Below are 56059 nucleotides of genomic sequence, written 5' to 3' on the forward strand. Positions count from 1 at the left end.
GCGTTGCAGGACGAAGAGCACGCAGAAGGCGACGAGGCCGAGAATGTAGGCGATGATGACGTTCCCGGTGCCCTGCACCTGCTCGAACTTCCCCTGGGTGAAGACCGCCGCGAACGGGTAGGCGCAGACCAGGATGACCGTCGACGCGAGCACGATCAGGAGTGACGTGCCTCGTATAGCCGACGAGGCATCCGTTCTGAGCTTCGCAACGTCACCGCGGGAGGCATGCTCGCTCATGCCGGTGAAGTAGGCGGTGGCCACGGAAACGGTGATGACCGAGTGCGGGAGCATGAAGATGAGCCAGGCTGTTGCGAGCACGGCGACGGACGCCTTGCCCGTGGCCTGGGTGACGACCTGGGTTTCGACGATCCCGGCGGCCGTGCTGAGCAGGAGCATGCCGAAGGTCCAGCTCGCGGTCTTGCCGGCGGCGCCGAGCCCGACCCCGCGGAAGTGGAAGTCGGGGCGGAAGTGGAGTCCGATCCGACGCCAGAAATAGAAGAGCACGACGGCCTGCGCGACGACGCCGAGCGTGGCGGTGCCGCCCAGCAGTGCGACCATGCCCGGGGTGAAGTCGCTCGCCGTGCGATCACCGTTGGGGTCGGCCCCGGCCACGAGGGCGAAGACGACGATTCCGGCCAGGGCAACCACGTTGTTGAGAACCGGAACCCAGGTGAACGGTCCGAACGACTTTCTCGCATTGAGCACTTCCCCCAGAACCGTGTACAGGCCGTAGAAGAAGATCTGCGGCATGCACCAATAAGCGAAGGCGATGGCGAGGTCCAACTGCGCTGGAGGCAGGTGCAGGCCGATGAAGGGCGTGATGACCGGGACCAGGAGTGTTGCGGCGAGCGTGGTGACCGCGAGGATGCTGAGCGCCAGGGTCAGCAGCTTGTTGATGTACGCGGTGCCGCCGTCGACGTGGAGTCCGGCCCTGACGATCTGGGGGACGAGGACCGCGGTGAGGACTCCGCCTGCGACGATCGTGTAGACGGTGTTCGGGAGCTGATTGGCGAGCGCGAACGCGTCGGCGCTCGTGCCGTACAGGCCGATCACGCCGGCGAGGACGATGACCTTCACGAATCCCAGGATGCGGGAGACGATCGTGCCCGAGGCGAGGAAGGCGCTCGCGCGCCCGATGCTAGCCACGCGGCACGACCGGGGGATCGACGGGGGGCTCCACAGGGGCATCTGTCGCCTGCGCGACCGCAGTACGTTCCCGGCGGCGGCGCTGCACGTTTCTCCAGATCCCGAATCCGAAGAAGAGCACGAGCAGGGCGGCGAAGATGAGCGAACCGAGGCCCTCCCAGTCCGCACGCACGTTGATCGGAATCTGACTGGGCTGGCCGACGACGGAACCGTCCGGGGAGAAGAGGGTGATCCGCAGCGTGACCGCACCATTCCCGACAGCGGCCGTCACGGGGACCTTGACGGTCCTGGCCGAGGACGCCTCGATCGTCGCCTCGATGACATCGCCGCCGACGATGAGTCGGCCGTTGGACGGGACGACCTGGACTTTCACCGTCACGGACTGCCCGAGGGCGTTGTCGAGGGTGATCGGGATGTCGACCTGACTGCCGACGACGTTGATCGGACCCTTCGTGGACACGCTGATCGAGGAGAGCAGTACAGAGGAGTCCGCGAGGCTCGAGTCGACGGCCTCGCTCCAGGCACCCGTATCCTGCGCCCAGCTCGTCGACAGCAGCGCGAGCGTCGTCAGTCGCTGGGTGGCGGTGATGGCGAGCGGTTTGGAGAGTGCCGTCGAGAACGCCGTCACCTCACCTTCACGGTGCAGCAGAGTGCGCGCCGTGAGGATGCGGGCATCGGACACCGCCTGGGACTGGAAGCTCACGTCCGTGGCCGGCGACGCCGCACGTGCGGCGGCCACGGTCGCCGGTGCACGCCAGCCCAGGCCCGAAAGGGCCGCGAGGGTTTCGCTCAACCGGACTCCACCCGGCACGGTGTCACGGTCGAACGTGGCGAGGAGTGTGCGCACGGTCGCGGGACGTTCGGCGGAGACCACCGCGATCTGGGAGCTCAGCTCGGCCATCGCCACCTGCCAGTCGCTATCCGTCGTCGCGGTGGCCGCCGTCCGGAGCGCTGCAGAGATGGGTTCGTCGGTGACCAGGGCGTTTCCATGCCCACCGGCCAGGACCACGTTCGCGTTGGGGGTCTCGGTGAGGTCAGACTGCGCGGTGTTTGCCCCGCCGAGGATGAGGCTCGAGAGGCCGCCCGCCGTGAAGACATCGAGGTCGGCGGCCGAGACTGTGCCCGTCAGCGGCCAGCCGATGTCCGTTGCCGTGTAATTCCAGGCCAGGAGTTGCTCGCTCGTGGGGACTGTGCCCGGAGTGATCACGGGTGCTGAGGTCGGGGGTGGAGTCGGAGTCGCGGTGTCGGTCGTCGTGTCGGTCGTCGTGTCGGTCAGGCCGGCAGGGGCGCTGCCGGTTGCCGTCGGAGTCGGGGTCGGTGTCGGAGTTGATGTTGATGGTGTCGGTGCCGGTGTCGGGGAGGTGAAATCCGAGGCGTTGAGCGACTGGTCGAATGAGAGGGGAACCAGGAGGGTGCCGGCAGCGGCCTGGGCCTGAAGGGTGAGGTCGGCATCCGCATAGCCGAGCGGGAATATATCGTTCTTCGCCTGACCGAGGCGACCGAGCCAGGCCACGGCACTCGCCGGTGCCGTGTTGCCGAGGATACGGATCGACGCGATGATCATCGGATCGATCGCAATCGTCACGTCGCGGTTGATCACGCCGTCGAGCTGCCGGCTCAGCCTGCCGCCCGGCGCGGTGTAGGTTTCGAGTGATTTCGCCGGGATGAGACCCTCGGTCTGCTCCGGCACCGTGATCGGCATCACGACAGCGAGGGCCACCGGGGTGACGACCTCGTTGGAATACCAGACGAAGGTGCCCCGCCCCTGGGCGAGGACGGACCCGTCCTCGGTGATCGTGGCCGAGATGCCGCGGGCGCCCCACGCGTTGCCCGAGGTGAGGCCGACGTCCGCGGAGGGCACCGAGATGGCGACGGTCGCCGTTCCCGCTGGCGGGATGGCGGCCGGAAGTGCCGAACGCAGCATCAGGTCGCCGGGCTTGCCCGTCTTGGTGGGATGCAGCCAGGCGGTGAGTGCGCTGCGACTGGTCAGTGCCCGTTCGGCGAGGTAGAGCTCGATCGTGCCGGGGGTGATGGTTTCGGCGCTGCCGTTGGTGATCCTTACGGTGACCGCGAGGTCCTGTCCTGACCGCAGGGGCGCCAGCGAGACGGGGGCGACCGTCACCGTGACCTGGTCCGTCGTCGCAGCATCCGCTGTCGGCGTCGGCGTCGGAGTCGCCGTCGCGGCGGCGGCCGCGCTGGTGGGCGCGCCGGGAATGAAGCCGGACGAAGCCAGGGGAAGCAGTCCGGCGAGGATGCCGATCAGGAGGGCGGAGACGGGGACCCTGAGGTGCGACCAGCGGCCGCTCGCCGCTGTCGGGTGCGCGGGCCGACGCGCAGTACTTGACTCGGCCACCATATAGGGGATTCTACGGCGTGCGCCCTGAGTAACCGGTCTGCGGCTGCCGCGCCGGCGACCAGGAACTAACATGGGGGGCATGCAGAGCGTCGCGACAGCCCTCACGCGGCTGGGCGACCTGGCTGCCACTCCTTCCGTATCCCGCCTGGCCCTGGCCTTCGAGGCTGCGGGCCACGAGCTTGCCCTCGTCGGCGGTCCGGTGCGCGACGCGTTCCTGGGCCGGACCCTGCACGACCTCGATTTCACGACGGATGCGACCCCGGAGCAGATCCTCGAGATCGTCACCCCGATCTCCGAGGCGCAGTGGGATATCGGCCGGGCCTTCGGGACCATCGGGGCGAAGGTCGCCGGCGAGACCGTGGAGATCACCACCTACCGGGCGGACAGCTACGACGGGGTGACCAGGAAGCCGGAGGTCGTATTCGGGCTGAGCCTGGAGGACGACCTTCTCCGCCGGGACTTCACGGTCAACGCGATGGCGTTGCGCCTTCCCGGGCTGACCCTGGTCGACCCGGCGAACGGCATCGGCGACCTCATGGCCGGGGTCCTGCGGACGCCGATCTCGCCGGAGATCTCCTTCGGCGACGACCCGCTGCGGATGATGCGTGCCGCCAGGTTCACCGCCCAACTCGGTTTCACCCTCGACCTCGACACCGCGATCGCGATGGACGCGATGGCGTCGAGCATCCGCAATATCTCGGCGGAACGGGTCTGCGAAGAGCTCTGCAAGCTGCTCCTCTCGGACAACCCGCACGGCGGCCTCGAGCTGCTGGTGGACTCCGGCCTGCTCGACATCGTCCTGCCGGAGATTCCGGCGCTGCGCCTCGAGGTCGACGAGCACCACCACCACAAGGACGTCTACCAGCACACCCTCACCGTGCTCGACCAGGCGATCGGCTACGAGAAGTCCCGGGAGAGCTTCCCGGGCGGACCGGACCTGATCGTGCGGCTCGCCGCCCTGTTCCACGACATCGGGAAGCCGGCGACCCGGAAGCTCGAGCCAGGCGGAATCGTGAGTTTCTACCACCACGACGTGGTGGGCGCCAAGCTCGCAAAGAAGCGCCTGCGTGCGCTGCGCTTCGACAACGACACGATCGCGGCCGTCTCCCGGCTGATCGAGCTCCACCTGCGCTTCTTCGGGTACACCGAGGGAGCCTGGACGGATTCGGCCGTGCGCCGCTATGTGCGCGACGCGGGCGACCAGCTCGAACGGCTGCATATCCTCACCAGGGCCGACGTGACCACCCGCAACCGGCGCAAGGCCGACCGGCTGGGCTTCGCATACGACGACCTCGAGCAGCGCATTCGCGAACTCGCCGAGCAGGAGGAGATGGCCGCGGTGCGGCCAGACCTCGACGGAGAGCAGATCATGGCGATCCTCGGCGTGAAACCGGGCAGGGAGGTCGGCGAGGCCTACCGTTTCCTCCTCGAACAGCGCCTCGACGACGGCCCCCTCGGTGTCGAGGAGGCAACGCGCCGCCTTCAGGCGTGGTGGGCGGGCCACGGCCAGTAGCCACTCCTCAACAGGGGCGGATGTGCGCACTTCTCCACAAGCGCTGCTTCCGGCTGCACGGTCCACGCGCGTCCCGGCATGCTCGGACTGACGTGAACACAGACGGCGCGGAGGGCGCCGCGGCGCTGTGGTGGCTTTTGGCCGCCTCATCGAGTAGTCTGGGCAGGTTGTCTGCGCGCCGGATTCCCGGCCTCCGCCTTCAGCACATGCACAACCCTCCTGTTGCAGAGATTCTGCAGCCGTTTAGTCCGAAGGAGGTGGGTTAGTCATGCATCAGTACGAGTTGATGGTTATCCTCGATCCCGAGATCGATGAGCGCACCGTAGCTCCCAGCCTTGACAAGTTCCTCAACGTTGTTCGCAACGATGGTGGAACGATTGACAAGGTTGACGTTTGGGGTCGCCGCCGTCTCGCTTACGAGATCAACAAGAAGTCCGAAGGCATCTACGCCGTCGTCGACTTCACCGCGAACGCTTCTGCCACGGCCGAGCTCGACCGCCAGCTGAAGCTGTCGGAAGCCGTCATGCGCACCAAGGTTCTCCGCGCAGAAGAAGGCATCGCCCAGGTTGCCGTCGCGAGCAAGCTCGCCGCCGAGAAGGCAGCCCGCAAGGCAGCCAACCCGAAGGTCATTGCCGCGAAGGCCGAAGCCGCAGCCGCCCCGACCGCCAAGGTCGCCGCGTCTGTCAAGCCCGCATCGGCTCCCGCCGCAGCAGCCGTCAAGGCCGCAGCCCCGGCAGCTCCTGCAGCGCCGGCAGCGGTCGCCACCCCGGCAGCAGTCGCCAAGCCCGCAGCGGTCGCCACACCGGCACCCGCAGCAGCCGTCGACACCGCCGACAAGGCAAGCGACAAGTAGCCCATGGCCGGCGAGACCGTAATCACCGTGGTGGGCAACCTGACCAGCGATCCGGAACTGCGTTACACGCAGGGCGGGCTGGCGGTTGCCAACTTCACCATCGCATCCACTCCGCGCAATTTCGATCGCGCAGCCAACGAGTGGAAAGATGGCGACGCATTGTTCCTGCGCGCGAGCGTTTGGCGTGAATTCGCCGAGCACGTCGCCGGTTCACTGACCAAGGGTTCTCGTGTCGTCGCTACTGGGCGGCTCAAGCAGCGTTCCTATGAAACGAAGGAAGGCGAGAAGCGCACAAGCTTCGAGCTCGAAATCGACGATATCGGTCCTTCGCTCAAGTACGCCACTGCTTCGCTCACTCGCGCTGCATCGTCGTCCTCCCCGCGCGGCGGTAACTCCGCAGCGGCCGGGAACGACGAGCCCTGGGCAGCCACTCCTCCCGCCGCCGTGAACACCGGTGGCGACGTGTGGAACACCCCGGGCAACTTCAGCGACGAGACACCCTTCTAGCCGATCGCGGCGCTCCGGCGCCGTCAGGCTGAATCGCACTTCTTAAGAAAGTAAGGAAATCATGGCTGGAAAGTCGAGCGGCGACCGCCGCAAGCCGCTCCGCGGAGCTAAGGGTGGCAAGAACGCCGCTCCCGCGAAGTCGATCCGGGTTGGTGTCATCGATTACAAAGATGTCCCCACCCTGCGCAAGTTCATCTCCGAGCGTGGAAAGATCCGCGCCCGTCGTATCACCGGTGTCTCCGTCCAGGAACAGCGCCTCATCGCCCGTGCCGTCAAGAACGCCCGCGAAATGGCGTTGTTGCCCTACGCCGGCTCAGGCAGGTAGGTAGCCAAATGTCGAAAATCATTCTGACGCACGAGGTCTCCGGCCTCGGTGCACCCGGCGACATCGTCGAGGTCAAGAACGGGTTCGCCCGTAACTACCTCTTCCCGCAGGGCTGGGCCGTTTCCTGGACCCGCGGAGGCGAGAAGCAGATCGAACAGATCAAGGCTGCTCGTGTCGCCCGTGAGCACGCCACGCTCGAAGAGGCCCAGGCCCTGAAGGCAACCATCGAGAACACCAAGGTCCGTCTGGTCGTCAAGGCCGGAACGGGCGGACGCCTCTTCGGCTCCGTCAAGACCACGGATGTTGCCGAAGCCGTCGCCGCTGCAGGCCTCGGTGCCATCGACAAGCGCAAGATCGAGCTCAGCCCGATCAAGTCCGTCGGCGAGCACCAGGCAACGGTTCGTCTTCGCGACGAACTGAGCGCCACCATCACCCTCGTGGTGGTTGCTGCCAAGTAAGCAGTCACACTGCCGGCCTAGCGGCGGACTCCCACCGGAGTCCGCCGCTAGGCTCGTTTAAGGCTCCAACCACCCCTTTCGAGGGTGATTTCAGTTGATGAATCCCCACATTTGTACACAGGATTTCTTCTGGGCACCAACGTTCAAGGTGTACTTGAACCAGCTTTTTACCCACAGCTGTGAATAGAATTTATGCCTGATCAAAGTGCATTAAATTTTCAAAGAAGAATAGTTGTCCACAGCCGAGTCCACAGGTTGTGCACAAGCCTCGCGGCGTTTCGCCCTCATTCTGCACAGTGTTATCCACAGGGTGGTTTGTTTCCAGCGGAAACCGGTCCGTATGGTGGGCACGCGGCCGGATTTCGAGGTGTGCCGGAATCGTCCGATGGTGTCGGCGGTCCCTGATAGAACATCACCACGGACAGAGGAGGCACGGTTGTCGATCGCACACCTGGGTCTGGCGGACAAACGCGGTACCGATCTGCGCAACGGCACAGAGACCCGGCACACCGAACGAACGCTCCCCCACGATCTCCTGGCCGAACAGAGCGCGCTCGGCGGCATGATGCTCAGCAAGGACGCCGTCGCAGACGTCGTCGAGACCGTTCGCGCCGCGGACTTCTACATCCCGAAGCACGAGCTGATCTTTGATGCGATCCTGTCGCTCTATGCGCAGGGTGAGCCGACGGACGTCATCGCCGTCACCGACGAACTCACCAAACTCGGCGAACTCTCCCGAGCCGGCGGCGCAGACTACCTGCACACGCTCACGAGCCTCGTCCCGACCGCCGCCAACGCGGGCTTCTACTCCTCCATCGTCGCCGAGCGGGCCCTGCTACGCCGCCTCGTCGAGGCCGGGACCCGCATCGCCCAGATGGGGTACTCGGGCGAAGGCGAGGTGCTCGACCTCGTCAACAACGCCCAGGCCGAGATCTACGCCGTCACCGGCAGCACAGAGACCGAAGACTACGTGCCGCTCACCGACGCCGTGACGGCGGCAATCGACGAGATTGAAGCCGCCAAAGGCAAAGACGGCCAGATGACCGGCGTGCCGACCGGCTTCGCGGACATGGACGAGCTCACCAACGGTTTCCACCCCGGCCAGCTCATCATCGTCGCGGCACGTCCTGCCCTTGGAAAGTCGACGCTCGCGCTCGACTTCGCGCGCTCGGCCTCGATCAAGCACGACATGCCGAGCATCTTCTTCTCCCTCGAAATGGGCCGCAGCGAAATCGCGATGCGCCTGCTCTCTGCCGAGGCATCCGTGCCCCTGCAGAGCATGCGCAAGGGCACGGTCGACGCGCGCGACTGGACCACCATCGCGGCCACCCGCGGACGCATCAACGACGCCCCGCTCTACATCGACGACAGCCCCAACATGACCCTCGTCGAGATCAGGGCCAAGTGCCGCAGGCTCAAGCAGCGTGTCGGACTCAAAATGGTCATCATCGACTACCTGCAGCTGATGACATCGGGCAAGAAGGTCGAGTCCCGACAGCAGGAGGTCAGCGAGTTCTCCCGGGCTCTCAAGCTCATGGCCAAGGAACTGCAGGTGCCCGTGATCGCCCTCTCCCAGCTCAACCGTGGACCGGAACAGCGTGCGGACAAGATGCCGGCCATCTCCGACCTCCGGGAGTCCGGTTCGCTCGAGCAGGACGCCGACATGGTCATCCTGCTGCACCGCGAGAGCGCATATGAGAAGGACAACCCCCGCGCCGGCGAAGCCGACCTGATCGTCGCCAAGCACCGCAACGGTCCGACGCGAACCGTCACCGTCGCCTTCCACGGTCACTATTCGCGCTTCGCCGATCTCGCGCCCGGTTCGTAGATTCCGCGTTAAAACGACCCCCTCTTCCCCGGTACGCTAGCGGGAGGGCGGTAAAACCGCGCAAGCTTTCGGGTTGTCCGGATTTGCTCGTGGCTGGCCGCCGCGAAGGAGATACCCGCGTGAAGGTTGGCATTGGGCGAGAGCGCATCGAGGGAGAGCGGCGTGTCGCCGCGACACCGGAGACTGTGCAGCAACTACGGGGCCTCGGTGTCGATGTCCTGATCGAGGCCGGCGCCGGCATCGCTGCAGGATTCTCCGATCGTTCATACACGGATGCCGGTGCCACCGTCGTCCCCGAGCTCGCGCTCGATGACCTCGACGTCTACTGCCACGTGCGACCGCTCACCCCCTCGCTCGCCGCCAGGCTCCACTCCGGCCTCGTCACGGTCGGACTCGCGGCCCCCGCTAACGAACTCCCGACCGTCACGGCCCTCGCCGCGGCCGGCGTCACCGCCTTCGCCCTCGAACTCGTGCCGCGCATCAGCCGCGCCCAGTCGATGGACGCCCTGACCTCGCAGGCCCTTGTCGCCGGCTACCGGGTCGTCCTCGAGGCGGCCATCCGCTTCCCGCGGTTCTTCCCGATGTACATGACTGCCGCGGGCACCATCCCGCCCGCGCGCGTCCTCGTCCTCGGCGCCGGCGTCGCGGGCTTGCAGGCGATCGCGACGGCCAAGCGCCTCGGCGCGCGCGTCTCCGCGTACGACGTGCGCCCCGCATCCGCCAACGAGGTCACCTCGATGGGCGGAACCTTCGTGACGCTCGACCTGGATGCCGTCGAGGGCGCGGGCGGGTACGCCCGCGAGCTCAGCGAAGACCGCGCCGTCCGCCAGCGCGAGCTCCTCGCCCCCCACGTCGCCGCGGCGGATGTCCTCATCACCACGGCCGCGATCCCCGGCCGCCCTGCACCCCTGCTCGTGACGCACGACATGGTCACCGGCATGCGGCCCGGCTCCGTCATCGTCGACCTCGCCGCCGAAACCGGCGGAAACGTCGAAGGCGTCGTCGCCGGCGTCGACACCCTCGTTCCGGTCGCGAGCGGGGACGGAACCGTCACCCTCGTCGGGATGAAGGACGCGGCATCCACGATGCCCGCTGACGCCTCACGCCTGTACGCCAAGAACGTCGCGAACCTGCTCGCTCTCATGACGAGCGAGGGCACGGTCGCCCCCGATTTCACCGACGAGGTCATCGCCGGCGCATGCCTCACCCACTCGGGCGAAGTGACGCACGAACCGACCAAGGCCGCCCTCGCGGCCCAGGCCGCGCTGCAAGGAGAAGACTGATGGATCCGATCACCCTGTTGACCGTGGTGGTGCTGGCGGTGTTCGTCGGCTTTGAAGTGGTCTCGAAGGTCTCGAGCACCCTGCACACCCCGCTGATGAGCGGCGCGAACGCCATTCACGGCATCATCCTGATCGGCGCGATCACCGTCGCCGGCCAGACGACCACTATCTGGCTGCTGGTCGTGGCCCTGCTCGCCGTGCTCCTCGCGACAGCGAACCTCGTCGGCGGCTTCGTCGTCACCGACCGGATGCTCAAAATGTTCGCCCCCCGCAAACCGGCCGGCACCGACGCGAAGGACACCGCCAAATGAGCCTGCTCAGCCCCGAATGGACCGGGCTCCTCTACCTGGTCTCCGCCGTCTGCTTCATCCTCGCCCTCCGCGGGCTGTCCTCGCCCAAGACCGCACGGCGCGGCAACCTGATCGGCGCCGCCGGAGCGCTCCTCGCCGTCATCACCGTGTTCTTCTCGGTCCGGATGGACAACATCCCCGCCATCATCGTGGCCATCGCCGTCGGCTCGGCCATCGCCGCCCCGATCTCCCGCCGCGTGCAGATGACGCAGATGCCCCAGCTCGTCGCCCTCTTCAACGGCGTCGGCGGCGGCGCAGCCGCCCTGGTGGCCATGCTCGAGCTCGGTGAAAGCGCCAATGGCTGGACCAGGGTCGCCGTCGTCTTCACGATGCTCGTCGGCGCGGTGTCCTTCGCCGGCTCCGCCGTCACTGTCGGCAAGCTCCAGGGCCTGATCAGCTCCCGCCCGCTCGTGTTCCCCGGGCTGGCCTGGGTCATGGGCGGCATCGTCCTCCTGGCGCTCGTCACCGGCGGCTTCGTCGTCGGCACCGGTGCCGCCGGCTGGGCGGTCGTACTGCTCGTTCTCGGCCTCGTCGTCGGCGCCCTGCTCGTGCTGCCGGTCGGCGGCGCGGACGTGCCCATCGTCATCTCCCTGCTGAACGCATTCACCGGGCTCGCCGTCGCGGCCTCCGGCATCGTGATCGGCAACCTCCTGCTCGTCGTCGCCGGCACCCTCGTCGGTGCAAGCGGCACGATCCTCACCCGCGCGATGGCCGCAGCAATGGGCCGCGGAGTCAGCGGCATCATGTTCGGCGCCTTCAAGGGCGGCTCGACCGCGGGCTCGACCACGCAGAGCGACCGTCCTGTCCGGTCCTCCAGCCCCGAAGACGTCGCTGTGCTGCTCAACTACGCCCAGCGGGTCGTCATCGTTCCCGGCTACGGCCTTGCCGTCGCCCAGGGCCAGCACACGATCGCCGAACTCGCAACGACCCTGCAGGCCAGGGGCGTCGAGGTCGTCTTCGCGATCCACCCGGTCGCCGGGCGGATGCCGGGGCACATGAACGTGCTCCTCGCCGAGGCGAACGTTCCGTACGAGTCGCTCAAGGAAATGGCCGAGGTCAACCCCGAGTTCAAGAACACCGACGTCGCCCTCGTCGTCGGCGCGAACGACGTGGTCAACCCCGCGGCCAAGACCTCGCCCGGCTCGCCGATCTACGGGATGCCGATTCTCGACGTCGGCGACGCCCGCCAGGTCGTCTTCCTCAAGCGCTCGATGCGCCCCGGCTTCGCGGGCATCGAGAACGAGCTGCTCTACGACCCGAAGACGACGCTTTTGTTCGGCGACGCCAAGGATTCCCTCACCAAGATCCTCGGCGCGGTCAACGCGCTCTAGGCTCTGTCACCGAGCGGATGCTCCGAGCCGGCCCGCGTAGACTTGGCCAGTCTCGCTACCCGACAACGAGCATCCGCTACCGGCAGGAAGCCGCAGGCAGGAAAGGGGTCTTCGCATGGCCGACGCACCCGACAACGCCCGCACGGACCACCGCACCGCGGGGTATTGGACAGTGCCCCTCGTGCGCGCTGCGATCGCCGTCGTCCCGGCCATCCTGATCACCTTCACCGCGAACCACTCCCCGGACTTCGGGCTCGTGGTGTTCGGCGCCTTCGCCTTCGTGAGTGGCGTCGCCGTCGCCGTGCTGAGCCGCCGCACTCTCGCAGACTCCCGTGAACGCAGCGCCTTCCTCGTGCAGGGCGTCGCCGGTGTCGTAGCCGGGGCGCTCGCGCTCGGCTTCCACGGCGGGGGGCTCGGCTTCTTCCTCTACCTCGTCACGGTCTGGGGCATCGTGACCGGCTTCCTGGAACTGTCGAGCGGCATCCGTGCCCGGCGCAGGGACCCTGCAGACCGTGACTGGCTCGTGATGGGCGCGGCGACCGTGCTGTTCGCGATCGTTGTGCTGGTGCTGCCGCCGAACGTCGTCGTCTCCGTCGGCCTGCTCGGCGCCTATCTCGTGATGCTCGCGGTCTACCTCGGCATCGCAGCGTTCTCACTCAAGTGGGCCGTGGCGGCCGGCGCCGCCCAGGTCCCCCTCGACTCGATTCACCCCGCAGCACCCAACGATTCGGACACTCAGTGACCCAGAACACGCCGCGCAAGCCCAGCCGCTCCGAAGTACTGAAGCCGCTCGAACTGGTCGGCCTCGCCGGCGTGATGGCCCTCTTCCTCGGGCTCGTCGTGCTGATGAGCACGAGGGAGCCGCTGCTCGCCCTGGTCGGGTTCGGCATCGCGTTCATCGTCGTGCTCGTCGTGATCGCGATGCTCGTGCTCAACATCAAGCCCAACGACGCCGAAAAGACCGACATCGACGAGCAGGACAAGGGCCAGCAGCCCTAAGCCGGTCAGCCGAGGTAGTCGACGAGACTGTCGGCGAGGCCGACGTATGCCGCGGGAGTCAACGCGAGCAGGCGGGCCCGGGCGTCCTCCCCGATCTCGAGCCCGGAGACGAAGGCGACGAGGTCGGCCTGGTTGATCCGCTTGCCACGGGTGAGCTCCTTGAGCAGCGCGTACGGGTCTGCGATCGTCGACCGGCCGGCCGAGACCTCCGCCCGGATCACGGTCTGGATGGCCTCGCCGAGGATCTCCCAGTTGACGTCGAGATCGTGAGCGAGCAGGGCCCTGTCGATGTCGATCTCGCCGAGCCCGCGCACGATGTTGTCGAGGGCGAGCAGGGAGTGGCCGAAGCCGACGCCGATGTTGCGCTGGGTCGTCGAATCGGTCAGGTCCCGCTGCATGCGCGAGGTGACCAGGGTCGCGGCGAGCGAGTCGAGGATCGCCGAGGACAGTTCGAGGTTCGCCTCGGCGTTCTCGAAGCGGATCGGGTTGATCTTGTGCGGCATCGTCGATGAGCCGGTCGCGCCGGCCTGAGGGATCTGCCGGAAGTAGCCGAGGGAGATGTAGGTCCACACGTCCGTTGCGAGGTTGTGCAGCACCCGGTTGACGTGGGACACCTTCGAGTACAGCTCGGCCTGCCAGTCGTGCGATTCGATCTGGGTCGTGAGCGGGTTCCAGGTCAGCCCGAGGCCCTCGACGAAGGCGCGGGACACGGCCGGCCAGTCGATCGTGGGATCCGCGGCGACGTGCGCCGCGAATGTTCCGGTCGCACCGCTGAACTTGCCGAGATAGTCGTTGGCCTCGACCTGCGCGGCCAGGCGCTCGAGCCGGTACACGAAGACCGCGATCTCCTTGCCGACGGTCGTCGGCGTTGCCGGCTGGCCGTGGGTGCGGGCGAGCATCGCATCCGCCCGGTATTCGAGGGCGCGCAGCCGGAGCAGTCCGATGGTCGCGCGGAGCTTGGGCAGCCAGACCTCGCGCACGGCGGAGCTCACGGTGAGGGCGTACGCGAGGTTGTTGATGTCCTCGCTCGTCGCGGCGAAGTGGGTGAGCTCGCTGATCCGGTCGAGGCCGAGCGTGGTCAGGCGGCGGCGCACGAGATACTCGACCGCCTTGACGTCGTGGCGGGTGGTGGCCTCGAGAACGGCGAGTTCGTCGATCTCGGCCTGGCCGAAGCCGGTGACGAGGGCGCGCAGCGAGGCCTTGTGTCCGGCGTCGAGCGGAGTAGAACCGAACAGGCTGCGATCGGTGAGGGTGATCAGCCACTCGACCTCGACGTGCACCCGCGCGCGGTTGAGTCCGGCCTCCGACAGGTACTCCCCGAGTTCGGTGACGGCGGCCCGGTAGCGGCCGTCTAGCGGGCTGAGGACCTGGGGGGGTAGTGGACTCATCGGACTCCCTGTCGAATTGCGGGCTCTAGTTGCGCGAAGAGCGCGAGGTTTGCCTTCTCAATCATGCCCAATACCGAGTCAAACAACGCATCGTCGGAATAGTACGGGTCCGGCACGTCGTGCAGGGACGCCTGTTCCTGGTCGAAGCTGAGCAGCAGGCGCACCTTGCTCCTGTCCCGGTCGCTCACCGCCCAGTTGCGCAGGATGCGCTCCTGGGTGCGGTCGAGCACGACGACGAGGTCGTAATCGCTGAACCAGACCGGGTCGAACTGGCGGGCGCGATGGTGGCTGCCGTCGTACCCCTGCCGTTTGAGGGCGGCGACCGTGCGGACATCCGCCTGCTCGCCGACGTGCCAGTCGCCGGTGCCCGCAGAGCTCGTGAAGATCAGCCGGCCGAGCCCGGACCGGGTGACCAGGTCGCGCAGGGTGATCTCCGCCATCGGCGAGCGGCAGATGTTGCCGGTGCAGACGAAGATGATCCGAAAGGGCGTCGCCTCGTCGGGGCGGATCGCCGAGAAGGTCATGGCTCCATTGTCCGTCACTTTCGCCTCCTCCACACCTGCTCGGGGGACTTCGCTTTCCCCGGGTTCCCGTCGGCGGGCGCTCCGGAGGGTAGTGGCGCACAGGATCGGTCTGTCGGGGCCCGCCGGGTCGGCCTCGCGGAAGGGCAGGCCGATGCAGTGGTGGCAGTATCCGCCGGAAACCGACCGGTTGACCGAACTGCGGCACCAGCGGATGCTGCTGCGCACCCTGGCCGACGACATCGCCCTCGCGGCGCGCCGGCTTCTCCCCGCCGGCGCCCCGGCAGAGTGGCGCTCCGAGGCGCAGCGCGCCTACCTCGACCGCCGCTGGGAACTCGCCGCGCTCCTGGCCGGGGCGGAGCGGAGCATCGAGGAGACCCTCACGGCGGTGCTCGCGCGGATCGACAGTGTGAAGGCTCAACTCGCGGCCGAGGAGGTGACGGCAGCGGCCGCTGCGACGACGTCGGTGCCGCAGGCACCGGGCGGAGCCCGGGCGACCCCCGGAGGCTGGTCGGAGTGAGGGGGCCGGGGTCCGGCGAGGGACTACTGATCTCCGGCGGTGGTGGAACCCTCGTCGCGACGGACGCCGTTCTCGCCGAGGCGGCCGGCCGTGCTCCGGGCGCTCCAGACGGAATCCGAGTCCTGGCGCGCCCGGCTCGCCCGGATCCGGGCGCTCGAGTCCTCGCCGACCCCCGCCGTGCGCTGGACGGACGCCGACCCGGGCCTCGGCATCCTGCGGACCGACACCGTGCTCGCCGACATCAGTGCGCGGAGCAGGGCGCTCGCCGACGCGCTCCTGACGGCCGCGGAAGGATACGGGCGCGTCGAACGGGTGGTCGAGCGGGCGAGCGGCGTCGCGGGAGCGTGGCTCGGCTACCTCGTGGGGCGTGCAGCCCCGCTGATGATCCTCGGTGCGCTGCCGAACCTCGCGGCCTTCGTCCTCGGCGGCCTCGTGAGCCGGGCGCTCTTCGGCGACTCTGTGGCCGGAGGGAGCCTGGCGGAGGTCGCGGCCTGGTTCCAGGCGAACCCGGGACTGTTGAGCGACCCGGCCGTCGTCGCCGCGGTGCGCGTGCTCGTGTCCTCCGCCGACGACGCGGCCGTCGGCGCGCTCGGGTTGCCGTTTCCCGCAGCACTCGAACTGGGCGACGAGGGACTCGGCCTGCTCGGAGTCTCCTCCGTCGCCGGGGCGGCGCTGCTCCTGGTCCGTCCGTTCGGACTGCTCGTGGAGACGCCGGTGAGCGTGCACCGGGTGACCGAGACCGGGAGCCCGGTGCATCCGGCCGTCCTCGCGGCCCTGCCCCCTGACGGTTTCGGGGAGCTCGCGCGGCGGATCCCCGACGCGAGGGCCGACGGTCCGCAGATCCGGATCGAGCGCTACGCCGGCAACGCTGGCTCCCCGCCGTCCTGGATCGTCTATGTCGGCGGCACCGCGGAGTGGGACCCGACCGGCACAGGGCAGCCGTTCGACCTGACCAGCGATGTCGCCGGCGCTGCGGCGGGCGACGCGGGTTCGGGCCCAGGCAACCTCGGCCCCTCCGGTTCGTATCGCGCCGTCGTCGAGGCGATGCACGCCGCCGGTGTCCAGCCGCAGGACCCGGTGCTCCCGGTCGGGCACTCCCTCGGCGGTCAGATCGCGGTCCAGCTCGCGGAGTCCGGAGAATTCAACACCGTCGGTGTCGCCTCCTTCGGCGGCCCGACGGCAGCGCTCTCCATTCCGGCCGGGGTGGAGGCCGTCACCGTCGAGCACACCGACGACATCGTTCCGGCGTTCGGCGGCATGCCGCCAGGGGTCGACGACCGGGTCCTCGTGCGCAGCAGGGCGTTCGCCGCCGGTGAGACGCCGGCAGGGCAGGCATTGCCTGCGCATTCCCTCACGAGCTACCAGGCCACCGCCCGCCTGATGGACGGGTCGGCGGAGCCGAACCTGCTGCGCTTCCGGGACACCCTGGCCGGGGTCGGCGCAACCGGACCGGCCGAGGTCACCCGGTGGCACGGCATCCGCGTGACCGGGCCGTGAACCCGGGCGGGCCGTGAACCCGGGCGGGCCGTGAACCCGGGCCGTGAACCAGGTGCGGGGGCGGGTTACTGGCGGCCGGTGGCGGGACGCGCGAGCACGCCGAGCAGCCAGCTGATGATGCCGAGAACGAGTGCCCCGAGCACCCCGGTCCAGAAGCCGTCGACATGCAAGCCGAAGCCGAGGCCGTCGGAGATCAGGGCCACGAGCATGAGGAGCAGGCCGTTGACGATGAGCGCGAGGAGGCCGAGGGTCAGAACGTAGAGCGGGAAGGCGATGACACGCACAAAACCGCCGATCACGCCGTTGACGAGACCGAAGATGAGGGCAATGAGGAGATACGTCACGACGATGGCGCCGGTGTCCGGCGCATAGGGTTCGACACTCACTCCCGAGACGAGGAGGGTGGTGAGCCACAGGGCGACGGCATTGAGGATGAGCTTGATCAGGAATCTGGCCATGCGACCACTATGGCACCTGACCGGGCGCTGCGCTTGGGTGGCGCGGCCTGCGGCACGCCCGGTCTCCGCGCGGCTCATGCGGTCGCGCGAATACGCCCCGGCGTAGAATCGCCGAGTGAGCCCCACAGACCAGTCAGCGGTGCGACTGCGCCCCGAAATCATCGCCCTCCCGGCCTACAGGCAGGGAAAGGCGGCAGCCGCGAGTGCCTTCAAGCTCTCGAGCAACGAGAACCCGTTCGGGCCACTGCCCGGTGTGATCGCTGCCGTCGGCGCCGAGACGACGTACAACCGCTATCCGGATGCCTCCGCGTCCGAACTGCGGGAACGCCTCGCCGCACGCTACGGGCTTTCGCCGGACGAGGTGCACGTGGGCAGCGGTTCCGTCGCCCTGCTCTCCCAGCTCATCCTCGCCGCGGCGGGCCCAGGGGACGAAGTCGTCTATTCCTGGCGCTCCTTCGAGGCGTACCCGAGCCTCGTCACCGTCGCAGGCGCGACGAGCGTGCAGGTGCCCAACCGGCCGGATCACGGCCACGACCTCACCGCCATGGCCGCCGCGATCACCGACCGCACCCGCGTGCTCATCGTCTGCAGCCCGAACAACCCGACCGGCACGATCGTGCACGCTGCGGAGTTCGAGGCCTTCATGGCGGTCGTCCCCTCGACGCTGCTCGTCATCCTCGACGAGGCGTACGCCGAATTCGTGACCGACCCCGACGCCGTCAGGGGCATCTCCCTGCTGGGCCGCTACCCGAACCTCGTCGTGCTCCGCACCTTCTCCAAGGCATACGGCCTCGCCGGGCTCCGGGTCGGCTACGGCCTCGGGCCGGTTGCGATCCTCGACGCTGCCCGTGCGACGGCGATTCCGCTGTCGGTCACGGGGGTCGCCAGTGCTGCCGCGATCGCATCGCTCGATGTCGATGACGAACTCATGGAACGGGTGCGCACCATCGGCACCCGTCGTGACACGATCTGGCGCGCGCTCACCGAGCAGGGCTGGAACACTCCCGCACCCCAGGGCAACTTCATCTGGTTGCCGACGGGCGCGGAAACCGGTGTCGCCGCCGAGGCGCTCGGTGCGGCCGGACTCGTGGTGCGGCCCTTCCCCGAGGGGATCCGGATCTCAATTGGCGAGGAAGAATCTGTGGAAGAACTACTGCGAACCTGCGCGGAACTTGTACAAAATCTACCAATAGGGCATTCGGCCCGGCGGCTAGGTTAGTACGATGGCAGCGCGCGAGAACGACTCACCCCTGGTTCAGGTGCTCTCGACGAGCGGGCTCGTCGAGCCGAGCGAGGCGGCGGCGGAGTTCATGCCCTACCTCGACCGCCTGACCGAAGACGACCTCCGCAGGTTCTACCGTGACATGGTCGTCGTCCGTCGTTTCGACAAGGAGGCGGCGAACCTGCAACGGCAGGGCCAGCTCGCCCTGTGGGTGCCGAGCCACGGCCAGGAGGCCGCCCAGGTCGGCAGCGCGTATGCCACCCGCCCCCAGGACCACGTCTTCCCCTCCTACCGTGAGCACGTCGTCGGCATGATCCGCGGGCTCGACCTCGTCGACATCCTGCGGATGCTGCGCGGCGTCACCCTCGGTGGCTGGACCCCCGAGGATCACGGCAACTTCCATCTCTACACTCTCGTGCTCGCCTCGCAGACCCTGCACGCGACCGGATACGCGATGGGCATGCAGCTCGACGGCACGACCGCGACCGGCAACCCCGAAACCGACGAGGCGGTCATCGTCTACTACGGCGACGGAGCCTCCTCCCAGGGTGACGCGAACGAGGCCCTCGTCTTCGCGGCGAGTTACCAGACCCCGCAGGTCTTCTTCCTGCAGAACAACCACTGGGCGATCTCGGTGCCGGTCACCCGGCAGTCGCGCACCCCGCTCTACCTCCGCGCCGGCGGCTTCGGCATGCCCGGCACCCAGGTCGACGGCAATGACGTGCTCGCGAGCTACGCCGTCACCGCCAAGCACCTCGACGACGCGCGCGCGGGCAAGGGCCCCGCCCTGATCGAGGCGATGACCTACCGGGTCGGTGCGCACACCACCGCAGACGACCCCACCAAGTACCGTGACCCGGAGGAACTCGCCGCCTGGGTCGCGAAAGACCCGATCGTCCGGTTCCGCGCCTACCTGCAGGGCCTCGGCGTCGAGCAGGACTTCCTCGACGCCGTCGACGAGGAGGCCGAGGACCACGCAGCGGATGTCCGCCGCCGCGCCCTCGAGATCCGCTCGCCCGAGCGTTCCGTCATCTTCGACAACGTCTACGCCGAACCCCACCCGCTGATCCAGGAACAGAAGGCCTGGCTCGACCGATACGAAGCATCCTTCGAAGGAGGCGACGCGTGAGCGACACGATCGTGACCGAGACCCCGGTCCGGGAGCCGGCCGCTTCTGCAGTGCCCGCGGCAGCATCCGCCGTTCCAGCCACCTCGGCGAACCTCCCGATGGCCAAGGCCCTGAACGCCGGCCTCCGGCAGGCGATGCTCGACAATCCGAAGGTCCTGATGATGGGCGAGGACATCGGACCGCTCGGCGGCGTGTTCCGCGTCACCGAGGGCCTGCACGCCGAATTCGGCGACAAGCGCGTGCTCGACACCCCGCTCGCAGAGTCCGGCATCGTCGGCACCGCGATCGGCCTCGCCCTCCGCGGCTACCGTCCCGTCTGCGAGATCCAGTTCGACGGCTTCGTCTTCCCCGGCTTCGACCAGATCACCAGCCAGCTCTCCCGGATGCGCAACCGGCACGAGGGCCAGGTCACGATGCCCGTCGTGATCCGGATTCCCTACGGCGGACACATCGGCTCGATCGAGCACCACCAGGAGAGCCCGGAGGCGTACTTCGCGCACACCCCGGGCCTGCGCGTCGTGAGCCCCTCGAACCCGCACGACGCCTACTGGATGATGCAGGAGGCGATCGCCTCCGACGACCCGATCATCTTCTTCGAGCCGAAGAGCCGCTACTGGCCCAAGGGCGAGGTCCGTTTCGGCGCGAGCGGGATTCCCCTGCACGCGAGCCGGGTCGTCCGTGCCGGCTCCGACGTCACCCTCGTCGGCCATGGCGCCATGGTCACTGTCCTGCTGCAGGCCGCCGAACTCGCCGCGGTCGAGGGCATCAGCATCGAGGTCATCGACCTGCGCTCGATCTCCCCGATCGACTACGGCCCCATCCTCACCTCCGTGGAGAAGACCGGCCACCTGGTCGTCGCCCAGGAAGCATACGGCTTCGTGAGCGTCGGCTCGGAAATCGCGGCGACCGTCACGGAGCGCTCGTTCTACCACCTCGAGGCTCCCGTGCTGCGGGTTTCCGGCTTCGACACCCCCTTCCCGCCCGCGGCCGTCGAGACCCACTTCCTGCCGTCCCCCGACCGGGTCCTCGAAGCGGTCGATCGTTCCCTCGCCTACTGACATGCACCACCCCGCACCTCGCATGACCCACAGCAAGGAATCCAGATGAGCGTCCTGAACTTCACCCTTCCCGATGTCGGTGAGGGCCTCACCGAGGCTGAAATCGTCGAGTGGCGGGTCGCCCCCGGCGACACCGTGTCGATCAACCAGGTGCTCGTCGAGATCGAGACGGCCAAGTCGCTCGTCGAACTGCCGTCTCCGTTCGTCGGCGTCGTCGGCGCCATCCTCGTGGAGGTCGGAACGACCGTGGACGTCGGAACGGTGATCATCACCATCGTCCCCGCCGAGGAGCCCGCAGCCGTCAGTCCGGCTCCGGCCGCTGCTCCCGCTGCCGTGACGGCGGATGCCGGAGCAGGACAGGTCCCCGCCGCACACGTCACCGAGCTGGCCGGCGCAGCCCTCGACACCGGGTCGACCATCACCGCTGAGGAGCCGAAGGTGCTCGTCGGTCGGGGAGCCGCTCCGAGCGTGCCGACCCGTCGCCGTCGGGGATCCGACGGTGCCGCGCCGCACGCCTCGATCGCTCCTCCCGCGATCGAAACGCCCCGGCCGGCCGCCGCAGCCCAGGCGCGGGCGCCGCGAGCGGCATCCGCCGGTCCCGTCATCGCCAAGCCCCCGATTCGCAAGCTCGCGAAGGACCTCGGCGTCGATCTCGCCCTCGTCGAGGCGACCGGCCCCGTCGGCGACGTCACCCGCGAGGACGTGCTGCGCGGGGCGACCCAGGCGAGCGTGTTCCGCAACATCCAGACGCCCGAGTGGCCGAGCGACCGTGAGGAGCACATCCCGGTCAAGGGCGTGCGCAAGGCGATCGCGCAGGCCATGGTCGGCAGCGCGTTCACCGCGCCGCACGTCAGCCTGTTCGTCGACGTCGACGCCACGCGCACGATGGAGTTCGTCAAGCGCCTCAAGGCCTCGACCGACTTCGCCGGGGTGCGGGTCTCGCCGATGCTGATCATGGCCAAGGCGATGATCTGGGCCGTGCGCCGCAACCCCACCGTGAACTCGGTCTTCACCGATCAGGAAATCATCATCAAGCACTACGTGAACCTCGGCATCGCCGCGGCCACCCCGCGCGGGCTGATCGTGCCGAACGTCAAGGAAGCCCAGGACATGAGCCTCCTCGAGCTCGCTCGCGCCCTCGAGACGCTCACCCTCACGGCGCGCGACGGCAAGACGACGCCGGCAGACCAGGCCGGGGGCACGATCACGATCACGAACATCGGCGTCTTCGGCATGGACACCGGCACCCCGATCCTCAACTCCGGCGAAGCCGGGATCGTCGCCCTCGGCACGATCAAGCCCAAGCCCTGGGTCGTCGACGGCGAGGTGCGCGTGCGCCAGGTCACGACCATCGGCGCGAGCTTCGACCACCGGGTCGTCGACGGAGACGTGGCGAGCCGCTTCCTGGCGGATGTCGCGAGCATCATCGAGGAACCGGCCCTCCTCCTCGAATAGCGGGTTCAGACTTTGGGAAGGCTTACCTCACCAGCTCTTTAACGCGCTGGTGAGGTAAGGCTTTCCACGCTGGCGGACGTGGATTCCCTGTGGTCTGATGTTCCAATGACCTCCATCGCCCCCGCCAGAATCGCCCCCGTCGCTCCTGCGGTCGAAGCCGCAGCCGACGACCGGAAGCGCACCGAGAGCCACGCCGGCCGCCTGAACTGGCTTCGCGCCGGGGTGCTCGGCGCCAACGACGGTATCGTCTCCGTCGCAGCCCTCGTCGTCGGCGTCGCCGGCGCGAGCGGCTCGACCGCAGTCATTGCCGCGGCCGGCACAGCCGGTCTCGTCGGCGGGGCGATCTCGATGGCCCTCGGTGAATACGTCTCCGTCAGCAGCCAGAGCGACAGCCAGCGCACCCTGATCGCGCGCGAGAAGCACGAACTGAGCATCGACCCGGAGGGCGAGCTCGAGGAACTCGCGAAACTCTACGAAAAGCAGGGCCTCGCGCCCGCGACCGCCCGCCAGGTCGCCACGGAATTCACCGCGATCGACCCTGTGCGCGCCCACCTGCTGGCCGAGCACAGCATCACGGAAGACGACGTCGTCAGCGCCTGGCATGCCGCCTGGGTCTCCGCCGCGGCGTTCACCCTCGGCGCGCTGCTCCCGTTCCTGGCGATCCTGCTCCTGCCCGCGAGCGTGCGCATCCCGATCACCTTCGGCGCCGTGCTCGTCGCCCTCGCCGCCCTCGGCGCGACCGGCGCCCACCTCGGCGGCAGCCCCAAGCTGCGGGCGATCATCCGCGTCGTGCTCGGCGGCGCCGCCGCGCTCGTGGTCACCTTCCTGATCGGGTCCCTGCTCGGCACCTCCGGCGTCGTCTAGCCCGCCAGCCACCAAGCGGTGGCGAGCCCACCTAATGGTTTTGACAATCATTATCAATAGGGATAGCGTCGCTTACGTGACCCCCTCGAAAATCCTCGTACCCGCACTCCTGGCCGCGGCCGCGCTCACCCTCAGCGGATGCTCGGCCACGACGCCCGGTTCGGCCGGAGGCTCAGGAGGAGCATCGGGCGACCTCCGGGTCGTCGCGACAACCACCCAGGTCGCCGACCTCGCCCGCAACGTGATCGGGGATGCCCCGGGCGTCACGCTGACCCAGCTCATCCAGCCGAACCAGAGCGCGCACAGCTACGACCCGTCCGCGGCCGACCTGACCGCCCTCGGCCGCGCCGATGTGCTCGTCATCAACGGCGTCGGCCTCGAGGAATGGCTCACCGACGCGATCGACGCCTCCGGCTTCCATGGCGTCACGATCGACTCCGATGCGGGCATCACGATCGCAGAGAGCGGCGCCGGAAACGACGAGGCCCCCCACACGGCGGATGCCGCACACGACCACGCGGGCGGCAACCCGCACATCTGGACCGACGTCGCGAACGCGGAAGCCATGACCCGCACCATCGCCGCCGGTCTCGCGGCCGCGAGTGCCGCCGACGCCGACCGGGCAGCTGCCTTCACGGCCAACGCCGCCGGCTACGGAAGCACGCTCGCAGCGCTCGACGGCTGGATCCGCACGAACATCGACCCGGTCCCCGCCGCGGAGCGGCTTCTCGTCAGCAACCACGACGCCTTCGGTTATTTCACGGCCGCATACGGCATCACCTACGTCGGCAGCGTGATCCCGAGCTTCGACGACAACGCCGAACCGAGCGCAACCGAAATCGACCAACTCGTCACGAAGATCAAGGCCACCGGCGTCAAGGCCGTGTTCTCCGAGGCCTCGATCAGCCCCAAGGCCGCCGACACGATCGCCCGGCAGGCCGGCGTCACCGTGTACTCCGGCGACGACGCCCTGTATGGCGATTCCCTCGGCCCGGCCGGCAGCGACGGTGCCACCTACGTCGCCTCTCAGCTGCACAATGTGCGCCTGATCCTCGAGTCCTGGGGCAGAGTCCCCACCGCCGTACCGGCAGACCTGCGAGAGTGAACACGTGAACGAGAACGATTCTCAACCGCGGACCGCCGCGCCGCTCGCCCTCCACGTGGCCGGGGCATCCTTCGCATACGCCCAGACGCCCGCGCTCGAAGACGTCGCCTTCGACCTGCGCGCGGGTGAGGCCGTCGCCCTGATCGGGCCGAACGGTTCGGGAAAGTCGACCCTACTCAAGGGAGTGCTCGGCCTGATCCATCGCACAGCAGGCACGGTCGAAGTGCTCGGTGAATCCCCGGCCCCCGCAGGCGCGGTCGGGTACGTGCCCCAGGCCGACGAGCTCGACCCGGAATTCCCGGTCACCCTCGAACAGGTGGTCATGATGGGGCGATACCGTTCCCTCGGCTGGCTGCGCCTGCCCGGCAAACGCGACCGCGCGCACGTCGCAGCGGCCCTCGAGGCCGTCGGCCTCTCCGAACGCGCCAGGACCCGGTTCGGCGAACTCTCCGGGGGCCAGCAGCAGCGCGGCCTCCTCGCCCGCGCCCTCGCATCCGGGCCCCGCCTGCTCCTGCTCGACGAACCGTTCAACGGCCTCGACCAGGAGAACCGCAACGCGCTCGTGGACACCGTGAAGCGACTCAAGGCCGACGGTGTTGCCGTGCTCATCTCGACGCACGACCTCGAACTCGCCCGCGACGTCTGCGAATCGGTCCTGCTGCTGAACGGCGGCCAGGTCGCCTTCGGCCCACTCGACGAGGTGCTCAGCCTTGAGAACGTCCAGCGCACCTTCCGGTCCGTCGGGGTCGAACTCGACGAGCACACCGTCGTCGTGCCCAGCCACACGGGGCACTGAGTGGATGCCTGGGGCGCGCTTCTCGACGCCTTCTCCCTGCCGTTCATGTCCCGCGCCCTCGTGGTGCTCCTCGTGCTGAGCCTCGTCGCGGGCATCGTCGGCGTGCTGGTCAACCTGCGCGGGCTCGAATTCATCAGCGACGGGCTCACCCACGCGGTGTTTCCCGGCATCGCGATCGGGTTCGTCTGGGGCGGCCGTGAGGGCCTCTTCGCGGGGGCGATCGTCGCGGCAGTGCTCACTGCGATCGTGTTGGCGGTGCTGATGCGCAAGGCTGTGCCGGTCGACGCCGCGATCGCGATCGTGTTCACGGCCATGTTCAGCATCGGCGTGATCGTCGTGTCCCGGCAGACCAACTACGTCGGCCAGCTCGAACAGCTCCTGTTCGGGCGGCTGCTCACGATCAGCGTGGTCGAGGTCGTCCAGACGATCGTGATCTGCGCGATCGCCCTCCTCCTCGTGGGAGTCACACTCAAGGAGCAACTCTTCCGCGCCTTCGACCGCACCGGGTTCTCCGCCGTCGGCTACCGGCCCTTCGTGCTCGACCTCGTGCTCAACGTGGCGATCGCGCTCGTCGTCGTCGCCGCGTCGAGCGCCGTCGGAACCCTGCTCGTGCTCGCGGTGCTGATCGTTCCCGGCGCGGTCGCACGGCTCGTGACCGTGCGCCTGTGGCTGCTGTTCCCGGTCGCGGCGGTGTTCGCCGCCGTCGCGGCGTGGCTCGGCCTCTCCCTCGGCTATGTGGCATCCGTGGGGGCCGGCATCAACCTGCCGAGCGGCGCGACCGTCGTGCTCGTACTCGTCGCCGGGTACGCCCTCGCCCTCGTCGGCCGACTCCTGCTCGACCGGCTGCGCGCGCCGCAGCCTCGGCCCGCGGCGGTGCTCTGATGGATTACTTCAGCACCGCCCTCATCGCCGCGACCGTGATCGGCGCACTCTGCGGCCTCGTCGGCTCCCTTGTCGTGCTGCGCCGGCGCACCTTCTTCGCCCAGGCCCTCACCCACGCCACCTTCCCCGGCGCGGTCGCCGCGGCCATGCTCGGGCTGAGCATTCCGCTCGGGGCTTTCGTCGCGAGCATCGCCATCGTCGGAATCATGACCGTGATCGGCCGGGTGCGCCGCCAGGGCAGCCAGGTGGCCTCTGGCATCGTCCTCACGGCGGGCTTCGCGCTCGGGGTGCTCCTGCAGGCGCTCAACCCGTCGCTGCCCGTTCACGTCGATTCGTTCCTCGTCGGATCCATCCTGACCACGACCGGTTCCGACATCGGCCTCGCCGGCGGCGTCCTCGTGGTCGCCGTTCTGGTGATCGTCTTCTTCGGCAAGGAACTGCTGTTCTCGACCTTCGATGCGAGTGGATACCGCGCGGCCGGATACCGGGAATGGCCGATGGAACTCCTGACCCTGGGCCTCATCACCGCGACCGTCGTGACCGCGATGCCCGCGGTCGGCGCGATCCTCGCGATCGCCCTGATCGCAGCCCCCGCGGCCGCCGCACGCCTGCTCGCCCGCACCACGGGGCAGATCCTCGTCGCGGCACCCGTCCTCGGGGCGACGGCCGGGATCAGCGGGGTACTGCTCTCGCGCGCCCTCGACGTCGCCGCCGGGCCCGCGATCGCGCTCACCGCAGCAGCGTTCTTCCTCCTGGCTCTCGCCGTGCGTCAGATCCGCTCCCGGGCCGGCAGTTCCCGGACCGCCGCCCTGCCCACCCGGCCGGCTTCCGGTCGTGCCGCCGCCCGGGCGAGCCTAGGGTGGGAGTCATGAAGCGCAACACCTGGCAGCGCGAGGCCGTGCGCACCGCCCTCAGCGACACGGTCGGATTCGTGAGCGTGCAGGGCCTGCACACCCGCCTGCACGCCACCGGATCCCCGATCGGACTCGCGACGGTCTACCGCGCCCTCGCCGACCTCGCGGGCGAAGGCGAGGCCGACTGCCTGCAGTCGCCCGACGGCGAAAGCCTCTACCGGGCCTGCAGCACGACAGACCACCACCACCACCTGATCTGCCGGCACTGCGGCCTCACCGTCGAAATCGAAGCGGATGCCGTCGAAACCTGGGCGAAGAACGTCGCCGCCGAGCACGGCTTCACCCAGGCCGCCCACGTCGTCGACGTGTTCGGCCTGTGCGCGGCGTGCACCGCGGCATCCGCCGCCGCCGCCATCGCCTGAGCGGAGTTGCGCGGACACCCGTCGACCCGTAGAGTTGGCGGTTGCTGCGCATATCTTTGCGTGCACTGCCGGAATACATCGGCTTCGCTTTCTGAACCAGTGAAGTGGAACTGCTGTGCCCGGCCGACAAGAGATCTTGGGAAGGGCATTCGCCCTTCGGTATTGGAGGAGAACCATGGCAGCAACCTGCCAGGTGACCGGAGCCGTTCCCGGCTTTGGACACAACGTTTCGCACTCGCACCGACGCACCAAGCGTCGTTTCGACCCGAACGTACAGACCAAAAAGTACTACGTGCCTTCGTTGCGCCGTAACGTCACCCTGACCCTCTCGGTCAAGGGAATCAAGGTTATCGATGCTCGTGGCATTGAGTCGGTCGTCAAGGACCTGCTCGCCCGTGGGGAGAAAATCTAATGGCCAAGCAGCATGACGTCCGCCCGATCATCAAGCTCCGCTCGACGGCCGGCACCGGTTACACGTATGTGACCCGCAAGAACCGTCGTAACGACCCCGACCGTCTCGTGCTCAAGAAGTACGACCCCGTAGTGCGCAAGCACGTTGACTTCCGAGAGGAGCGCTAACACATGGCCAAGAAGAGCAAGATCGCCCGTAACGAACAGCGCAAGATCGTTGTTGCCCGTTACGCCGTCAAGCGCCTGGAGCTGAAGAAGGCCCTCGTCGACGAGTCCGGTACGGACGAGTCGCGCGAGGCAGCCCGCCTCGGCCTCCAGAAGCTTCCCCGCAACGCTTCGCCGGTGCGCGTGCGCAACCGCGACGCCGTCGACGGTCGCCCCCGTGGCCACCTCTCCAAGTTCGGCATCTCGCGCGTGCGTTTCCGCGATATGGCGCACCGCGGCGAGCTGCCCGGCATCACCAAGTCCAGCTGGTAACACCCGCTGAATCGCTTCGCTGAACTCCGGTTCCGCGAATGAGGGGATGTCGACTTCGGTCGACATCCCCTTTCTCGTACCCGGGCGGATGTCTCGTCGAGGGACCCCGGATTCCGCGCACAGCGGAAATGGCACTCCCGGAAGGGCAAAAAGCGCCCCAAGATGCCGAAAAACGCCGGAAATACGCGGAAGTTCCCGGAACTCTGTTAGATTCAACGCGGTCCAACCGACCAACGGATGCGCCTTCTGGCGTCGCCCGCATTACCCGCATACCTGTTTTTTACAGACGAAGGTCCGAGGAGGACACTCAATGGCTGACAAGTCGCTGAACAAGACCGAGCTCGTTGCCAAGGTTGCCGCAGACTCTGGCCAGAGCCAGGTTGCCGTCGACAGCGTGCTCAACGCATTCTTTGCCGCACTCGCCGAAACCGTCGCGAGCGACGGCAAGGTCACCATCCCGGGCTGGCTCGGCGTCGAGCGCACCGCCACCGCGGCGCGCACCGGCCGCAACCCGCAGACCGGCGAAGAAATCGCCATCGCAGCAGGCCACCGCGTCAAGCTGACCGCCGGCAGCAAGCTGAAGGCCGCCGCCAAGTAACATCGGCACCCGTTCCACCTGCTTCACCCGCTTCATCTGCTTCACCTGCTTCATACAGAGGAGGGCGTCGGCTTCGGCCGGCGCCCTCCTCTGCGTCCGGTCCGTGGCATCCGCTCTCGGCATACCCACCCGGCTGGCCGGTTAAGCTGGAGCCGTGCCTCGTCTCGTGCGGATCTCCGGTCCTGCAGCCCTCCTCCTGGTGGCCGTGCTCTCGACCCTGCTGGCCCTCGCCTACGGCGGCGGCGCTGCTGCGCAACTGCTCGCAGACCCGGGGCCGCTCGTGCGCTGGGGACTCCCGGTGGCGAAGCTGCTCGTCAACCTCGGTGCTGCGGGCACGATCGGCGCCCTCGTGCTCGCCTGCTTCGCGCTCAGCCCCCGCGAGAACGCATACGGCACCTCGCTCGACTTCGCCGCGGGAGCCGCGGCACTCTTCACCGCCGCCTCCGCTCTCACCGGGTTCCTGACCTTCCTGCAGGTGACGGATGTCCCGTTGGCCTTCGACGACCGCTTCAGCGCGACCGCCGGCCAGTTCTTCAGCCAGATCGAACTCGGCCAGGCCTGGCTCGCGACCACGCTCATCGCCGCGGGCGTCACGGTGCTGTGCTTCGCGGTGCGCAGCCAGACCGGGCTCGTTTTCGTCACGGCCCTCGCGATCGGCGCCCTCGTTCCGATGGCGCTCCAGGGCCACGCAGCGGGCAGCCAGGGCCACGACGTCGCGATCACGGCACTCGGACTGCACCTCGTGTTCGCGGCGATCTGGCTCGGCGGGCTCCTGACGGTCGTCGTGCTCCGCAAACAGCTCGAGGGCACGCGTATCAACGCCGTCATCGGCCGGTATTCGACGCTCGCCCTCGTGAGTTTCATCGTCGTCGCGGCCTCCGGTTACGTCAGCGCCGAACTGCGGATCGGCAGCATCGACCGGCTTCTGACGCCGTACGGCATCCTCGTGCTCGTGAAGGTCGTCGCCCTCATCACGCTCGGCGGTTTCGGTGTGTTGCAGCGCCGGTTCCTCGTCGAGCGGATGCGCCGGGCCACGCTCGCGGGACCGGGCGCCGCCGGCCGCAGCGCGGGCACCTGGTTCTGGTGGCTCGTGGTCGGCGAGCTCGCTTTCATGGGACTCGCCTCAGGGGTTGCTGCGGCGCTCGCCCGTACCGCGACCCCGGTCGCCCAGGTCGTGGCGACCCAGGTCGCCACCTCGACCCCCGCGCAGATCCTCACCGGCGAGCTGCTGCCGCCAGAGCTGACCTTCGCCCGGTACTTCACCGAGTGGGACTTCGACCTGGCCTGGGTGCTGTTCTGCGCCTTCGGGATCTTCTTCTACCTGGCCGGGGTCTACCGGTTGCACAAGCGCGGTGACTCCTGGCCTGTCTACCGGACCGTGTCCTGGGTGGTGGGGATGCTCATCCTCTTCTACATCACCAACGGCGGCGCCAACCTGTACGCGAAGTATCTGTTCTCGTCGCACATGCTGATGCACATGGCGCTCACCATGCTCGTGCCGGTGTTCCTCGTGCCCGGCGCCCCGATCACCCTTGCCGCCCGGGCCATCCACAAGCGCACCGACGAGAGCCGCGGAGCCCGCGAGTGGATCCTCCTCGCGGTGCACTCCCGGTACGCGGGCGTCCTGACGAACCCGATCGTCGCCGCAGTGCTCTGGGCCGGCTCCCTCTGGGTGTTCTACTACTCGAACCTGTTCAGCTGGGCGACGACCGACCATATCGGGCACGAGTGGATGGTCGTGCACTTCCTGATCACCGGGTACCTGTTCGTGCAGTCCCTGATCGGCATCGACCCGGTGCCGTACCGGCTGCCCTACGCCTTCCGGCTGCTGCTGCTGCTCGGCACGATGGCGTTCCACGCCTTCTTCGGGGTCGCCCTGATGACCGGGACGGGCCTGCTCCTCGCCGACTGGTACGGCGCGATGGGCCGCACCTGGGGGGTCAGTGCGATCGCCGACCAACAGCTGGGCGGCGGCATCGCCTGGAGCGTCGGCGAGATCCCGACGATCGCGCTCGCGATCGCCGTCGCGATCCAGTGGTCCCGCAGTGACGAGAAGGAAACCCGGCGCAAGGACCGCAACGCCGACCGGACCGGCGAGGCCGAGCTCATCCGCTACAACGCCCAGCTCGAGCGGCTCGCCTCGCGCGACACCCGGCAGCCCTAGTCCCTGCCGGAATCGGTCAGCGGAGCTGGATCGCGAGCGACCCGTCGGCCCCGACCACGACCTGGATCGCGACCGCGAACGGAACATCCTCATCCCGGGTGCTGAGGTCCCCGTCGAAGAGCGACTGCACGGCGACCTTGATGTGCGCCCTGCCTGCCGTCGCCGGCATGTCGAAGACGGTGTCCCCGGCGGCGAGCGTCACGGCCGGGTATTCGGGAATCGACCAGGTCGGCACCGACTTGACCCTGTCGTTGATCTCGATCCCGAAGGGGCAATCCGAGGGCTGCAGGACCGTCTGCGTCGCGCAGGAATCGAGGAAGGCGTTGAGCTCCGACTGGACCTGCCCGACGAAGGACGCGTTCGGTTCGGCGTCGACCGAGACATCCGTCGCCCCGGACTGCGTCACGGGAACCGACTGCGGCGCCGCGCTCAGCAGGGCCGACTCGTGCGCGATCGTGTACCGGGCCGGGGCGAACGCGAGGTACGCGGCCTGGTTCGAGAACGTCACCGGGGCGTCGGCCGCCGCGTGCGCGCGCGTGTCGAGGGTGAGGCCGTTGACCGAGAAACTCGCCTCGTGCAAGACCGTGACGCCGAGCACCGCGAGGGGGCTGGTGTCGAAGCGCCACGAGTCGAAGACCGCCGCGTACGTTCCCGCCCTGGCCACCCGGAACTCCATCGTCTCCGGAGCACCGTCGAGGTCGAAGGCGTAGATCACGCTGTGCACCTCGGCGGTGCCGGTGCCGGTGCCTGTGCCTGTGTCGGCGGCGTCCGGCTGCACGGTGTCGCTGACGAGCCTGATCGCGGTGATCGAACTGAGCACGGATGCCCGCAGCAGCGTGTCGGGAAGTTCCGTCGGCAGGCCCGCCGCCGTCAGCTCTGCCGTGGTCGGGGTCACCCCCGGCAAGGTGAGTGCGCTCGCGGTGTCGTGCCTGGCCAGGGCGTCGAGGTACTGGCGCACAAAACCACCCGCGCTGTACACCTCGCGGTTGAGCGAACCGATCGCCGCGAACAGCGCGGCGACGAGGAGGACGACAACCACGACGACGGCGACGAGGGTTCGGCCCCGGTCGCGCGGGGCCGTGCGGTCGCGGTTGCTCACGTCCACATTCTACGGGCGCGATTCTGAGGTGCCGGCGTGCGTGGGTGCGGGACGGGAGCTGCGATGTCCACGGATGCCCGGCATCCGCCCCCGGCACCGGCCCGGGCGGATACAGTGGAATGTTCCCTCCATTCCTACTGAAAGCGACCCGTGTCCCCGATTTCGTTGTCGCGTGAGCAGGCCGAGGTCTACCAGGCCATCGAGAACACGCGCCAGAACGTCTTCGTGACGGGGCGCGCCGGCACCGGCAAGTCGACGCTGCTGAACCACCTGTCGTGGAACACCAGCAAGCAGATCGTGATCGCCGCCCCGACCGGTGTCGCGGCGCTCAACGTGGGCGGGCAGACGATCCATTCGCTCTTCCGGCTGCCGATCGGGGTCATCGCCGACCACGCGATCGACCAGAACGACCAGGTCAAGAAGCTGCTCAACACGATCGACACCGTCGTGATCGACGAGGTCTCGATGGTCAACGCCGACCTGATGGACGCGATCGACCGCAGCCTCCGGCAGGCCAGGCAGCGCCCGAACGACAGCTTCGGCGGCGTGCAGATCGTCTTGTTCGGCGACCCGTACCAGCTCGCGCCCGTCCCCGGCGATTCCGACGAGCGGGCGTACTTCACCGACACCTACCGGTCGATGTGGTTCTTCGACGCGAAGGTCTGGAAGGGCGCTGAACTGCGCATCTTCGAACTGACCGAGGTGCACCGGCAGCGGGATGCCGACTTCCGGCACATGCTGAACGCCGTGCGCTACGGGCAGGTCACCGCGGAGATCGGCGGCGCGCTCAACGCAGCGGGCGCCCGCACCCCGCCTGCAGAGGGCGTGATTACCCTCGCCACCCGCAACGACGCGGTCAACCGGATCAACGCGGCCGCGCTCAAGCGACTGCCGGGCAAGGCGCTCACCGCGAAGGCAGAGGTCACCGGTGACTTCGGCGGCCGCACCTATCCAGCGGACGCGGTGCTCGAGCTCAAGGTGGGCGCCCAGGTGATGTTCCTGCGCAACGACTCCCCGCTCGACGGCGGCGCGCGCTGGGTCAACGGCAGCATCGGCACGGTCACGAAGGTGGATTCGACGGTCTACGTCGAGATCGACGGCACGACGCACGAGGTGGAGCCGGCCGTGTGGGAGAAGTACAAGTACAGCTACAACCAGGCGACGAAGAAGCTCAGCAGGGACGTCGTCGCCGAGTTCACCCAGTTCCCGCTGCGGCTGGCCTGGGCGGTCACCATCCACAAGTCCCAGGGCGCGACGTACGAACGGGCGATCGTCGACCTCGGCACCAGGGTCTTCAGCCCCGGCCAGACCTACGTTGCCCTCAGCCGGCTGACCGGCCTCGACGGGCTCTACCTCACCCGGCCGCTGCGGCCGAGCGACATCATCGTCGACGAGGACGTGCAGCGGTTCATGGGCAGCCAGGGCGCCCTGCCCGCGTCCTGACCCGCGGCTAGTGGTGGTGGCCGGCCGGGGTCTCGGGGGTCGGGGCCGAGGGAAGACCGTGCGAGCCGTGCGGGACGGCGTGCGCGCCGGCATCCGTCGCGGCCAGCGCCGGTGTGGTGAGCCCGGAGACGACGAGGGCGGCGAGCGTGAGAGCCGCGAGGAAGCGCCACCCGCCGGCCGTCTCACCCGCTGGGGTGTGTGCCGAATCCAGGACGTGGTGCCTGATTCGGGTTGGCTCGGGGCGATTCGGGCCGGATTCGGCCTGAACTCCTGAATTCGGAACGCGCTCGGTGGTGGTGGTGGTGCCGGTGCTGGCGGCGCGGCGGGTGCGGCGCAGGGCGAGTGCAAGGGAGCCGGCCAGGAAGAGGTCGAAGAGGGTTGCGGTGGCCATCGGCTGGAGCGGGAGGCCGGTCGCGGTCGCCGGCACGCCGAGGCCGCTGCCGAGGGTTGCGACGGCGCCCCAGACAAAGACAGGGATCAGGGCTCCGAAGAGCGCTGCCCCGGGGGCGAGTGCCCGCCCCCGGACCAGCGTTACGGCGCCCCAGCCGAGCTCGGCAGCGCCGAGCCCGACCAGGGTGATCATGAGGAGCACCGGGGCGCTCGCACCCACGGCGAGGTGGATCGTTCCCGCGCCGATGGCGGCAGAGGAGAGCCAGAGGCGGCTGATCGGGGTCATCGAAGCTCCTGTTCGTGGATGCGTGGTGCGGCGTGCTGCGTGGCGAATGCGGGTGTGGAGCGGCCGGCGGTTCAGGCGACCGCGGAGTGGCGGACGACCTTGTCGGCGGCGAGGCCCGCACCGAGCAGCACGATCGCACTGGCGAGGTGCAGGAAGTGGTCTGGCGTGTTGAGGGCGAGGATGTTGAGCTCCGAGCCAGCGATGAAGAACCCGACGATGCCGAGGAGCAGGTAGACCGCGCCGATCGTGGTGTTGACGGACTTGGCCGCGGTGACGCCCGAGAGGCCGGCGATGAGCAGTGCGGCGCCGATCAGCAGGTGGGCGACGTTGTGCAGCGGGTTGACGGCGAAGAGGCCGAGCAGGAGCCCGCCCTGGGTGGCGATGAAGCTGACCCCGCCCGTGACGGCGAAGCCGAGCAGGCCGACGAGCAGGTAGACGGCTCCGAAGACGGTGGCGACGAGGCGGTTCGGTGAAGTGCGCATGAGATTTCCTCCTGGTAGAGACCGCGGGGGTGCGGTTGCCAGTAGTTCGGAATGAACCTCACAGCGGATTGGTAGGCTCGCGGCATGAATATTCCCCCGGACACCAAGGACTGGACCTGGGTGCTCGAGCGCCCCTGCCCCGAGTGCGGTTTCGTCGCCGCGGATGTCGTCTTCGAGGACATCCCACGGTTGATCCGCGAGAACGCCGCGGCCTGGCTGCCCGTGCTCGAGCGAGCGGATGTCGCGGTGCGGCCGAGCGAGCACACCTGGTCCGCCCTGGAGTACGCCGCCCATGTTCGCGATGTGTTCCGTATTTTCACCGTCCGGCTCGCGCTGATGCGCTCGGAGGACGACCCCCTGTTCCCGAACTGGGACCAGGACGCGACGGCCGTGGCGGAACGGTACGGCGAGCAGGCCCCGGAACGGGTCGCCGTCGAACTGGCCGAGGCCGCGGCATCCGCGGCCGTTGCGTTTACCGCGGTCCCCGCCGCCGAACTCGGTCGGGTCGGCAGGCGCAGCGACGGCGCCCGGTTCACTGTGACGACGATGGGACAGTACTTCGTGCATGACCCGGTGCATCACCTGCACGACGTCACCGCGGTGTCAGAGCACCGCTAGAGTCGCGGCTGCCGTTTCTGAGGCGGGCAGCGCAGGTGACGGTGGTGATGCACCGGGCGTGTGCGGCCGCCGCTACGCGGTGTGCCTCCGGTTGACGACGGCGCCATAGATCAGCAGCACGATGATCGACCCTGCAATGGCGAGCAACCAGCTGGACAGCTGGAAGAAATCGCCGATGCCGACGCCGAAGAGGAGGGACCCGAGCCAGCCGCCGAGGATCGCGCCCACCACTCCGAGGAGCAGGGTCACGAACCAGCCGCCGCCCTGGGTGCCGGGCAGGATGGCCTTGGCGATCGCGCCGGCGATCAGGCCGAGAAGTAGAAATCCGATGAAACTCATGTCAAGCGTCCTTTCGCTTACAAGCGTTGTCTCACATGGTGTGTCATCACATGCCTGCCCGCAGACTCTGGCGCGGGTGCAGGCCAGCCTCCATCTCCGTCTTACTCATCGAGTCTGCCACGATCCGGTATCCCGGTCACGGGGTCGCGGCCCGAATGCAACCCGATTCGGGAATATGCCGTGAGTTACGATTGCCCTGCGCCCTGCAACTGATCACCCCCGGTCTCAGCGACTGCAGTGGCACCCCCGTTCTCGCGGCGGACGCCCCGGCGCAGATCGACGGAGGCCCTCTTGTCCGACAGAACACTGCCCGTGGTCATCCAGGGCGGCATGGGCATGGCCGTCTCGTCCTGGCGGCTCGCCAATGCGGTGGCCCGCACCGGCCAGCTCGGCGTCGTCTCCGGCGTCGCCCTCGACTCCGTCCTCACACGCAGGCTTCAGGACGGCGACGCCGGCGGACACATCCGCCGGGCGCTCGCCGCGTTCCCGGTTCCCGCACTGGTCGGGCCCGTTCTCGAGCGCTACTTCCAGGCCGAGGGCCGCGCGGAGGGCGAGCCGTACCTTCCCGTACCCAAACTGTCCCTGAAGCCCACCCGCGAGCAGCAGGAGCTCAGCGTGCTCGGCAACTTCACCGAGGTCTGGCTGGCCAAGGAGGGCCACACCGGGATCGTCGGGATCAACTACATGGAGAAGGTACAGATGGCGACCCCGCCGGCCGCACTCGGCGCCATGCTCGCCGGGGTCGACTACGTCCTGATGGGCGCCGGCATCCCGCGCCAGATCCCGCACCTCCTCGATGAGCTCGCCGCCGGCCGGGTCGGCACGATCGACATCGACGTGCACGGGGCCGAAGCGGATGCCGTCCACACCGTGAGCGTGGATCCCGTCGACGTCCTCGGGCTGACGCCGGAGACCTTCCCGCCGCTACTCCGCCCGTTCTTCCTCGCCATCGTCTCGGCGCACGTGCTCGCGTTCTACCTCGCGCGCGATGCGGACATCCGCCCGGACGGGTTCATCATCGAGGGCCCGACGGCAGGCGGGCACAACGCGCCCCCGCGCGGCCGGCTCACCCTTGACGACGACGACCAGCCGATTTACGGCCCGCGCGACGACGCGAACATCGTCAAGATCGCCGAACTCGGCCTGCCGTTCTGGCTCGCCGGCGGCTACGGGCAGCCGGAACGCCTCGCCGTCGCGCTCGCCGCGGGAGCACAGGGCGTGCAGGTCGGCACCCTGTTCGCGCTCAGCCAGGAGTCCGGCCTCGCCCCCGAACTGCGCGACCAGGTGCTCGGCCGCCTCGACGCGACGGAGCTCTCGATCCGCACCGACGCCGCCGCCTCGCCGACGGGATTCCCGTTCAAGGTGGCCCAGCTGCCGGGCACGTTGTCCGAACCGGCGGTCTACGCCGACCGGGTGCGTCTCTGCGACCTCAGCTACCTGCGCGAGCCCTATGCGAAGAAGGACGGCACGGTCGGGTTCCGCTGCCCGAGCGAACCCGTGCACATGTACGTGCGCAAGGGAGGCACCGCCGAGGATGCTGCCGGCCGCGCCTGCCTCTGCAACGCGCTCACCGCGACCGTCGGCCTCGGCCAGACCCGCAAGACCGGCTACGTCGAGGCGCCGCTGCTGACGCTCGGCAACGACATCGACGGGGCCGCCGTGCTCCTCGCTGCACATCCGGAAGGGTGGAGCGCCGCGGACGCCATCGGCTGGCTGCTCCGCGACGCCCCGGTCTCCCCGACCGCCTCCTGACCACTACCTTTCCGGTCGAGAGTGCCCGTTACAGCGGTCACTCTCGACCGGAAAGGTGACTCTCAAGCGGCTTCAGTGACGGTGAACTCCGCTGTCATCGTGTGGCTCGTGCCGGGGGCGAGGGTGATCGCGGCTGCGCCCACGTTGCAGGTCTCGACGCAGACCATGCCGGTCCATTCCTGGGAGCCGAAGTCCGCCATTGCCGCGGCCTTGTCGATCCATGGGTTCCAGACGACGGTGCTCTCGGAGCCGGTCTTCGCGACGGCGATGCTGCGCGTCCCGTCCTTGATGACCGTGGTGGCCGTGGTGCCGGGGTAGATCCGGTCGGTCTCCGCCACGAAGCCGACGGGGCCGTCGGCCCCTGGCTCGAGCGTGCCGCCCGCGACCTTGTCGAGGAACGGGGTGCCCTCGAGCCCGGCGACCGTCGTCCGGTGGATGTCGTCGATCGCGAAGTAGCTGTGCAGCGCCTCCTCGACGGTCACGGCCACCGTGTCCCGGTTGGTCACGGTCAGCTCGAGGCGGAGCGTCGCACCGACGGTCACGGTGTAGCGGGCTTCGAACGGATGCGGCCACGCCGACGCGCGTGTCGCGGGCGAGTCCGTCAGGTGGAAGGTCAGCACCACATCGTCAGCGACCTCGGCGGCGCCGGACAGCTGCCACTCGGTCACGCGGGCGAACCCGTGGGCCGGCGCCGTCGCGTCCGCTGCGTTCGGACCGAACCAGGGGAAGCAGATCGGGATTCCGCCGCGGATGGCGGTGCCCGGGGTGAAGCGGCTCGCCGCGCTCATCCAGAGCACGGGGGCTCCGCCGGCTGGAACCCAGGAGGCGACGTGCGCACCGTGCAGGTACACCTCGGCCGACCCGGCGCGGCCGGTGACACGGACGATGGGGAGCCCGCCGACGCCGGGGGCGAGGTGGACGGACGCCGGCAGGACGGGAAGTGCTGTGGGAATGGTTGACATGGGAAACCTCCAGGGTTCACCTGATTTTCCCACAGTGGGACTGTTGATGAGCGGGCGCGACTCTCAGCCGGTGCCTGCCCGCTGTGCGGCAGACATCGGACCATCAGGGTGCGGTTAGGCGACTGCGACCGGTGGCGGGTTCTTCGACTCGACATAGGCCCGCGTGACCGCAATGTCCTGGTCGCCGAAACCGTGTGCGGTGAGATCGGTGAAGGTGTCGAGCAGCAGACGCAGCTGAGCGGCATCGGTGCCGGTTCGATCGGCTTCTTCGAGTGCGTAGCGGAGGTCCTTGATCATGTACCTGGCGACTCCGGACGGGCGATAGTCCGCGTCGACGATACGCCGCTTCCGGCTGTCCAGGACCCGGCTGCCCGCGTACCCGTTTTCGAGAAGGTCGAAGAGGGCGCCGAGGTCGAGGCCGCTCCGTTCCGCCAGGACCGCAGCCTCGCCGAGCGCCAGAATATTCGCCGCCACGATGAGTTGATTGCAGAACTTGGCGATTGCGCCGGCACCGAGCGGACCGAGGTGCGCCGGGGTGCCGATGGCCCGTAACACGGGCAGTGCGAGGTCGACATCGTCAGCGCTGCCGCCGACCATAATCGAGAGTGTCCCCGCGACCGCACCGTCTTCGCCGCCGCTCACAGGGGCATCGACGACGTGGAGGAGACCGTTGGTCTCAGTTGCGAGCCTGTCCGCGAGCTCACGGATGCCGGACGCGGAGGACGTGGAGGAAATCACCAACAAAGTGGGGGTCGTGATACCCGAAACGATACCGTCGGGGCCGTTCAGAACCTGTTCAAGTTGCGGAAGGTCCGGGAGCATGTCGACGATGATGTCGGCCTGTTCAGCGAGCCGCCGCGGGGATTCCGCCCAGGAGGCTCCCGAATCCAAGAGTTCGGAATAGCGTTCGCGTCCTCGGTCGCTGATGACAACGTTCCAGGAGGCTGCAGGGCTGCGCAGGAGGCTTGCAGCCATCGGGCGGCCCATCACTCCCAATCCAATGACTCCGACAGTAAGCGAATTTGCAACAGGAAAACTACGTTGGTTTGACATGCCGTTCACTCTAGCGAACTCTGTTCAGTAGGATGGATGCAGCTTGACATTCAGGAGCGCCGCACACCGACCCCTATTCGGCGCAGAAAAGGGTAAATACAGTGATCGAATCAGATACTCGCCTTCGAGTCGTTGTCGCGGCTCCACTGTCCGAGGAACTATGCCACCGCATCGAAACGGGTGAACCCCGCCTGCAGCTCATCCGCGATCAGGAGCTGTTGCCCCCGCAGCGCCATCCCGGCGATTTCAACGGCGACCCTTCCTTCCACCGCACCGCTGCGCAGCAGGAGCGTTTCACGGCCCTCGTCGATAGCGCGGATGTGCTCTATGGCATCCCGGACGTCGATTCCGCGGCACTGAAGAAGACCGTCGGAGTCAACCCGCGCTTGCGCTGGGTGCAAACCATGGCGGCGGGCGGCGGCGGACAGGTTGCCGCCGCAGAGCTCAGCGCGGCTCAGCTGGAACGGGTTGCCTTCACGACTTCCGCCGGCGTGCATGGCGGTCCCCTCGCCGAATTCGCACTCTTCGGGGTGCTCGCCGGCGCCAAGTCATTGCCGCGCCTCCTTGCCCAGCAGCACGACCACACCTGGAGTGGCCGCTGGACCATGGGGCTTGTGAGTGAGCAGACGGTCCTTGTCGCCGGTCTCGGTGGCATCGGTGCCGGAGTCGCTTCCCGTCTTGCCGCACTCGGCGCACGCGTGATCGGCACGACCCGCGGCTCGCAGGACATCCCGGGAGTCTCCCGCTTCATCCAGCCCGAAGAAATCCCCTCCGTGGCGCACGAGCTGGATGCTGTCGTCGCGACCCTGCCCGGGACCGCTGCGACCAACGGACTCTTCGGCAGCGAGTTCTTTTCCCGGGTCAAGCCGGGCGCGACCGTCGTGAACGTGGGACGTGGGACCGTCATCGACCAGGACGAACTGTTGCGTGCGCTGCGGAACGGCCGGGTCGGGTTCGCGGCCCTCGACGTGTTCGCCGAAGAACCCCTCGCCACCGACAGCCCATTCTGGGACCTGCCGAACGTCCTGGTCAGCCCGCACACCGCCGCTCTCAACGCTGCAGAGGACCGGCTGATCGCCGAGCTCTTCACCCGCAATGCCACTCGCTTCCTCGACGGACAACCCCTGATAAACCGGGTCGATACCGTCGAGTTCTACTGAAAGACACAGGAGAGAACTGATGAACACGCTATTTGACGTCTCGGGGAAGACGGCACTCGTCACGGGATCGAGCCGAGGAATCGGACTTGCGCTCGCGGGCGGCCTCGCGGACGCGGGAGTGCGGGTTGTCGTCCACGGACGCAACCGCGATCAGGTTGACGCGGCCCGCTCCGGGCTGGAGAAATCCGGCCGGGTGGAAACGATCGCATCCACCTTCGACATCACCGACCCGGCCGCCGTCGCCGATGGAATCGCGGCGATCGAGAATGAGTGGGGTGTGCTGGACATCCTGGTCAACAACGCCGGAATTCAGCGCAGGGCCCCGTTCACCGAGTTCACCTTCACTGACTGGAACGACATCGTCGCGACCAACCTCACCGGTGCATTCCTGGTCGGCCAGCAGGCCGCTCGAGGGATGGTGACCCGCGGCAGCGGCAAGATCGTGAATATCGGATCGGTGCAAAGCCAGCTCGGGCGAGCAGGCATTGCGCCATACGCTGCGACCAAGGGCGGAATCTCGATGCTGACGAAGGGCATGTGTGCTGACCTTGCGGTCAGCGGCATCCAAGTGAACGCCCTCGCGCCCGGGTATTTCGCGACAGAGCTCACGAAGGCTCTGGTCGCGGACGAGGCCTTCAGCTCCTGGGTGCGCACGCGAACACCTGCCGGACGCTGGGGCGATGTCGCAGACCTGGTCGGCACCCTGATCTACCTCGTGTCGCCCGCGTCGGACTTCGTCAACGGGCAGACGATCTTCGTCGACGGCGGAATGACCGCCGTGGTGTGACGAGACCCGGTCAGGAACCTGGCCTGCACACAGCGGATTCAGCGAACGGAACCACATTCATAGGACAGAGGAGTCCAACATGTCGAATATTCACACCGGCGTTCTCGGCGTTGTCGCCCACGCCAAGGGAGACCTTCGGGTCGAGGTCATCGGAGAGCCGCGGCCTGAGGCTGATGAGGCGGTCGTTGAGGTCGCCTTCGGTGGCATTTGCGGATCAGACCTGCACTACTGGCTCGATGGGGCGGCCGGAGAATCCATTCTCCGAGAGCCGCTTCTGCTCGGGCATGAAATCGTCGGAACGGTCGTCACGTCGGCCGCGGACGGATCCGGACCCGTTGCCGGGACCCGTGTCGCGGTACACCCCCTGACGCCGGGGCCGGGTGATGGCAGTCGCTATCCGATCGAGCGGCCGAATCTTGCACCGGGCGGGACCTATCTCGGCAGTGCTGCCCGGTTCCCGCACCGGTCGGGTGCATTTGCCAGGCGGGTCGCGCTGCCCAGCCGGATGCTGCGGAAACTCCCGAAGGGGCTGTCGCTTCGCGACGCCGCTCTCGTTGAACCGGCCGCCGTTGCGTGGCACGCCGTTGGGCGAGCAGGCGAGGTGCGCGGCAGACGAGCTCTCGTTGTCGGGTGCGGTCCGATCGGGTCGCTCGTGATCGCCGTGCTGCGGCACCATGGCGCAGCGGAGATCATCGCGGTCGACACGGTCGAGCCGCCCCTGTCGAGGGCGCGCCTGCTCGGTGCGACCCAAACGCTCCTCGCCACCGATGCGGACGCGATTGCGCGCGTCGACGCCGATATCGTGATCGAGTCGTCCGGCAACTACCGGGGACTCGAATCGGCGGTGCGCGGTGCCACCCGTGGAGGACGCATCGTGATGGTCGGACTGCTGCCGTCTGGCGAGCAGCCGGCCCTGATCTCGCTGGCGATCGTCCGCGAGCTGGAACTCGTCGGATCGTTCCGGTTCAATGACGAGATCGACGAGGTCGTGGCCGCTCTCGCCGACGGCTCCCTCGACGTCGGCGGAATCGTGACCCAGGTCTTCCCCGTTGGTGAGGCCGCTGCGGCCTTCGAAATCGCCCGCGACCCCGCTGCATCCGGCAAGGTCTTACTCAGCTTCGAAGAACGGGACTAGAACGCCATGATCAACTCCGTCCAACATCCGCTTGTCGTCGTGATGGGAGTGTGCGGTGCGGGCAAGTCGACAGTCGGTGAACAGCTTTCGCGGGCCATCGGCGAGTCGTTCATCGACAGCGACGTGCTCCACCCCGCGGCCAATATCGCCAAAATGGCCGCAGGCCGTCCCCTCGACGACGCGGACCGGATGCCGTGGCTCTCGCTCGTCGGCGGCGCCCTTTCCGCCGCGCGAGCCGATGGCCAGGGGCTCGTCATTGCATGCTCCGCGCTCAAACGGAGCTATCGGGACGCGATTCGTGCCGAGGCGCCTGGAACGTACTTCGTGCACCTTTCTGGTACTCCTGAATTACTGGCGGCGCGCCTCCGCGACCGCGGAGGACATTTCATGCCGCCTGAGCTTTTGGAGTCCCAACTCCGTACTCTTGAGCCGCTCTGCGACACCGAGGAGGGAACCGTCGTCGACATCGCCGCAGGGGTCAGCGAAATTGTTGCCGCTGCGGTCACGTCCCTGCGGGTTCCGGCGGTGTCTCAGTAGCTGCCGAAGCCTCGACCAATGAAATCAAAGACTGCCGACGTATCGGTGGATGACGGCGAGATCCTGGTCTCCGAGGCCCGCTTCGGTCAACCGTAGGAAGGATTCCCGCACGGCGGCCAGGGTCGGGGCCACCGTGCGGGTATCTGCAGCAGCGGCTGCCGCGAAACTCAGGTCCTTGACCATGAATTTGGCCGCCCCTGTTGGCGTGTAGTCGCGCTCGACGAGCCGTCGACCCTTCGTCTCCAGAACGCGGCTGCCCGCATAGCCGCCCTGGAGAAGGTCCAACAGGGCGCCAAGGTCAAGGCCTGAGCGTTCGGCGATCACGCTCGCTTCGGCGATCGCGCTCATTGTCGCAGCGACGATGAGCTGGTTGCAGGCTTTGGCCACGGCGCCGGCTCCAAGTGGCCCCAGTCTCAATGGGGACCCACAGGCGCTGAGGACCGGCAGGACGCGTGCGACGGGTTCGACGTCGCCGCCGACCATGATCGAGAGTGTTCCTGCTTCCGCGCCTTCGGTGCCGCCGCTGACGGGGGCGTCGACAAGAACCATTCGCCCGTGCGTACCGTGACGGAGTCGAGCGTCGACCGTGCGCAGTCCGGCAGCTGAGACCGTGGCCGAGACGACCACGACAAGCTCCGTGGACGCTTCGGCGACGCCGTCTGGCCCGAAAAGAACTTCCTCCACCTGAGGCAAATCGGGAACCATGAGGATGAGGACGTCCGACTGCTCCGCGAGTTCGCGCGGCGTGCCTGCCCATGCCGCTCCGGCTGCCAGTAGCGCCGCAGAACGTTCTCGTGATCGCCCCGTGACCGTGACTTTGCGGATGTGCCTGTCCGGTCCGCTGGCGCGGAGCAGGTTCAGGGCCATGGGCAACCCCATGTTTCCCAGCCCGATCATTCCCACGGATACAGGACCTGATTCGGCGGGGGGCAACGTTGACATTTGAACAGCATACAGAACCGCATTCACCACTGTGGATGGTGATCGCCCCGTGAAAGTGGGCGACTGGTACCATCGGGGTGTGTTTCGGCTGCCGCCATGCGGCGCAGCGCGGCGCCAAGGAGGAAGCGGAATGAGCGTCATCGAGGTTGAAAAGGGTGCTCAGGCGCCGGCAGTCTTGAAGGCGGTCAGGATCCTCGATCTGCTCGCGCTCTCGCCCGGCCGCGCCCGTTCCTTGAGCGATATCGCGCGAGAGTTGGGTATAGCCAAGTCGTCGACGTCCAATCTGTGTGCGTCGCTCGAAGAGGGCGGGCTCATCCGGCGAAGCGGTGGAGGATATCTACTGGGCAGACGCGCGGTCGAGCTCGGAAGCGCTTACCTCGCGGGGTTCGACCAGATTCGGGAGTTCTACCGGATCTGCGAGGAGTCGGAGGTGCTCACCACACAACTTGTGCAGATTGCAATGTTGGACGGAGCCAGGGTCCTCTATCTGGCGGCGTACGAAGGGAGGGAGCGGTTCCCGTTGTCTGCGGGCGTCGGAGATCGCTACCCGTCGTCAGCGACCGCGGTGGGTACGGTACTCCTCGCGGAACTACCACCGGACGAGGTTGAAGCGCTGTACGCGGACCCCAATCGACTCGTGACTTTCACTGATCGTTCAACGAAGGACCTGGAGACGTTGCAGCGGAAGTTGAAGATGACGCGTGAGCGCGGATATGCCATCGATGAGGGTGAGATCCACTTGAGCGTGGTCGGTTTGGCAGTCCTCGTCCCTTCGACGCGAAGCGGAGAACCATCGTTCGGAATCGGTGCGTCGCTGGTGCACCCGAATGATTCACCGGAGGAGCGGGCGCGCGTCCTGGCGGCTCTTCGGATGGCGGCAGCGGAGCTGACGCGGCCGACGATTGTTCCTGTCGAAAAATAATCGTTCAGAATGCCGAACTCTGTTCAGCCGGGTGTAGCATCATTCCTACGGGCACAGACGCCCGCATCGACGCCTCGACTTGGGTGAATTCCGAGTAATTCATTCGACTCAGGGGTCATCCAATGGAGGGTGAGACATCGTGAGCAGTGAGAATCAACCGGGCGGTTCCAGTGGGGCTTCGGATCCGGATTACGCGGCGAATCTTCGTCGGGCCACTTTGGCATCAAGCGTGGGCAGTGCGCTGGAATATTACGACTTCGCCCTGTACGGGCTCGCGTCGGCCCTGATCTTCAGCAAGGTATTCTTCTCCAACCTCACACCTGCCGTTGCCCTGGTCGCGAGCTTCGCCACCTTTGGGGTGGCCTTCGCCGCACGTCCACTCGGGGGGCTTTTCTTCGGCACGATCGGCGACAAGCTCGGTCGTAAATGGGTTCTACTCACGACGATCGCCATCATGGGTGGCGCATCCACTCTCGTCGGCGTCTTGCCGACCTATGAGCAGGCCGGCCTGTGGGCCCCGGCTCTCCTGGTCTTGCTCCGGCTCTTGCAAGGCTTCGGTGCTGGCGCCGAACAGGCGGGCGCGACGGTCCTTATGGCCGAATACGCACCCGTTCGCCGACGCGGCTTCTTCGCGGCCCTCCCCTTCATTGGGATTCAGGCAGGAACCTTGCTTGCCGCGGGAGTGTTCGTCGACCTCGGCACCCTCCCCACGGAGGTCCTGCTCGCGGGAGTGTGGCGCATTCCCTTCCTCGCCTCCATCCTGCTCATCGGTGTCGCCGTCTTCATCCGGATGCGCCTGCGGGAAAGCCCGACATTCATCACTCTCGAAAAGCAGGATCAGGTTGCCGAGAGTCCCCTCCGCGAGGTTTTCCGCGGCTCATTCCCCTCGGTTCTGCGTGGAATCGGCCTGCGGATGGCGGAGAACGGGGGCTCCTATATCTTCAGCACTCTCGCCGTGAGTTTCGTGGTCACAACCGTTGGAGTCGGCACGTGGATCGGCCCGCTCGCCGTCGCGGTTGGATCGTTGGTCGGGATGGTGACGGTTCCGTTCGCCGGTCACCTCTCTGATCGCTTCGGACGGGTCCCCGTCTACCGGTTCGGCGCGGCGGTCCTTCTGGTGCTTGCCTTCCCCGGCTGGTGGCTGCTGTCGCTCGGAAACCCTGTAATCGTCATCATCGTGATCGCCGTTGCAATCGGCCTCGGAGTCAACACCATGCTCGGCGCGCAGTGCGCGCTCCTTCCTGAAATGTTCGGCAACCAACACCGGTATCTCGGTGTTGCGACGTCACGGGAATTCAGTGCCATCCTTGCCGGCGGGATCGCGCCGGTCCTCGGTGCTTTCCTCATCGGCGCCAGCGGTGGGGCCTGGTGGCCGCTGGCCATCTATGTCTTCATCCTCGCCGCGATCACGTTCGCAACGACTTTCGTGACACCCGAGACCCGCGGCCGTGACCTGACGCTTCTCAACGACGCACTGTTCGACAGCGCGGTTCAGGTTGAGACACGTCCCGAACACATGGTGTCGCACAAGGAATTCCTCGCACGTGTCGGCAGCTGACGCAGCTTCTCTCCTCATTCGACCAAATCAGAAAGCACAGCATGCGGATAGCACGACTCGAAACTCCAGAAGGGCCCCGCTCTGCGGTGGCCGTGGACGATCGTTGGGACTTCATCATCGATCCTTTCGCCCGGGAAATCATCTTCACCGGGGACTCGACACCCATGGACGGTGCCGTGCTCCTTGCCCCGGTGCAACCCGGCCTCGTCGTCGGAATTGCTCATAACCTCACCAACAACAACCACGTCCTGCCCATTCAGGCCTGGCAGAAATCGGCACACACCGTCGCGGGGCCTGGCGACGAGATCCTGGCTCAGCGTGGCGTGGGAACGGTCAACGTCGAAGGAGAACTTGCCGTCGTCATCGGGCGATCGGCTACCGCGCTCACTGTAGAAAACGCCTTCGACTACGTTCTCGGATTCACGGTCGCGAACGACGTGACGAACGTCGATCAGGTGCCCGTCGACGAAAAGAACTTCCAGAGCAAAAGTGGAGTCAACTACACACCGCTCGGCCCCTGGATCGAGACCGAGGTGGCCGACCCCGAGAACGTGAGCACAGAGGTCGCGATCAACGGTGAGGTGCGCGCCCGGTCCGGGTCGTTCAACCTCCCGTCGAGTGTTGCCGCGACACTCGCATACGTGACGCGCTGGCTCACCCTGGAACCCGGGGATGTGATCATGACCGGTGCTCCGAACACCTTTGTCGCCGTTCATCCCGGTGATCGCGTCGACATCACTCTCGAGGGGATCGGAACGCTCAGCAGCACCGTCGGCTGATCGTCAACCGGGAAGTCCCGGAGCCCGGATGCTCGCCCTGCAGGCTGCAGGGCGAGCACCCGGGCTCCGGCATGTCACGCACCGAGGGCCTTGACCCGCACTGAACAAGTGTTTAGCATGTTGAACATGCGTACAGCTCGTCCCTCTCCACCGGAGGACCTCACGGCGCGCGCCTTGATCCGGGATGCCGCGATCGTTCATTTCGCTCAGGACGGCTTCCGCAAATCGAGCCTGCGGGCGATCGCCGCCACCGCCGGCGTGAGCGCGAGCCTCGTCGTGCATCACTTCGGCAGCAAGGAGCGCCTCCGCGGGGAGTGCGATGAATTCGTGATCGGCACCATGCTGGCCGCGGCCCGCGACAAGGCGAGCCCGGCGGGACTCCAGGCCGTGATCCAGGGATACCTCGCGAACCCCGCGGAATACGAGGTCGACGTCGCCTACCTGTCGCGGGCGATCGCGGAGGAGACGGCGGCCGGCCGGACCTTCGTGGACACGATCGTCGACGAGACCGAGGCGATCATCCGGGCCGGAATCGCGGACGGAACCATGAACCCCTCCTCCGACCCGCGCGCGGTGGCGGTCCTGATCGCGACGACGAGCCTGGCGATGATGACGATGAGCGCACACCTCGCCCGGTCGCTCGGCTTCGAGGGCCTGGGTCTCGGCCAGGAGACGATGCGGCGGCTCGCGCTGCCGTCGGTCGAGCTGTACACCCACGGGCTCTACACCGACGAGACCGTGCTGAACGTCACCCGGAAGGCGCTCGCGGCAACGCCGGAGCCCGCTGCGGCACCCCCGGCAGAGCCCATGCCGGCCCAGGAATACCCCAGTCGAGAGGACACCCGATGAGTCACGTCGAAACAGCGAGCTGGCCACATCCCGGGGCGTCGTCCCCGCCCACGGATGCCGCGATCCAGGCCGTCGAGATCACCAAGCGCTTCGGCAGCACCCAGGCCCTCCATGGTGTGACCTTCACGGTTCCCCGCGGCAGCGTCTTCGGCGTGATCGGCCCCAACGGAGCGGGCAAGACCACGACCATGCGCGCCCTGCTCGACATCATCCGGCCGAGCTCCGGGCACGCGACCGTTCTCGGCACCGACTCGCGCAACGCCGGCCCCGAGTTGCGCCGGCGGATCGGCTTCCTGCCCGGAGAACTCATCCTCGAGGGCCGCATCACCGGACGAAAGCTCCTGCAGCACTACGCCGACATCTCCGGTCCCGTCCGCACCGGGCACATCGAAGAACTCGCCGAACGGTTCCATCTCGACCTCGCACAGCCGGTGCGCAAGCTCTCCCGCGGCAACAAGCAGAAGCTCGGCATCGTGCAGGCGTTCATGCACGAGCCGGAACTCCTCGTGCTCGACGAACCGACGAGCGGGCTCGACCCCCTGATGCAGCAGGAGTTCCTGCTGCTCGTCAAGGAGGCCCGCGACGCCGGCCAGACCGTATTCCTGTCCTCGCATGTGATCAGCGAGATCCAGCAGGCCGCCGACGAGGTCGCGATCCTCCGGGACGGGCGCATCATCACCGTCGCGAGTGTCGAGGCACTGCGCCAAACGGCCGTGCGTCACTTGCGGATGACGGCCACCGGCATCCGCCCCGCCGACCTCTCCGAGCGGCTGGGCCGGCTCGACGGCATGGCCGGGCTCGTCTGCATGGCCGTCACCAGCCCCGCTGGGGCCGCAGCCACCGAGGCGACCGCAACCCTCGAGGGTGCGATCCAGCCCTTCATCCAGGCCGTCTCCACGCTCGACCTCACGGATCTCGTTCTCGAGGAACCCGACCTCGAGGAATCCGTGCTCGCGCTCTACACCGCGCCGGAGGATTCCGCAGAGTCGCACAGGGCCTCCCGGGCGACCCGAACCGCCCGCGGGTCCCGAGCGGAAAGGAAGGAACCGAAATGACCGCGTCCACGGAGACGGATGTCCGCCGTGCGCCCCTGCCGATCTTCGGCAAGGCATTCGCAGACGGCCGGCGAGCCCTGCTCGGCTGGGGAATCGGCATCGCGGCGGCGATCTTCCTCTACCTGCCGCTCTACCCGAGCATGATCGGCACGTCCGAGATGCAGAAGCTCATCGACTCGCTGCCGCGGGCCCTGATCCGTACCCTCAATTACGACCAGATCAGCACCGGGGCCGGCTACACCCAGGCGACGGTCTTCGGCCTGATCGGGTTCCTGCTGATGAGCATCGCCTCGATCGGCTGGGGCGCGGCCATGCTCGGCGGCGACGAGGAATCCGGCCAGCTCGAGCTGACCCTCGCCCACGGCGTCACCCGGGTGCAGGTGGTCGTGGAGCGGTTCGCGGCGCTCGTGCTGAAGGTCCTGTTGATCACCGCCCTGATGTTCGTGCTCATCGCGCTCCTCAACGGCCCGAGCCAGCTCGGCATCGACGTCGGGTACCTGGCCCAGACCTGCCTGCTTTTCGCGGGCCTCGTGCTGCTCTGCGGCAGTGTGGCGATGCTCGGCGGCGCGCTCACGGGCCGCAAGGTGTGGGGCATCGGCGCCGGAGCGTTCGTCGCGGTCGTCGGCTACGTCTTCAACGCCCTCGGCAACCAGAGCGCCGACCTCGAGTGGTTGCACGGACTCTCGCCCTATTACTGGGCGTTCGGAAACTACCCGATGACGAACGGGGCCCCGCCGCTTGCGCTCCTCGCGTTCTACGGCGGTTCCCTGCTCGTCGCGGCGGTGACGGCACTCGTGCTGCGCCAGCGCGACATTGGCGTCTGAGCGGAGCCGGCAGGCCCCGGCGCGGTAGCGTGAGGCTTTCACCACGTTCAGCAAGGGAGCGCTCATGAAGGTCGTCGTCACCGGTGCCAACGGAAAAGTCGGTCGGGCCGCCGTCCAGGCGCTGCTCGCAGCCGGCCACGACGTGACGGGGGTCGACCTCGCCCGCCCGGTCTTCGAGCGGGCGGTGGAGGGCGCGGCGCGCTACCAGATGGCCGACCTGACGGATGCCGGTGAGGCCTTCGCCGTGATCCGCGGAGCCGACGCTGTCGTGCACACCGCCGCGATCCCGGACCCGACCGCGAATCCCGCCCACGTCGTGTTCCGCACCAACCTGATGGCGACCTTCAACGTTCTCGAGGCCGCCGTCCGCTTCGGCGTGCCGCGCTTCGTGAACATCTCGAGCGAGACGGTGCCGGGATTCCTGTTCGCCGAGCGCGGCTTCCTGCCTGAGTATGCGCCCGTCGACGAGGACCACCCGGCGCACCCGCAGGACCCGTACGCGCTCACCAAACTCTTCGGGGAGCAGCTGATGGATGCCGCCGTCGCACGTTCGGACATCCGGTGCATCTCCCTGCGGCCGAGCTGGGTGCAGAACGAGGACAACTACGAGCAGAACCTCGGGCCGCTCGTGCGCGACGCCGCGTTGGCCAGCGGCAACCTGTGGAGCTACACCGATGCATACGACCTCGCGGACGCCATCGTGCTCGCCGCCGAATCGGAGCTGCCCGGCCATGAGGTGTTCTACATCGCCGCGCCGGACACTGCAGGCGGGCGCGACTTCGCCGCGATCCTGCACGAGCACTATGGCGACACGATCCCGCTGCGGCCCCTCTCCCGTCCGGATGCCTCGGGCATCTCGAGCGCGAAGGCGCAGCGCCTGCTCGGCTGGGCGCCGAAGCGGTCCTGGCGGGACTACCTCGACGCCGACGGTAGGGCGCTGGCGAGCTCGTGACCCGCGTTCGTAACACGGAAGAGTTAGGCTGACGCCATTCCAGTCTCCGGTACACCCGTCCCCGTCCGTCCCTCCGCCGAGCCGGAAATCGAGCCGACGGGCATCCCCCGTGGCTCCGGTTCCGGCGCCGTCGTGCTCGGCGCGCACTCCTATCCCGCCGCCCTCGTCGCCCGCGTGCGTGAGGCGACGGATGCCGCCGCGGCGGCCTGCCTGCCCTGGCTCGGCCGGGGCGACAAGATCGCCATCGACGACGCGGCCGTCACGGCCATGCGGGACGTGCTCGCCGATGCTCCGTTCCAGGGCACCGTCGTCATCGGCGAGGGCGAAAAGGATGCGGCCCCGATGCTGGCCAACGGCGAGGCGCTCGGCCAGGGCGGCGCCCCGCTCTGCGACGTCGCCGTCGACCCGCTCGACGGCACCCGCCTCGCGGCCTCCGGTCTCCCCGGCTCGATCTGCGTGATCGCGCTCGCCCCCCGCGGCACGATGTTCGATCCCGTCGACGTCTTCTACATGGACAAGCTCATCTGCGGCGCGGCCGGCCACGGGGTCGTCGACATCCGCCGCCCGATCGCCGAGAACCTCGCCAGGCTCGCCGCCGTCACCGGGGTCGCCGTGAGCGACCTCGTCGTCGTCGTGCTCGACAAGCCCCGCCACGCGGTGCTCATCGCCGAGATCCTCGCGACCGGCGCCGCGCTCAGGCTCGTCGGAGAGGGCGATATCGTCGCCGCCGTCGCGGCCGCGACCTCAGGGACCGACGTCGACGTCGTCGTCGGCATCGGTGGGACACCCGAGGGCATCATCGCGGCCTGCGCCGTGCGGGCACTCGGCGGATTCATGCAGGGGCGCCTCGCGCCCCAGACGCCCGAGCAGCACGCCGCGGCGCTCGCGGCCGGGCACGACCTCGACCGGGTGCTCGAGCTCGACGACCTCGTCGCGAGCGAGGCTGTGCTGTTCGTCTCGAGCGCCGTCGGCTGAGCCGGCTCAGTCGGAGATTCTCGCGAAACGCCGCTGGGCCGGTCGGCGGATGCGGCGTGTCGCGAAAATCTCCGACTGAGCGCGTGCGCAGGGGCGCGGGGGCGCGGAAACGTCAGGCGCCGTCCGCGCCGCCGTACCGCTCGGTCCGGATTCGGGCGGGATCCCGGCCAGCCCGCACGAGGGCGTCCGCCACGAACTCGACAAAGGGGGTCGCGCCGCACACGAACGTGAGCGCGCTGGTGCCGAGGGTCTGAACGCTCGCCGCGAGGCCGGTGACGTCAAGGCGGCCGGGTGCGTGGGGCCATCCGCTCGGGGCACGCCGGGTGTACACCCAGTCGAGGTCGAAGCGCGGGGAGACCCGGGCGAGCTCCTCGAGTTCGGCGCGGTAGTACGCCATCTCCGGTGAGCGCACCGAGTAGAGCAGGCGGAACGGAGCCGGGTGCGCGGCCGCCTCATGGGCGCGGATCATGGCCATCAGCGGAACGACGCCGGAGCCGCCGGCGATGAGCTGCACCGGCGCGGGTTCCTCCTCCCGCCAGACGAACCAGCCGCCGATCGGTCCGCGGATCTCGAGCCGGTCGCCGACATCGAGGCCGCGCACGAGATACGGCGAGACCTCGCCATCGTCGAGTTCCTCAACGGTTGTCTCGAGAACCCCACCCGGTGCGGCCGAGGCGAGCGAGTACGAGCGCACGGCGGTGTAGCCGTCCGGTGCGGTCAGGCGAACGTCGATGTGCTGGCCCGCGACGAGCTCGGGCAGCTGGGGCAGGGCGGCTGAGGCGGGCAGCCGCATCCGGATCGTGCGGGCCGTCGGGGTTTCGGCGTAGGCCTCGACGACCAGGGCGTCGTGCCAGTCCGATGCGTTCCACGTGGAACGGGCGGCGCTCGCCGGGACGTCGCTCACCAGTACCGTTCTTCACGCCAGGGGTCGCCGTGCATGTGGTACCCGTTCTGCTCCCAGAAACCGGGATCGTTGCGGGTCGACAGCTCAATGCTCCGCACCCACTTCGCGCTCTTCCAGAAGTACAGCGAGGGCACGAGCAGCCGGGCAGGGCCGCCGTGCTCCGGAGCCAGCGGGGCGCCGTCGAACTGGTGCGCCACCCAGGCCTTGCCGCCGCGCAGCTCGTCGAGCGGCACATTGGTCGTGTACCCGCCGTAACTGCGGGCCATCGCGAACCCGGCCCCGGTGTCGACGCCCTCGAGCAGCGTGTCGAGGGAGACGCCGCGCCAGCCGGTGCCGAACTTCGACCAGCTCGTCACACAGTGGATGTCGACGGTCACGTCTTCCTGCGGCAGCGCCTGGAACTCGTCCCAGGTCCAGGTGGTCATCAGCCCGGACTCGCTCGTGATGCTGAAGCGCCACTCCTCGGTGGACACCCGCGGGGTGGGTCCGATCGAGAGTACCGGGAAGTCCGTGACGAGGTGCTGTCCCGGCGGCAGCCCGGGGACGGGTTCGCGGCGACGGCCCATGAAACCGGGCGAAAAGAGACCCATGGCGACTCCTCCAGAGATGCGATTGCCGGATTCGCACAGCCTAGCGGCGCGATTGTCAGGACGCACCTGCCGGAATACCCTGAGCACATGTGCGGACGCTTCGCGATGGACAAGGACACCGACGATCTGATCCAGGAGTTCGTCGCGACCGGCGGCGACTTTCGGGACTGGCGGCCGTCGTACAACATCGCGCCGACCGATCGGGTTCCCGTGGTGCGCGAGTGGGAACACGACGGAACGATCACCCGCGAGGTTGACGCGGCGACCTGGGGGCTCACGCCGGCCTGGTCGACCGGCGGCAAACGACCCGCGCCGATCAATGCGCGCCTCGAGACCGTTGCCACCAACGGGATGTTCCGCACGGCCTTCGATTCCCGCCGGTGCATCGTCCCGATGACGGGCTACTACGAGTGGGAGGACCTCCCAGACGGCAAGCAGCCGCACTTCATCCACGGCGACGGGCTCCTCGCAGCGGCCGGACTCTACGCGGCGCGCAAGGAGAGTGACGACTCCTGGTCCCACAGTATGACGATCATCACGAGGGAGGCCCGCGACGCTTCGGGCGAGATCCACGACCGGATGCCCGCATTCCTCGAACGGAAGGTGTGGGACGAGTGGCTCAGACCGGGGAAGCTCACCGACCCGAATCACCTGCTCGACCTGCTCGACCGAACGTCCAGCGCCGTTGCGGCCCACATCGAGAGCTACCCCGTGTCCCGGCGGGTGAACAGCGTGCGGGTGCCCGACGCCGAACGGCAGGACCCGGCACTCATCCGGCCGCTGTCCTGAGGCGCACAATGGAAGGGCGGCCGTCGAATAGGGCCGCAGCTGGAGATACTCCGTGCCCGTCCCGTCCGCCCAACCTGCAGCATCCGTTCTGCACACCCCGCTCGCCCCGAGTCGCGCACTGCTCGCGCGGGCGCAGCGGGTCATCGTGATCGCCGGCGCCGGGATGAGCGCCGACATCGGGACGCCCGTCTACTGGACCGGGGACAACGCGGCATACGGTGACACCGTCTCGCACTACGGCCACACCAACCTCGAGCATTCCTGCGCGCCGCTCTGGCTCGAGGAACCCGACCAGCAGGCCGCGTTCTTCCGCGAGACCTGGCGGGAGATGCGCGAATCGGAGAAACCTTCCCGGCCCGCCGACCCGTACTTCGTGCTCCAGGACTGGCTGGATGCCGCCGCGAAGGACTCCTTCGTGCTCACCTCCAACGTCGATACCGCCTTCACCGACCACGGCTTCCCTGCCGAGAAGCTCCTCGAGATCCACGGCGCCTACGATCGCTCCCAGTGCCTGGCCGAACCGGAGGCGCACGGCGTCTTCCCGACCGTCGACCCGACGCTTGCCACCACCTTCTGTCCCACCTGCGGGAGCCTTGCCCGGCCGAACGTGCTCTTCTTCGACGACTACTGGTTCAACAACGCCGCGAACGAACTCCAGGAGGACGACTTCCTCGACTACCAGCGCCCCCTCGCAGCGGAGGACCCCGGCAGCACGGTCATCCTCGAGATCGGGGTCGGCCTCACCGTGATGAACCTGCGCAACCTGACCTGGGACCTGCACTCCCGGTACGACATCCCGATCGTGCGCATCAACCCGTTCCACGTCGGCCGCGGCGATGACGTGTCCGCGGGGAGCGCGCCGATCTATGAGCACCAGCTCACCGCGCTCGTCGGGCTCCGCGCCCTGCTCGGCTAGCCGGCGGGCACGCTACGGCCTGCCGGGCCTGACGGGTCTGTCCGCCGAACGAGAGACGAGCCTCAGGGGGCCTGTCGCAGGTCGGGTTTGTCCGGTGAGCCGGGCGGCGGAGTCAGCACTTCCACATTGCTCTTCCGGAAGGCCTTGGCCAGGTCGAGCGGCGGGGCCTGGTCGGTGATGAAGTAGTCAGCCCGGCCCAGCTCGGCGACCTGGGCGAAAAGCTGACGCCCGAATTTCGTTGAGTCCGCGAGGATCGCGACGCGCGAAGCCCGGGCGACCATCTCGCTCATCATGACCGCCTCGGCGAGGTTGCTCGTCGAGTATCCGCCATCGGCGGAGACGGCCCCCACCGAAATCAGGGCCAGGTCGCAGCGCACATCGAGGTCATTCCCGCTGCCCGCGAACTGAAACCCGACGGGTCCGATGGTCGACTGGCCGCTGAGGCGCACGGCGCCGCCGAAGACATAGAGGTCACGACAGACATCCGGTGGCATCTCGATCGGAATACGGAGGTTGTTGGTGGCCACCGTCAGGTTGCGGTGCTTGTCCAGGTGGCGCACCGCTGCCAGCGTCGTCGTGCCGGCGTTGATCATGATGACGGAGCCGTCCTGCACGAGTCCGGCCGCCAGGGCGCCGATCTTGTCCTTCGCGGATGTCTGCAACCGCAACCGGAGGTCAAGTTTCTTCTCCGTCGTTTCCATGACCGATTGGCTGACCGCTCCGCCGTGGGTCCTGACCAGTACCCCGTCGGCATCGAGCTGGTCGAGGTCCCTTCGGATGGTGTCGGCCGAGACTCCGAAGTGCTCCGCGAGAGCCCCGACCGTGACCTGACCTGCTTCTGACACGTACAGGGCGAGATCGGCCTTGCGTCCCGCGGGCAGGCGGGCGGCCTGATCGGGCCGGTTCGAACGCGGGGCCGGGGAAGGGGACATGCCTGATATTAGCATTTTCTTGCATTTTCGTTCCGTGCTTTGTCGATTTCATCGGGCCAATTCCGGAGTTTCACGCATGACCCTGCATGAATGAGTGACTCCCACTTGGTCGGCTCGACCGGTGAATCCGCCGAAATCAGGGTGTTGGCGCGTACAAATTGGTGCTTTTGTATGCTTGACGATCGGCAATTCACTCCGCTACTATCATGCAACAAGGCGCAGAAAAGCGCATACAACAGCAGAACACAGCAAAACTTGG

At 67.9% G+C, this 56059-nt stretch carries 59 protein-coding genes and 1 pseudogene (1 of these 60 running past the window's edge); 45 read left to right on the forward strand and 15 right to left on the reverse strand.

Annotated elements, in window-relative coordinates; all coding sequences use genetic code 11:
• A protein-coding gene (murJ, locus tag E3O46_RS01700; RefSeq protein WP_134448541.1) for a murein biosynthesis integral membrane protein MurJ crosses the window boundary here: on the reverse strand, positions 1-1146 show its 5' portion. 474 nt of this gene lie to the left of the window's left edge; only the first 1146 of its 1620 coding nucleotides appear in the window; its start codon is at positions 1144-1146; its stop codon lies off the left edge, out of view.
• Positions 1139-3502, reverse strand: coding sequence for a DUF6049 family protein (locus E3O46_RS01705; RefSeq protein WP_134560984.1), 2364 nt, complete (start codon positions 3500-3502; stop codon positions 1139-1141). Before E3O46_RS01705 ends, murJ begins: the two co-directional genes overlap by 8 nt.
• Before the next feature lie 79 nt (positions 3503-3581).
• On the opposite strand from E3O46_RS01705, the gene E3O46_RS01710 reads away from it, so the two are divergent.
• The 11 genes and pseudogenes from E3O46_RS01710 (at position 3582) to E3O46_RS01760 (ending at position 12949) form a co-directional block, all read left to right on the forward strand.
• Positions 3582-5015, forward strand: coding sequence for a CCA tRNA nucleotidyltransferase (locus E3O46_RS01710; RefSeq protein ID WP_134558159.1), 1434 nt, complete (start codon positions 3582-3584; stop codon positions 5013-5015).
• Between the two features lie 268 nt (positions 5016-5283).
• Positions 5284-5652: pseudogene (gene rpsF / locus E3O46_RS18910) on the forward strand (30S ribosomal protein S6); the annotation flags it as partial.
• 219 nt (positions 5653-5871) lie between these two features.
• Positions 5872-6375, forward strand: coding sequence for a single-stranded DNA-binding protein (locus E3O46_RS01720; RefSeq protein ID WP_134448535.1), 504 nt, complete (start codon positions 5872-5874; stop codon positions 6373-6375).
• Between the two features lie 61 nt (positions 6376-6436).
• On the forward strand, positions 6437-6700 hold the full coding sequence (rpsR, locus tag E3O46_RS01725) for a 30S ribosomal protein S18 (protein WP_035835236.1): 264 nt from the start codon (positions 6437-6439) through the stop codon (positions 6698-6700).
• An 8-nt stretch (positions 6701-6708) separates the two neighbouring features.
• Positions 6709-7158 (forward strand): 50S ribosomal protein L9, encoded by a 450-nt coding sequence (gene rplI, locus E3O46_RS01730; protein WP_134448533.1) that lies wholly within the window; start codon positions 6709-6711, stop codon positions 7156-7158.
• Between the two features lie 436 nt (positions 7159-7594).
• Positions 7595-8986, forward strand: a complete 1392-nt coding sequence (gene dnaB, locus E3O46_RS01735) for a replicative DNA helicase (RefSeq protein ID WP_134448531.1) — start codon at positions 7595-7597, stop codon at positions 8984-8986.
• 119 nt (positions 8987-9105) lie between these two features.
• Complete coding sequence (locus tag E3O46_RS01740; protein WP_134558127.1) at positions 9106-10269, forward strand: Re/Si-specific NAD(P)(+) transhydrogenase subunit alpha; 1164 nt, start codon at positions 9106-9108, stop codon at positions 10267-10269.
• Positions 10269-10580 carry an NAD(P) transhydrogenase subunit alpha part 2 gene (locus tag E3O46_RS01745; RefSeq protein ID WP_134448527.1) on the forward strand — a complete coding sequence of 104 codons (312 nt, stop codon included), beginning with the start codon at positions 10269-10271 and terminating at the stop codon, positions 10578-10580. Before E3O46_RS01740 ends, E3O46_RS01745 begins: the two co-directional genes overlap by 1 nt.
• Complete coding sequence (locus E3O46_RS01750) at positions 10577-11950, forward strand: NAD(P)(+) transhydrogenase (Re/Si-specific) subunit beta (RefSeq protein WP_134448525.1); 1374 nt, start codon at positions 10577-10579, stop codon at positions 11948-11950. Before E3O46_RS01745 ends, E3O46_RS01750 begins: the two co-directional genes overlap by 4 nt.
• Positions 11951-12065: 115 nt before the next feature.
• Positions 12066-12692 (forward strand): DUF308 domain-containing protein, encoded by a 627-nt coding sequence (locus tag E3O46_RS01755; protein ID WP_134448523.1) that lies wholly within the window; start codon positions 12066-12068, stop codon positions 12690-12692.
• The gene (locus E3O46_RS01760; protein WP_134448521.1) at positions 12689-12949 is read left to right on the forward strand and encodes a hypothetical protein; all 261 of its coding nucleotides are present in this window, start codon (positions 12689-12691) and stop codon (positions 12947-12949) included. The genes E3O46_RS01755 and E3O46_RS01760 overlap by 4 nt, the downstream gene beginning before the upstream one ends.
• A 5-nt stretch (positions 12950-12954) precedes the next feature.
• On the opposite strand, the gene purB is transcribed toward E3O46_RS01760, so the two are convergent.
• Both purB and E3O46_RS01770 read right to left on the reverse strand, forming a co-directional pair.
• A complete protein-coding gene (purB, locus tag E3O46_RS01765) occupies positions 12955-14337 on the reverse strand; it encodes an adenylosuccinate lyase (protein ID WP_134558128.1) in 1383 nt (460 codons plus the stop codon).
• The gene (locus tag E3O46_RS01770; RefSeq protein ID WP_134558160.1) at positions 14334-14861 is read right to left on the reverse strand and encodes a low molecular weight protein-tyrosine-phosphatase; all 528 of its coding nucleotides are present in this window, start codon (positions 14859-14861) and stop codon (positions 14334-14336) included. Before E3O46_RS01770 ends, purB begins: the two co-directional genes overlap by 4 nt.
• A gap of 151 nt (positions 14862-15012) precedes the next feature.
• Here E3O46_RS01770 and E3O46_RS01775 point away from each other — a divergent pair, with 151 nt between their 5' ends.
• Together E3O46_RS01775 and E3O46_RS01780 are read left to right on the forward strand one after the other, a co-directional pair.
• Positions 15013-15378: a hypothetical protein gene (locus E3O46_RS01775; RefSeq protein WP_134558129.1), complete on the forward strand. Its 366-nt coding sequence runs from the start codon at positions 15013-15015 to the stop codon at positions 15376-15378.
• 90 nt (positions 15379-15468) lie between these two features.
• The gene (locus E3O46_RS01780) at positions 15469-16875 is read left to right on the forward strand and encodes an alpha/beta hydrolase family protein (protein ID WP_134560985.1); all 1407 of its coding nucleotides are present in this window, start codon (positions 15469-15471) and stop codon (positions 16873-16875) included.
• A 65-nt stretch (positions 16876-16940) separates the two neighbouring features.
• Here E3O46_RS01780 and E3O46_RS01785 read toward each other — a convergent pair whose 3' ends face one another.
• Positions 16941-17333 carry a phage holin family protein gene (locus tag E3O46_RS01785; protein ID WP_134448512.1) on the reverse strand — a complete coding sequence of 131 codons (393 nt, stop codon included), beginning with the start codon at positions 17331-17333 and terminating at the stop codon, positions 16941-16943.
• A gap of 115 nt (positions 17334-17448) precedes the next feature.
• Here E3O46_RS01785 and E3O46_RS01790 point away from each other — a divergent pair, with 115 nt between their 5' ends.
• The 15 genes from E3O46_RS01790 to E3O46_RS01860 all read left to right on the forward strand — a co-directional run bounded on the left by E3O46_RS01790 (position 17449) and on the right by E3O46_RS01860 (position 30770).
• A complete protein-coding gene (locus E3O46_RS01790; protein ID WP_241987314.1) occupies positions 17449-18552 on the forward strand; it encodes a histidinol-phosphate transaminase in 1104 nt (367 codons plus the stop codon).
• A gap of 4 nt (positions 18553-18556) precedes the next feature.
• Entirely contained in the window at positions 18557-19684 is a 1128-nt protein-coding gene (pdhA, locus tag E3O46_RS01795) for a pyruvate dehydrogenase (acetyl-transferring) E1 component subunit alpha (RefSeq protein WP_134448510.1), read from the forward strand.
• 98 nt (positions 19685-19782) lie between these two features.
• Positions 19783-20742: an alpha-ketoacid dehydrogenase subunit beta gene (locus E3O46_RS01800; protein WP_134448648.1), complete on the forward strand. Its 960-nt coding sequence runs from the start codon at positions 19783-19785 to the stop codon at positions 20740-20742.
• Positions 20743-20787: 45 nt separating this feature from the next.
• On the forward strand, positions 20788-22197 hold the full coding sequence (locus E3O46_RS01805; protein ID WP_134448508.1) for a dihydrolipoamide acetyltransferase family protein: 1410 nt from the start codon (positions 20788-20790) through the stop codon (positions 22195-22197).
• A 105-nt stretch (positions 22198-22302) separates the two neighbouring features.
• Positions 22303-23061 carry a VIT1/CCC1 transporter family protein gene (locus tag E3O46_RS01810; RefSeq protein WP_134448506.1) on the forward strand — a complete coding sequence of 253 codons (759 nt, stop codon included), beginning with the start codon at positions 22303-22305 and terminating at the stop codon, positions 23059-23061.
• 76 nt (positions 23062-23137) lie between these two features.
• Positions 23138-24166 (forward strand): metal ABC transporter substrate-binding protein, encoded by a 1029-nt coding sequence (locus tag E3O46_RS01815; protein WP_198413675.1) that lies wholly within the window; start codon positions 23138-23140, stop codon positions 24164-24166.
• A gap of 4 nt (positions 24167-24170) precedes the next feature.
• Entirely contained in the window at positions 24171-24962 is a 792-nt protein-coding gene (locus E3O46_RS01820) for a metal ABC transporter ATP-binding protein (RefSeq protein WP_134448502.1), read from the forward strand.
• Positions 24963-25844: a metal ABC transporter permease gene (locus tag E3O46_RS01825; RefSeq protein WP_134448500.1), complete on the forward strand. Its 882-nt coding sequence runs from the start codon at positions 24963-24965 to the stop codon at positions 25842-25844. It begins immediately after the preceding gene.
• Positions 25844-26716 (forward strand): metal ABC transporter permease, encoded by an 873-nt coding sequence (locus E3O46_RS01830; RefSeq protein ID WP_134448498.1) that lies wholly within the window; start codon positions 25844-25846, stop codon positions 26714-26716. The genes E3O46_RS01825 and E3O46_RS01830 overlap by 1 nt, the downstream gene beginning before the upstream one ends.
• Positions 26713-27120: a Fur family transcriptional regulator gene (locus tag E3O46_RS01835; RefSeq protein WP_134448496.1), complete on the forward strand. Its 408-nt coding sequence runs from the start codon at positions 26713-26715 to the stop codon at positions 27118-27120. The genes E3O46_RS01830 and E3O46_RS01835 overlap by 4 nt, the downstream gene beginning before the upstream one ends.
• Before the next feature lie 175 nt (positions 27121-27295).
• Positions 27296-27532 carry a 50S ribosomal protein L28 gene (gene rpmB, locus E3O46_RS01840; protein WP_134448494.1) on the forward strand — a complete coding sequence of 79 codons (237 nt, stop codon included), beginning with the start codon at positions 27296-27298 and terminating at the stop codon, positions 27530-27532.
• Positions 27532-27699: a 50S ribosomal protein L33 gene (rpmG, locus tag E3O46_RS01845; protein ID WP_092322741.1), complete on the forward strand. Its 168-nt coding sequence runs from the start codon at positions 27532-27534 to the stop codon at positions 27697-27699. Before rpmB ends, rpmG begins: the two co-directional genes overlap by 1 nt.
• A 3-nt stretch (positions 27700-27702) precedes the next feature.
• Entirely contained in the window at positions 27703-28008 is a 306-nt protein-coding gene (rpsN, locus tag E3O46_RS01850; RefSeq protein WP_134448490.1) for a 30S ribosomal protein S14, read from the forward strand.
• A gap of 310 nt (positions 28009-28318) precedes the next feature.
• A complete protein-coding gene (locus tag E3O46_RS01855; RefSeq protein ID WP_134448488.1) occupies positions 28319-28606 on the forward strand; it encodes an HU family DNA-binding protein in 288 nt (95 codons plus the stop codon).
• Positions 28607-28760: 154 nt separating this feature from the next.
• Positions 28761-30770: a bifunctional copper resistance protein CopD/cytochrome c oxidase assembly protein gene (locus tag E3O46_RS01860; RefSeq protein ID WP_174774570.1), complete on the forward strand. Its 2010-nt coding sequence runs from the start codon at positions 28761-28763 to the stop codon at positions 30768-30770.
• A gap of 16 nt (positions 30771-30786) precedes the next feature.
• On the opposite strand, the gene E3O46_RS01865 is transcribed toward E3O46_RS01860, so the two are convergent.
• Positions 30787-31869 carry a hypothetical protein gene (locus E3O46_RS01865; RefSeq protein ID WP_134560987.1) on the reverse strand — a complete coding sequence of 361 codons (1083 nt, stop codon included), beginning with the start codon at positions 31867-31869 and terminating at the stop codon, positions 30787-30789.
• A 150-nt stretch (positions 31870-32019) separates the two neighbouring features.
• On the opposite strand from E3O46_RS01865, the gene E3O46_RS01870 reads away from it, so the two are divergent.
• Entirely contained in the window at positions 32020-33312 is a 1293-nt protein-coding gene (locus E3O46_RS01870; RefSeq protein ID WP_134448484.1) for an ATP-dependent DNA helicase, read from the forward strand.
• 7 nt (positions 33313-33319) lie between these two features.
• Here E3O46_RS01870 and E3O46_RS01875 read toward each other — a convergent pair whose 3' ends face one another.
• Positions 33320-33988, reverse strand: coding sequence for a hypothetical protein (locus tag E3O46_RS01875; RefSeq protein WP_134448482.1), 669 nt, complete (start codon positions 33986-33988; stop codon positions 33320-33322).
• Between the two features lie 71 nt (positions 33989-34059).
• Positions 34060-34470, reverse strand: a complete 411-nt coding sequence (locus E3O46_RS01880) for a DUF4383 domain-containing protein (protein ID WP_134448480.1) — start codon at positions 34468-34470, stop codon at positions 34060-34062.
• Between the two features lie 84 nt (positions 34471-34554).
• Here E3O46_RS01880 and E3O46_RS01885 point away from each other — a divergent pair, with 84 nt between their 5' ends.
• Positions 34555-35088 carry a DinB family protein gene (locus E3O46_RS01885; RefSeq protein WP_134558137.1) on the forward strand — a complete coding sequence of 178 codons (534 nt, stop codon included), beginning with the start codon at positions 34555-34557 and terminating at the stop codon, positions 35086-35088.
• A 72-nt stretch (positions 35089-35160) separates the two neighbouring features.
• Here E3O46_RS01885 and E3O46_RS01890 read toward each other — a convergent pair whose 3' ends face one another.
• Positions 35161-35427: a GlsB/YeaQ/YmgE family stress response membrane protein gene (locus E3O46_RS01890; RefSeq protein ID WP_134448476.1), complete on the reverse strand. Its 267-nt coding sequence runs from the start codon at positions 35425-35427 to the stop codon at positions 35161-35163.
• Between the two features lie 291 nt (positions 35428-35718).
• On the opposite strand from E3O46_RS01890, the gene E3O46_RS01895 reads away from it, so the two are divergent.
• On the forward strand, positions 35719-37179 hold the full coding sequence (locus E3O46_RS01895) for a nitronate monooxygenase (RefSeq protein ID WP_322136854.1): 1461 nt from the start codon (positions 35719-35721) through the stop codon (positions 37177-37179).
• A gap of 62 nt (positions 37180-37241) precedes the next feature.
• Here the strand turns inward: E3O46_RS01895 and E3O46_RS01900 are convergent, their stop codons facing one another.
• Both E3O46_RS01900 and E3O46_RS01905 read right to left on the reverse strand, forming a co-directional pair.
• Positions 37242-38141 carry a D-hexose-6-phosphate mutarotase gene (locus E3O46_RS01900; RefSeq protein ID WP_134560988.1) on the reverse strand — a complete coding sequence of 300 codons (900 nt, stop codon included), beginning with the start codon at positions 38139-38141 and terminating at the stop codon, positions 37242-37244.
• 114 nt (positions 38142-38255) lie between these two features.
• Positions 38256-39194, reverse strand: a complete 939-nt coding sequence (locus E3O46_RS01905; RefSeq protein ID WP_134560989.1) for an NAD(P)-dependent oxidoreductase — start codon at positions 39192-39194, stop codon at positions 38256-38258.
• A 101-nt stretch (positions 39195-39295) separates the two neighbouring features.
• Between E3O46_RS01905 and E3O46_RS01910 the strand changes: the two genes are divergently transcribed.
• The 4 genes from E3O46_RS01910 (at position 39296) to E3O46_RS01925 (ending at position 42813) form a co-directional block, all read left to right on the forward strand.
• Positions 39296-40354 (forward strand): D-2-hydroxyacid dehydrogenase, encoded by a 1059-nt coding sequence (locus E3O46_RS01910; RefSeq protein ID WP_134448470.1) that lies wholly within the window; start codon positions 39296-39298, stop codon positions 40352-40354.
• A 19-nt stretch (positions 40355-40373) separates the two neighbouring features.
• Positions 40374-41141 carry an SDR family NAD(P)-dependent oxidoreductase gene (locus tag E3O46_RS01915; protein WP_134448468.1) on the forward strand — a complete coding sequence of 256 codons (768 nt, stop codon included), beginning with the start codon at positions 40374-40376 and terminating at the stop codon, positions 41139-41141.
• A 79-nt stretch (positions 41142-41220) separates the two neighbouring features.
• On the forward strand, positions 41221-42276 hold the full coding sequence (locus E3O46_RS01920; RefSeq protein ID WP_134448466.1) for an L-idonate 5-dehydrogenase: 1056 nt from the start codon (positions 41221-41223) through the stop codon (positions 42274-42276).
• 6 nt (positions 42277-42282) lie between these two features.
• A complete protein-coding gene (locus E3O46_RS01925) occupies positions 42283-42813 on the forward strand; it encodes a gluconokinase (protein ID WP_134448464.1) in 531 nt (176 codons plus the stop codon).
• 24 nt (positions 42814-42837) lie between these two features.
• Here the strand turns inward: E3O46_RS01925 and E3O46_RS01930 are convergent, their stop codons facing one another.
• The gene (locus tag E3O46_RS01930) at positions 42838-43755 is read right to left on the reverse strand and encodes an NAD(P)-dependent oxidoreductase (RefSeq protein ID WP_134448462.1); all 918 of its coding nucleotides are present in this window, start codon (positions 43753-43755) and stop codon (positions 42838-42840) included.
• 130 nt (positions 43756-43885) lie between these two features.
• On the opposite strand from E3O46_RS01930, the gene E3O46_RS01935 reads away from it, so the two are divergent.
• The 8 genes from E3O46_RS01935 to E3O46_RS01970 all read left to right on the forward strand — a co-directional run bounded on the left by E3O46_RS01935 (position 43886) and on the right by E3O46_RS01970 (position 51669).
• The gene (locus E3O46_RS01935) at positions 43886-44677 is read left to right on the forward strand and encodes an IclR family transcriptional regulator (protein ID WP_134448460.1); all 792 of its coding nucleotides are present in this window, start codon (positions 43886-43888) and stop codon (positions 44675-44677) included.
• Between the two features lie 229 nt (positions 44678-44906).
• Positions 44907-46235, forward strand: a complete 1329-nt coding sequence (locus E3O46_RS01940; RefSeq protein ID WP_241987315.1) for an MFS transporter — start codon at positions 44907-44909, stop codon at positions 46233-46235.
• A gap of 41 nt (positions 46236-46276) precedes the next feature.
• Positions 46277-47014: a fumarylacetoacetate hydrolase family protein gene (locus E3O46_RS01945; RefSeq protein ID WP_134448456.1), complete on the forward strand. Its 738-nt coding sequence runs from the start codon at positions 46277-46279 to the stop codon at positions 47012-47014.
• A 126-nt stretch (positions 47015-47140) separates the two neighbouring features.
• Positions 47141-47863, forward strand: a complete 723-nt coding sequence (locus tag E3O46_RS01950) for a TetR/AcrR family transcriptional regulator (RefSeq protein WP_134448454.1) — start codon at positions 47141-47143, stop codon at positions 47861-47863.
• Positions 47860-48918 (forward strand): ABC transporter ATP-binding protein, encoded by a 1059-nt coding sequence (locus tag E3O46_RS01955; RefSeq protein ID WP_134558145.1) that lies wholly within the window; start codon positions 47860-47862, stop codon positions 48916-48918. Before E3O46_RS01950 ends, E3O46_RS01955 begins: the two co-directional genes overlap by 4 nt.
• On the forward strand, positions 48915-49742 hold the full coding sequence (locus E3O46_RS01960; RefSeq protein WP_134448450.1) for an ABC transporter permease subunit: 828 nt from the start codon (positions 48915-48917) through the stop codon (positions 49740-49742). Before E3O46_RS01955 ends, E3O46_RS01960 begins: the two co-directional genes overlap by 4 nt.
• A gap of 64 nt (positions 49743-49806) precedes the next feature.
• Positions 49807-50694, forward strand: coding sequence for an NAD-dependent epimerase/dehydratase family protein (locus E3O46_RS01965; protein ID WP_134448448.1), 888 nt, complete (start codon positions 49807-49809; stop codon positions 50692-50694).
• A gap of 132 nt (positions 50695-50826) precedes the next feature.
• Positions 50827-51669 carry a fructose-bisphosphatase class II family protein gene (locus E3O46_RS01970; protein ID WP_241987316.1) on the forward strand — a complete coding sequence of 281 codons (843 nt, stop codon included), beginning with the start codon at positions 50827-50829 and terminating at the stop codon, positions 51667-51669.
• Positions 51670-51781: 112 nt separating this feature from the next.
• Here E3O46_RS01970 and E3O46_RS01975 read toward each other — a convergent pair whose 3' ends face one another.
• Together E3O46_RS01975 and E3O46_RS01980 are read right to left on the reverse strand one after the other, a co-directional pair.
• Positions 51782-52573 carry a ferredoxin reductase gene (locus E3O46_RS01975; RefSeq protein WP_241987317.1) on the reverse strand — a complete coding sequence of 264 codons (792 nt, stop codon included), beginning with the start codon at positions 52571-52573 and terminating at the stop codon, positions 51782-51784.
• A complete protein-coding gene (locus tag E3O46_RS01980; protein WP_134560991.1) occupies positions 52570-53163 on the reverse strand; it encodes a sulfite oxidase-like oxidoreductase in 594 nt (197 codons plus the stop codon). Before E3O46_RS01980 ends, E3O46_RS01975 begins: the two co-directional genes overlap by 4 nt.
• A gap of 87 nt (positions 53164-53250) precedes the next feature.
• Here E3O46_RS01980 and E3O46_RS01985 point away from each other — a divergent pair, with 87 nt between their 5' ends.
• Positions 53251-53952: an SOS response-associated peptidase gene (locus E3O46_RS01985; protein WP_134560992.1), complete on the forward strand. Its 702-nt coding sequence runs from the start codon at positions 53251-53253 to the stop codon at positions 53950-53952.
• A gap of 52 nt (positions 53953-54004) precedes the next feature.
• Positions 54005-54868 carry a Sir2 family NAD-dependent protein deacetylase gene (locus E3O46_RS01990; RefSeq protein ID WP_134558148.1) on the forward strand — a complete coding sequence of 288 codons (864 nt, stop codon included), beginning with the start codon at positions 54005-54007 and terminating at the stop codon, positions 54866-54868.
• 62 nt (positions 54869-54930) lie between these two features.
• Here E3O46_RS01990 and E3O46_RS01995 read toward each other — a convergent pair whose 3' ends face one another.
• Positions 54931-55800, reverse strand: a complete 870-nt coding sequence (locus tag E3O46_RS01995) for a DeoR/GlpR family DNA-binding transcription regulator (protein WP_134560993.1) — start codon at positions 55798-55800, stop codon at positions 54931-54933.
• Positions 55801-56059: the final 259 nt, after the last annotated feature.

This window comes from Cryobacterium glucosi (genome assembly GCF_004402235.1).
Classification (GTDB): Bacteria; Actinomycetota; Actinomycetes; order Actinomycetales; family Microbacteriaceae; genus Cryobacterium; species Cryobacterium glucosi.

Bases quoted from the DNA above. Each gene is read 5' to 3' on its own strand.
- E3O46_RS01705 (WP_134560984.1), bottom strand. From the start codon at position 3,502: ATGGTGGCCGAGTCAAGTACTGCGCGTCGGCCCGCGCACCCGACAGCG.
- E3O46_RS01710 (WP_134558159.1), top strand. From the start codon at position 3,582: ATGCAGAGCGTCGCGACAGCCCTCACGCGGCTGGGCGACCTGGCTGCC.
- E3O46_RS01720 (WP_134448535.1), top strand. From the start codon at position 5,872: ATGGCCGGCGAGACCGTAATCACCGTGGTGGGCAACCTGACCAGCGAT.
- rpsR (WP_035835236.1), top strand. From the start codon at position 6,437: ATGGCTGGAAAGTCGAGCGGCGACCGCCGCAAGCCGCTCCGCGGAGCT.
- rplI (WP_134448533.1), top strand. From the start codon at position 6,709: ATGTCGAAAATCATTCTGACGCACGAGGTCTCCGGCCTCGGTGCACCC.
- E3O46_RS01745 (WP_134448527.1), top strand. From the start codon at position 10,269: ATGGATCCGATCACCCTGTTGACCGTGGTGGTGCTGGCGGTGTTCGTC.
- E3O46_RS01750 (WP_134448525.1), top strand. From the start codon at position 10,577: ATGAGCCTGCTCAGCCCCGAATGGACCGGGCTCCTCTACCTGGTCTCC.
- E3O46_RS01755 (WP_134448523.1), top strand. From the start codon at position 12,066: ATGGCCGACGCACCCGACAACGCCCGCACGGACCACCGCACCGCGGGG.
- purB (WP_134558128.1), bottom strand. From the start codon at position 14,337: ATGAGTCCACTACCCCCCCAGGTCCTCAGCCCGCTAGACGGCCGCTAC.
- E3O46_RS01770 (WP_134558160.1), bottom strand. From the start codon at position 14,861: ATGACCTTCTCGGCGATCCGCCCCGACGAGGCGACGCCCTTTCGGATC.
- E3O46_RS01775 (WP_134558129.1), top strand. From the start codon at position 15,013: ATGCAGTGGTGGCAGTATCCGCCGGAAACCGACCGGTTGACCGAACTG.
- E3O46_RS01785 (WP_134448512.1), bottom strand. From the start codon at position 17,333: ATGGCCAGATTCCTGATCAAGCTCATCCTCAATGCCGTCGCCCTGTGG.
- pdhA (WP_134448510.1), top strand. From the start codon at position 18,557: ATGGCAGCGCGCGAGAACGACTCACCCCTGGTTCAGGTGCTCTCGACG.
- E3O46_RS01800 (WP_134448648.1), top strand. From the start codon at position 19,783: ATGGCCAAGGCCCTGAACGCCGGCCTCCGGCAGGCGATGCTCGACAAT.
- E3O46_RS01805 (WP_134448508.1), top strand. From the start codon at position 20,788: ATGAGCGTCCTGAACTTCACCCTTCCCGATGTCGGTGAGGGCCTCACC.
- E3O46_RS01810 (WP_134448506.1), top strand. From the start codon at position 22,303: ATGACCTCCATCGCCCCCGCCAGAATCGCCCCCGTCGCTCCTGCGGTC.
- E3O46_RS01830 (WP_134448498.1), top strand. From the start codon at position 25,844: ATGGATTACTTCAGCACCGCCCTCATCGCCGCGACCGTGATCGGCGCA.
- E3O46_RS01835 (WP_134448496.1), top strand. From the start codon at position 26,713: ATGAAGCGCAACACCTGGCAGCGCGAGGCCGTGCGCACCGCCCTCAGC.
- rpmB (WP_134448494.1), top strand. From the start codon at position 27,296: ATGGCAGCAACCTGCCAGGTGACCGGAGCCGTTCCCGGCTTTGGACAC.
- rpmG (WP_092322741.1), top strand. From the start codon at position 27,532: ATGGCCAAGCAGCATGACGTCCGCCCGATCATCAAGCTCCGCTCGACG.
- rpsN (WP_134448490.1), top strand. From the start codon at position 27,703: ATGGCCAAGAAGAGCAAGATCGCCCGTAACGAACAGCGCAAGATCGTT.
- E3O46_RS01855 (WP_134448488.1), top strand. From the start codon at position 28,319: ATGGCTGACAAGTCGCTGAACAAGACCGAGCTCGTTGCCAAGGTTGCC.
- E3O46_RS01875 (WP_134448482.1), bottom strand. From the start codon at position 33,988: ATGACCCCGATCAGCCGCCTCTGGCTCTCCTCTGCCGCCATCGGCGCG.
- E3O46_RS01880 (WP_134448480.1), bottom strand. From the start codon at position 34,470: ATGCGCACTTCACCGAACCGCCTCGTCGCCACCGTCTTCGGAGCCGTC.
- E3O46_RS01885 (WP_134558137.1), top strand. From the start codon at position 34,555: ATGAATATTCCCCCGGACACCAAGGACTGGACCTGGGTGCTCGAGCGC.
- E3O46_RS01890 (WP_134448476.1), bottom strand. From the start codon at position 35,427: ATGAGTTTCATCGGATTTCTACTTCTCGGCCTGATCGCCGGCGCGATC.
- E3O46_RS01900 (WP_134560988.1), bottom strand. From the start codon at position 38,141: ATGTCAACCATTCCCACAGCACTTCCCGTCCTGCCGGCGTCCGTCCAC.
- E3O46_RS01905 (WP_134560989.1), bottom strand. From the start codon at position 39,194: ATGTCAAACCAACGTAGTTTTCCTGTTGCAAATTCGCTTACTGTCGGA.
- E3O46_RS01915 (WP_134448468.1), top strand. From the start codon at position 40,374: ATGAACACGCTATTTGACGTCTCGGGGAAGACGGCACTCGTCACGGGA.
- E3O46_RS01920 (WP_134448466.1), top strand. From the start codon at position 41,221: ATGTCGAATATTCACACCGGCGTTCTCGGCGTTGTCGCCCACGCCAAG.
- E3O46_RS01925 (WP_134448464.1), top strand. From the start codon at position 42,283: ATGATCAACTCCGTCCAACATCCGCTTGTCGTCGTGATGGGAGTGTGC.
- E3O46_RS01930 (WP_134448462.1), bottom strand. From the start codon at position 43,755: ATGTCAACGTTGCCCCCCGCCGAATCAGGTCCTGTATCCGTGGGAATG.
- E3O46_RS01935 (WP_134448460.1), top strand. From the start codon at position 43,886: ATGAGCGTCATCGAGGTTGAAAAGGGTGCTCAGGCGCCGGCAGTCTTG.
- E3O46_RS01945 (WP_134448456.1), top strand. From the start codon at position 46,277: ATGCGGATAGCACGACTCGAAACTCCAGAAGGGCCCCGCTCTGCGGTG.
- E3O46_RS01950 (WP_134448454.1), top strand. From the start codon at position 47,141: ATGCGTACAGCTCGTCCCTCTCCACCGGAGGACCTCACGGCGCGCGCC.
- E3O46_RS01955 (WP_134558145.1), top strand. From the start codon at position 47,860: ATGAGTCACGTCGAAACAGCGAGCTGGCCACATCCCGGGGCGTCGTCC.
- E3O46_RS01960 (WP_134448450.1), top strand. From the start codon at position 48,915: ATGACCGCGTCCACGGAGACGGATGTCCGCCGTGCGCCCCTGCCGATC.
- E3O46_RS01965 (WP_134448448.1), top strand. From the start codon at position 49,807: ATGAAGGTCGTCGTCACCGGTGCCAACGGAAAAGTCGGTCGGGCCGCC.
- E3O46_RS01980 (WP_134560991.1), bottom strand. From the start codon at position 53,163: ATGGGTCTCTTTTCGCCCGGTTTCATGGGCCGTCGCCGCGAACCCGTC.
- E3O46_RS01985 (WP_134560992.1), top strand. From the start codon at position 53,251: ATGTGCGGACGCTTCGCGATGGACAAGGACACCGACGATCTGATCCAG.
- E3O46_RS01995 (WP_134560993.1), bottom strand. From the start codon at position 55,800: ATGTCCCCTTCCCCGGCCCCGCGTTCGAACCGGCCCGATCAGGCCGCC.